Source organism: Kitasatospora herbaricolor (assembly GCF_030813695.1).
In the GTDB taxonomy this organism is placed as follows: Bacteria; Actinomycetota; Actinomycetes; order Streptomycetales; family Streptomycetaceae; genus Kitasatospora; species Kitasatospora herbaricolor.
The window spans coordinates 2,222,266-2,278,725 of sequence record NZ_JAUSVA010000002.1 but is presented as its reverse complement, the minus strand read 5'-3'; the positions used below and the strand labels follow the sequence as shown (position 1 = coordinate 2,278,725).

46 protein-coding genes and 1 tRNA gene (1 of these 47 only partly in view) are annotated in these 56,460 nt (G+C 73.7%); 27 read left to right on the top strand and 20 right to left on the bottom strand.

The window, feature by feature from the left end; all coding sequences use genetic code 11:
• Window positions 1-738 precede the first annotated feature (738 nt).
• From J2S46_RS10310 to J2S46_RS10300, 3 genes are all read right to left on the bottom strand, one after another.
• Window positions 739-1,386 carry a hypothetical protein gene (locus J2S46_RS10310; protein WP_191290494.1) on the bottom strand — a complete coding sequence of 216 codons (648 nt, stop codon included), beginning with the start codon at window positions 1,384-1,386 and terminating at the stop codon, window positions 739-741.
• A 150-nt stretch (window positions 1,387-1,536) separates the two neighbouring features.
• Complete coding sequence (locus tag J2S46_RS10305; RefSeq protein WP_191290495.1) at window positions 1,537-2,910, bottom strand: TolB family protein; 1,374 nt, start codon at window positions 2,908-2,910, stop codon at window positions 1,537-1,539.
• 325 nt (window positions 2,911-3,235) lie between these two features.
• Window positions 3,236-4,141 carry a LysR family transcriptional regulator gene (locus tag J2S46_RS10300; RefSeq protein WP_191290496.1) on the bottom strand — a complete coding sequence of 302 codons (906 nt, stop codon included), beginning with the start codon at window positions 4,139-4,141 and terminating at the stop codon, window positions 3,236-3,238.
• A gap of 137 nt (window positions 4,142-4,278) precedes the next feature.
• Here J2S46_RS10300 and J2S46_RS10295 point away from each other — a divergent pair, with 137 nt between their 5' ends.
• Together J2S46_RS10295 and J2S46_RS10290 are read left to right on the top strand one after the other, a co-directional pair.
• Window positions 4,279-5,097: an inositol monophosphatase family protein gene (locus tag J2S46_RS10295; protein WP_191290497.1), complete on the top strand. Its 819-nt coding sequence runs from the start codon at window positions 4,279-4,281 to the stop codon at window positions 5,095-5,097.
• 46 nt (window positions 5,098-5,143) lie between these two features.
• Window positions 5,144-5,740 (top strand): NADPH-dependent F420 reductase, encoded by a 597-nt coding sequence (locus J2S46_RS10290; protein ID WP_191290498.1) that lies wholly within the window; start codon window positions 5,144-5,146, stop codon window positions 5,738-5,740.
• A 255-nt stretch (window positions 5,741-5,995) separates the two neighbouring features.
• On the opposite strand, the gene J2S46_RS10285 is transcribed toward J2S46_RS10290, so the two are convergent.
• Window positions 5,996-6,967 (bottom strand): helix-turn-helix transcriptional regulator, encoded by a 972-nt coding sequence (locus J2S46_RS10285; protein ID WP_191290499.1) that lies wholly within the window; start codon window positions 6,965-6,967, stop codon window positions 5,996-5,998.
• A 364-nt stretch (window positions 6,968-7,331) separates the two neighbouring features.
• On the opposite strand from J2S46_RS10285, the gene J2S46_RS10280 reads away from it, so the two are divergent.
• From J2S46_RS10280 to J2S46_RS10265, 4 genes are all read left to right on the top strand, one after another.
• On the top strand, window positions 7,332-7,481 hold the full coding sequence (locus J2S46_RS10280) for a hypothetical protein (RefSeq protein WP_191290500.1): 150 nt from the start codon (window positions 7,332-7,334) through the stop codon (window positions 7,479-7,481).
• Between the two features lie 7 nt (window positions 7,482-7,488).
• Window positions 7,489-7,803, top strand: a complete 315-nt coding sequence (locus J2S46_RS10275) for a hypothetical protein (RefSeq protein ID WP_191290501.1) — start codon at window positions 7,489-7,491, stop codon at window positions 7,801-7,803.
• A gap of 233 nt (window positions 7,804-8,036) precedes the next feature.
• Entirely contained in the window at window positions 8,037-9,758 is a 1,722-nt protein-coding gene (locus J2S46_RS10270; RefSeq protein WP_307349559.1) for a CHAP domain-containing protein, read from the top strand.
• 83 nt (window positions 9,759-9,841) lie between these two features.
• Window positions 9,842-11,341, top strand: coding sequence for a transglycosylase family protein (locus J2S46_RS10265; protein ID WP_307349556.1), 1,500 nt, complete (start codon window positions 9,842-9,844; stop codon window positions 11,339-11,341).
• A 116-nt stretch (window positions 11,342-11,457) separates the two neighbouring features.
• Here J2S46_RS10265 and J2S46_RS10260 read toward each other — a convergent pair whose 3' ends face one another.
• The gene (locus J2S46_RS10260) at window positions 11,458-12,522 is read right to left on the bottom strand and encodes a helix-turn-helix domain-containing protein (RefSeq protein WP_191290504.1); all 1,065 of its coding nucleotides are present in this window, start codon (window positions 12,520-12,522) and stop codon (window positions 11,458-11,460) included.
• Between the two features lie 193 nt (window positions 12,523-12,715).
• Here J2S46_RS10260 and J2S46_RS10255 point away from each other — a divergent pair, with 193 nt between their 5' ends.
• Window positions 12,716-13,225, top strand: a complete 510-nt coding sequence (locus J2S46_RS10255) for an ATP-binding protein (protein ID WP_191290505.1) — start codon at window positions 12,716-12,718, stop codon at window positions 13,223-13,225.
• Window positions 13,222-13,539, top strand: coding sequence for a hypothetical protein (locus J2S46_RS10250; protein ID WP_191290506.1), 318 nt, complete (start codon window positions 13,222-13,224; stop codon window positions 13,537-13,539). The genes J2S46_RS10255 and J2S46_RS10250 overlap by 4 nt, the downstream gene beginning before the upstream one ends.
• Here the strand turns inward: J2S46_RS10250 and J2S46_RS10245 are convergent.
• On the bottom strand, window positions 13,529-14,674 hold the full coding sequence (locus J2S46_RS10245) for an alpha/beta fold hydrolase (RefSeq protein WP_191290507.1): 1,146 nt from the start codon (window positions 14,672-14,674) through the stop codon (window positions 13,529-13,531). The genes J2S46_RS10250 and J2S46_RS10245 overlap by 11 nt on opposite strands.
• Before the next feature lie 193 nt (window positions 14,675-14,867).
• On the bottom strand, window positions 14,868-15,761 hold the full coding sequence (locus tag J2S46_RS10240; RefSeq protein ID WP_307352746.1) for a LysR family transcriptional regulator: 894 nt from the start codon (window positions 15,759-15,761) through the stop codon (window positions 14,868-14,870).
• 192 nt (window positions 15,762-15,953) lie between these two features.
• Here J2S46_RS10240 and J2S46_RS10235 point away from each other — a divergent pair, with 192 nt between their 5' ends.
• The 5 genes from J2S46_RS10235 (at window position 15,954) to J2S46_RS10215 (ending at window position 21,127) form a co-directional block, all read left to right on the top strand.
• Window positions 15,954-16,688 carry a flavodoxin family protein gene (locus tag J2S46_RS10235; RefSeq protein ID WP_191290508.1) on the top strand — a complete coding sequence of 245 codons (735 nt, stop codon included), beginning with the start codon at window positions 15,954-15,956 and terminating at the stop codon, window positions 16,686-16,688.
• A gap of 153 nt (window positions 16,689-16,841) precedes the next feature.
• Complete coding sequence (locus tag J2S46_RS10230) at window positions 16,842-17,996, top strand: M20 family metallopeptidase (protein WP_191290509.1); 1,155 nt, start codon at window positions 16,842-16,844, stop codon at window positions 17,994-17,996.
• 119 nt (window positions 17,997-18,115) lie between these two features.
• Complete coding sequence (locus J2S46_RS10225) at window positions 18,116-18,292, top strand: hypothetical protein (protein WP_191290510.1); 177 nt, start codon at window positions 18,116-18,118, stop codon at window positions 18,290-18,292.
• A gap of 160 nt (window positions 18,293-18,452) precedes the next feature.
• On the top strand, window positions 18,453-19,676 hold the full coding sequence (locus J2S46_RS10220; RefSeq protein WP_191290511.1) for a hypothetical protein: 1,224 nt from the start codon (window positions 18,453-18,455) through the stop codon (window positions 19,674-19,676).
• A 536-nt stretch (window positions 19,677-20,212) separates the two neighbouring features.
• Complete coding sequence (locus tag J2S46_RS10215) at window positions 20,213-21,127, top strand: hypothetical protein (protein ID WP_191290513.1); 915 nt, start codon at window positions 20,213-20,215, stop codon at window positions 21,125-21,127.
• Window positions 21,128-21,242: 115 nt separating this feature from the next.
• Here the strand turns inward: J2S46_RS10215 and J2S46_RS10210 are convergent, their stop codons facing one another.
• Window positions 21,243-22,202 (bottom strand): carbohydrate kinase family protein, encoded by a 960-nt coding sequence (locus J2S46_RS10210; protein ID WP_191290514.1) that lies wholly within the window; start codon window positions 22,200-22,202, stop codon window positions 21,243-21,245.
• A 289-nt stretch (window positions 22,203-22,491) separates the two neighbouring features.
• Here J2S46_RS10210 and J2S46_RS10205 point away from each other — a divergent pair, with 289 nt between their 5' ends.
• The gene (locus J2S46_RS10205; protein ID WP_191290515.1) at window positions 22,492-24,195 is read left to right on the top strand and encodes a TerD family protein; all 1,704 of its coding nucleotides are present in this window, start codon (window positions 22,492-22,494) and stop codon (window positions 24,193-24,195) included.
• Window positions 24,196-24,266: 71 nt separating this feature from the next.
• On the opposite strand, the gene J2S46_RS10200 is transcribed toward J2S46_RS10205, so the two are convergent.
• Window positions 24,267-25,001 (bottom strand): maleylpyruvate isomerase family mycothiol-dependent enzyme, encoded by a 735-nt coding sequence (locus J2S46_RS10200; RefSeq protein WP_191290516.1) that lies wholly within the window; start codon window positions 24,999-25,001, stop codon window positions 24,267-24,269.
• Between the two features lie 189 nt (window positions 25,002-25,190).
• Here J2S46_RS10200 and J2S46_RS10195 point away from each other — a divergent pair, with 189 nt between their 5' ends.
• Together J2S46_RS10195 and J2S46_RS10190 are read left to right on the top strand one after the other, a co-directional pair.
• On the top strand, window positions 25,191-25,871 hold the full coding sequence (locus J2S46_RS10195; protein ID WP_191290517.1) for a DUF6445 family protein: 681 nt from the start codon (window positions 25,191-25,193) through the stop codon (window positions 25,869-25,871).
• A 223-nt stretch (window positions 25,872-26,094) separates the two neighbouring features.
• Window positions 26,095-27,405, top strand: a complete 1,311-nt coding sequence (locus J2S46_RS10190; RefSeq protein ID WP_191290518.1) for a serine hydrolase domain-containing protein — start codon at window positions 26,095-26,097, stop codon at window positions 27,403-27,405.
• Window positions 27,406-27,495: 90 nt separating this feature from the next.
• On the opposite strand, the gene J2S46_RS10185 is transcribed toward J2S46_RS10190, so the two are convergent.
• Complete coding sequence (locus J2S46_RS10185) at window positions 27,496-31,791, bottom strand: ricin-type beta-trefoil lectin domain protein (protein WP_191290519.1); 4,296 nt, start codon at window positions 31,789-31,791, stop codon at window positions 27,496-27,498.
• A 626-nt stretch (window positions 31,792-32,417) separates the two neighbouring features.
• On the bottom strand, window positions 32,418-32,819 hold the full coding sequence (locus tag J2S46_RS10180; protein ID WP_191290520.1) for a PPOX class F420-dependent oxidoreductase: 402 nt from the start codon (window positions 32,817-32,819) through the stop codon (window positions 32,418-32,420).
• A gap of 181 nt (window positions 32,820-33,000) precedes the next feature.
• Here J2S46_RS10180 and J2S46_RS10175 point away from each other — a divergent pair, with 181 nt between their 5' ends.
• A complete protein-coding gene (locus J2S46_RS10175; protein ID WP_229912793.1) occupies window positions 33,001-35,454 on the top strand; it encodes a Tex family protein in 2,454 nt (817 codons plus the stop codon).
• 122 nt (window positions 35,455-35,576) lie between these two features.
• On the opposite strand, the gene J2S46_RS10170 is transcribed toward J2S46_RS10175, so the two are convergent.
• The gene (locus J2S46_RS10170; RefSeq protein WP_191290522.1) at window positions 35,577-36,323 is read right to left on the bottom strand and encodes a TetR/AcrR family transcriptional regulator; all 747 of its coding nucleotides are present in this window, start codon (window positions 36,321-36,323) and stop codon (window positions 35,577-35,579) included.
• 114 nt (window positions 36,324-36,437) lie between these two features.
• Here J2S46_RS10170 and J2S46_RS10165 point away from each other — a divergent pair, with 114 nt between their 5' ends.
• The 3 genes from J2S46_RS10165 (at window position 36,438) to J2S46_RS10155 (ending at window position 39,865) form a co-directional block, all read left to right on the top strand.
• Window positions 36,438-37,127 carry an NADPH-dependent FMN reductase gene (locus J2S46_RS10165; RefSeq protein ID WP_191290523.1) on the top strand — a complete coding sequence of 230 codons (690 nt, stop codon included), beginning with the start codon at window positions 36,438-36,440 and terminating at the stop codon, window positions 37,125-37,127.
• Window positions 37,128-37,167: 40 nt separating this feature from the next.
• Complete coding sequence (locus tag J2S46_RS10160) at window positions 37,168-38,886, top strand: DHA2 family efflux MFS transporter permease subunit (protein WP_191290524.1); 1,719 nt, start codon at window positions 37,168-37,170, stop codon at window positions 38,884-38,886.
• 586 nt (window positions 38,887-39,472) lie between these two features.
• Window positions 39,473-39,865 (top strand): transglycosylase family protein, encoded by a 393-nt coding sequence (locus tag J2S46_RS10155; protein WP_307349532.1) that lies wholly within the window; start codon window positions 39,473-39,475, stop codon window positions 39,863-39,865.
• 116 nt (window positions 39,866-39,981) lie between these two features.
• Here the strand turns inward: J2S46_RS10155 and J2S46_RS10150 are convergent, their stop codons facing one another.
• Complete coding sequence (locus tag J2S46_RS10150) at window positions 39,982-40,548, bottom strand: NUDIX hydrolase (protein WP_191293006.1); 567 nt, start codon at window positions 40,546-40,548, stop codon at window positions 39,982-39,984.
• A 128-nt stretch (window positions 40,549-40,676) separates the two neighbouring features.
• Window positions 40,677-41,090 carry a RidA family protein gene (locus tag J2S46_RS10145; protein ID WP_191293007.1) on the bottom strand — a complete coding sequence of 138 codons (414 nt, stop codon included), beginning with the start codon at window positions 41,088-41,090 and terminating at the stop codon, window positions 40,677-40,679.
• Between the two features lie 166 nt (window positions 41,091-41,256).
• Here J2S46_RS10145 and J2S46_RS10140 point away from each other — a divergent pair, with 166 nt between their 5' ends.
• Entirely contained in the window at window positions 41,257-42,258 is a 1,002-nt protein-coding gene (locus J2S46_RS10140) for a Rossmann-fold NAD(P)-binding domain-containing protein (protein ID WP_191293008.1), read from the top strand.
• A 29-nt stretch (window positions 42,259-42,287) separates the two neighbouring features.
• Here J2S46_RS10140 and J2S46_RS10135 read toward each other — a convergent pair whose 3' ends face one another.
• The 3 genes from J2S46_RS10135 to J2S46_RS10125 form a co-directional block, all read right to left on the bottom strand.
• The gene (locus J2S46_RS10135) at window positions 42,288-43,721 is read right to left on the bottom strand and encodes an SDR family oxidoreductase (protein ID WP_191293009.1); all 1,434 of its coding nucleotides are present in this window, start codon (window positions 43,719-43,721) and stop codon (window positions 42,288-42,290) included.
• 126 nt (window positions 43,722-43,847) lie between these two features.
• Window positions 43,848-43,920 (bottom strand) — tRNA-OTHER (locus J2S46_RS10130).
• A gap of 102 nt (window positions 43,921-44,022) precedes the next feature.
• Entirely contained in the window at window positions 44,023-44,961 is a 939-nt protein-coding gene (locus J2S46_RS10125) for a site-specific integrase (protein WP_191293010.1), read from the bottom strand.
• 135 nt (window positions 44,962-45,096) lie between these two features.
• Between J2S46_RS10125 and J2S46_RS10120 the strand changes: the two genes are divergently transcribed.
• Entirely contained in the window at window positions 45,097-45,747 is a 651-nt protein-coding gene (locus tag J2S46_RS10120) for a LysE family translocator (RefSeq protein WP_191293078.1), read from the top strand.
• Between the two features lie 75 nt (window positions 45,748-45,822).
• On the opposite strand, the gene J2S46_RS10115 is transcribed toward J2S46_RS10120, so the two are convergent.
• Both J2S46_RS10115 and J2S46_RS10110 read right to left on the bottom strand, forming a co-directional pair.
• Complete coding sequence (locus tag J2S46_RS10115) at window positions 45,823-47,334, bottom strand: carbohydrate binding domain-containing protein (protein WP_191293011.1); 1,512 nt, start codon at window positions 47,332-47,334, stop codon at window positions 45,823-45,825.
• Window positions 47,335-47,728: 394 nt separating this feature from the next.
• Window positions 47,729-48,466, bottom strand: a complete 738-nt coding sequence (locus J2S46_RS10110) for a VOC family protein (RefSeq protein ID WP_191293012.1) — start codon at window positions 48,464-48,466, stop codon at window positions 47,729-47,731.
• Window positions 48,467-48,753: 287 nt separating this feature from the next.
• Between J2S46_RS10110 and J2S46_RS10105 the strand changes: the two genes are divergently transcribed.
• From J2S46_RS10105 to J2S46_RS10085, 5 genes are all read left to right on the top strand, one after another.
• A complete protein-coding gene (locus J2S46_RS10105; protein ID WP_191293013.1) occupies window positions 48,754-50,424 on the top strand; it encodes an FAD-binding oxidoreductase in 1,671 nt (556 codons plus the stop codon).
• 209 nt (window positions 50,425-50,633) lie between these two features.
• The gene (locus J2S46_RS10100; protein WP_191293014.1) at window positions 50,634-51,662 is read left to right on the top strand and encodes a sigma-70 family RNA polymerase sigma factor; all 1,029 of its coding nucleotides are present in this window, start codon (window positions 50,634-50,636) and stop codon (window positions 51,660-51,662) included.
• Window positions 51,663-51,694: 32 nt separating this feature from the next.
• On the top strand, window positions 51,695-52,552 hold the full coding sequence (locus tag J2S46_RS10095; protein WP_191293015.1) for an NAD(P)H-binding protein: 858 nt from the start codon (window positions 51,695-51,697) through the stop codon (window positions 52,550-52,552).
• 103 nt (window positions 52,553-52,655) lie between these two features.
• The gene (locus J2S46_RS10090) at window positions 52,656-53,321 is read left to right on the top strand and encodes an NAD(P)-dependent oxidoreductase (RefSeq protein ID WP_191293016.1); all 666 of its coding nucleotides are present in this window, start codon (window positions 52,656-52,658) and stop codon (window positions 53,319-53,321) included.
• A gap of 466 nt (window positions 53,322-53,787) precedes the next feature.
• A complete protein-coding gene (locus J2S46_RS10085; RefSeq protein WP_307349525.1) occupies window positions 53,788-56,145 on the top strand; it encodes a glycosyl hydrolase family 18 protein in 2,358 nt (785 codons plus the stop codon).
• 83 nt (window positions 56,146-56,228) lie between these two features.
• Here the strand turns inward: J2S46_RS10085 and J2S46_RS10080 are convergent, their stop codons facing one another.
• A protein-coding gene (locus J2S46_RS10080; RefSeq protein ID WP_191293017.1) for an alpha/beta fold hydrolase crosses the window boundary here: on the bottom strand, window positions 56,229-56,460 show its 3' end. It continues 554 nt past the right edge of the window; only the last 232 of its 786 coding nucleotides appear in the window; its start codon lies off the right edge, out of view; the stop codon is at window positions 56,229-56,231.

Below are 56,460 nucleotides of genomic sequence, written 5' to 3'. Positions count from 1 at the left end.
GGGCGTGCTGTCACGAGGAGGCGATGGGTGCGCGGGCCCGGCGGGGCTGCGCGGGGGAGTGGTCCGGGCCGGTGCGGGGTGGCCGCCGGCACGGCGGTGTGCGCGGGCCGGACGCTGACGAGGGGAGCCGCGGTCGGCGGCGGGGTCGGCGGCGCTGGGCGGGGCGTCCGGGTGGGGGACGTCTCGCCGACGGGGTCGGCCTCGGGGGAGGGACGCGGGCCGGCCGGTGTCGGCCATGTCCGTAAACCTCCCGGTTCGCGTCTCATGGTGACCCAGGCCGTCCGTGCATGTCTAGACCAACTTTCCTCAAGATCGGCTACTGCCCGTAACCGGAACGGGGTGGCCGGCGGCCGGTCGGGACGCCCCGTGACCGTTCGGTCACGGGCGTGGCGGATGCCGTCCGCCTTCGGATCGACCCGGGCCACCCCCAGGCTCGAAGGCGTGCCGGAACAGCGGCGGCCTGGGCACGCTGTTCGGCCCGGTGTCCTGGGCCGACCGCGCGAGCCGGCTGAGGCCGACCTCGACCGCGCACGGCTCGCCGGACTCCGGCCGCACCCGGGGCTCCCCGTACGCCGTGGCCCCGACGGCCCGCCCGGACGAGGGTCGATCTGGGCGTACGGCGCGCGCCGCCCCGTGGTGGCGCGCCCCCGGCCGGCGACGTGGACGTCGAGGTGCGCGGTCACCGCCGCCCGGCGTCGCCCTCGCGCGCTCCCGCGGCCGGGCTCGGGCGGCCGGTTCTCACGAGCCGCCGCCGGTCGAGCCGCCGCCGCCGACGCCCGACCACGGCGTGGGCTGCACGCGGCGTTGGACGACCAGGTCCACCGGGACGGCGGCGGGGGCGAGGATCCCCTGCAGCTCCCGGTGCAGTGCGGTGGTGTCGGTCGTCCACCGGGACAGCGGCGCGGGCCGGATCCGGTGGTCGTTCTTCAGCAGCACACGCAGGGTGATCTTGACGGAAACGATCTTCCCGTCCCTCTTGTGCGACTCCGTGATGATGTGGTCGATCCAGATCTGCCGTACCTCGGAGAGCGGTCGCGGCCGGTCGGCGCGGGCGCCCCGGACGACGGTCAGGGTGTCCGGGGCGGCGGCGGGGGAGAACCGCAGCCGGTTGACGTCCCGGAAGGCCCCGTACACGATCACGAAGGTGTTGACGACGAGCCCCAGCACGGCGGCGATCCCGACCCCGGCCCAGATCCGTTCGGCCTCCAGGTCGAGGATCACCGCCGCGCCCATGCAGACCGGGAAGCCGTAGAAGGCGCCGGCCACCAGCGACGCGAGGACGTCCCCGGGCCAGCGCCTGGCGGCGAAGGCGAGCGGTCCGACTCCCTCGCGAAGCACCACGTCGACCACGTCGGGGTTCGAACGGTCCACCCGTACGCTGCTCATGACGCAACGTTAGGGCCGGGTCACCGGTTCTGGAAGGGCGCGTGCGTCGAAGGGCCGCCGGTCCTCGTCGCCGGTGGCCTGTGCGGGAGCGGGCCGAGGGGCGCCCCGCCGGTGGTGGAGGGGGACGCCCCCGAGGGGTGGAGCGGGCCGTCAGCCTAGCGGCAGCCGGCGCAGGAACACGTCGTAGTGGCCGTCGGTGTCCTGGGGGACGAGGGTGCCGTCGTCGGAGCTGAACAGGACGGCCGTCCCGAGGGCGTCGATCACCGCGCCGGAGGAGGATCCGGTGGACTGGGCGCCGTCCGCGGCGACGCTGACCCGCTCGACCCGCCCCGTCCGGAGGTCGCGCCGGAAGACGTCCTGGGCCTGGTTGGTGTCCCCGGGGACGAGGCCGGTCGCGTCGGAGGAGAAGTAGACCCGCCGGCCGTCGGCCGAGATGACGCCGTCCCAGGACATCCCGTCACCCTGGGTGCCGTCGGCCGCCGCACTGACCAGCCGGTTCCGGCCGGTGGCCAGGTCGTGGACGAAGACGTCGATCTGGCGGTTGGTGTCGCCGGGGACCACGGTCTCGGAGTTGCTGCTGAACACCACGTAGCGGCCGTCCGCGCTGAGCGATCCGGTGTTGGCCCAGACGAGTTCGCCGGCCGCGTCGACGCTGCCGCCGACGGTGCGCCCGGCCCGCAGGTCGCGGACGTAGTAGGGGTAGACCCGGGGCTTGTCGATCTGCGGGCCCGCCCGGCCCGCGAGGGCCTCGGCCCGGACCGGCGCCCCGGGGAGCAGGTTGCCCGCCCGGGAGGTGAAGCCGACCTTGCTGCCGTCCGCCGAGAGGACCGGATGGGTGGAGGCGCTGTCGGCCTCGGCGCCGTCCGCTCCGACGGTGGCCCTGGTGGTGGTTCCGGTCCACCGGTCGACGACGAAGATGTCCGCCGCGTTGTTGGTGTCCCCGGGCACCAGGTCGCTGCGCCCGGAGGCGAAGGCCACGTAGCGGCCGTCCCAGCTGATCGAGGGCATGTCCGAGCCGCCGGGCTGCTGCTGGGCCGGGTCTCCGGTGGTGAGCCGCTCGGTGCGGCCGGTCTGCCGGTCCCGGACGAAGATGTCCTCGGCGCCGTTGGTGTCGCCCGGTACCAGGTTGTCGGAGGACGAGGCGAAGGCGATGTACCGGCCGTCGGCGCTGGCGACGCCGCTGGAGGAGAAGGCGTTGCCCTGCACGCCGCCCGTGCCCACGCTGACCCGCTCGGTGCGTCCGTTGCGCAGGTCCCGGACGAACACGTCGTAGAAGCCGTTGGTGTCCCCCGGCACCAGGTTGTCGGCCTCCGAGCTGAACACGGCGAAGCGGCCGTCCGCGCTGAGCGACTCGCCGTACGCCTGGGCGTTCGCGCGGGCGCCGCCCGGGCCGACGCTGACCTGTTCGGTGCGGGCCGGTCCGCCGGCCGCCCCGGCCGGTGTCACCGTCGCCGCCAGGGCGACCGTCGCGACCGCCACGGCGCCGCGGATGGCCAGGCGCCTGGTCCGTCCTGTTCCGTTCATCGTGCCCTCCCCTAGGTGGAGCTCCCCCCGACGGGCGTGGGCCGGAGCAGGCCGTTGCCCACCGATGACGAGCCGTCCCCTCGGCCGCCTGATCGGCCTCGGCTCACGTCCAGCTTCGCCGCAACTCCCGATCCCCGCAGGGGATTTCGAAAGTCCGACCGAAGTGCCGGGGGTGCTCGGCCGGCGCGGCGCCCGGGACGGTGTGCGTGCTCGGCCCCGACCGCTCCCGTACGGCCGGGCCCGCCCGGGCCACGGCGGCCGCCGCCCGGAGCCCCGGGGGCACGCGCGGCGATCGCTCCGGCCGGGGTGCGCGTGAGGGGTCCGGCTACGCCGCTCCGCCCACGGCCAGCGCGGTCCGTGCCAGCCCGCGCAGCCAGGCGTGGGCCTGGTCGGTGTCGTAGCGCTGATGCCACGACAGGTACACCGGCGCCGATGGCAGGTCGAGCGGGAGCCGGAGTACGGCCAGGCCCAGGTCGGCGGCCGCGGACCTGGTGGTGGCCTCGGGGACGCTGATCAGGAGATCGGAGCCGCGCGCGAACTCGAGCGCGGCCGCCTCCGTCGGCGCGGTCGCCACCACACGGCGGGTGAGGCCGAGCGCTGCGAGGGCTTCGTCGAGGGCGTTGCTCAGGTTTCCGCGTCGCGAGACGGTGACGTGCTCGGCGGCGGCGTACTGCTCGGCGGTGACGGTCCGGACGCGGGTGAGGGGGTGCCCCTGCCGCACGACCACGACGACGCGGGTCCCGCCCAGGTTCTCGGTACGGATGTCCGGTGCGCTCGGGCGGTTGGCGTTCGCCTCCAGGTCGACCTCGCCGCGTCGCAGGTCGGGGGTGTCCACGTTCGATTCCGCGACGAAGCGCAGCCGCACGCCCGGCGCCTGTCCGCGCACGGCCGCGAGCAGGGCGGGACCGCTCAGGGCGACCAGGGAGTCGTGCCAGCGGAGGGTGAAGGTGCGCTCCAGCGTCGCCAGATCGAGTTCACGGCTCGGCGCCAGCACTCCCTGGACCTCGTGCAGCAGCTCGTGCACCTGCTGCCGGACGGCGATCGCGTACGGCGTCGGGGTCATCGTGCGGCCGGTGCGCACCAGGATCTGATCCCCGGTCGTGCGCCTGATCCGGCCGAGACTGCGGCTCATCGCGGGGGCGGTGACGTGCAGTCGCGCGGCCGCCCCGGCCACGCTTCCCTCTTCCAGCAGCGCGTCGAGCGCGGCGAGCAGGTTCAAATCCAATTGCATATGAGTAATCCTATCCGTGCTTGACATGCATTTGAAGTTAACGGTGGGGCTCTATACCTTCGAGGGGAAGGCGCAAGACGGAATGCGCACCCGGCCCCGAGTGGCCGATCACCCCATCCTCGCAAGGGAGTTCCACCATGTCCGAAGCCCTTCAGGCCACTGATGTCGCCGCCGTTGACGCCGACCTGCTCGACCGGACCGTGATCGCCGTGCGCGCGGCCGGCACGGCGCTGCGCGAGCGCTTCGGCGAGGTGGTGGACTACCGGACCCGCGAGGAGCTGATGCGTGCGCTCGCCGCCAACGACGACGCGGCCCTCGACATCCTGCGCCCCGGCCTCACCCGCCTGCGCCCGCAGGCCGGCTGGGTGGAGGAGGAGCTGGACGGCGGGGCGCTGCCGCCCGGCGAGTGGTGGGTGGTGGATCCGGCCGAAGGCAACGTCAACCACCTGCACGCCCTGCCGGAGTGGGCGGTGACCGCCACCCTGGTGCGCGACAACCGGCCGGTGCTGACCGTGGTCCACCTGCCGTTGACCGGAGAGACCTACACCGCGCTCGCCGGCGCGGGCGCCCACCTCGACGGCCGGCCGCTGCAGGTCTCCCGGACGGCGGACCTCGGCCTGAGCATCGTGGCCACGAGCCAGGCCCGGCCGGACGAGGACGAGGAGGTCGTGCGGCGGGTCGGCTCCTCGATCACCGCCATGCTCTTCGACGCGCTCGTCGTGCGCACCGCCGTGCCCGCGACCCTGCACCTGGTGAACGTGGCCGCCGGACGGACTGACGCCTTCTGGCAGTTCGCCGGCGCCCGCGCCGACCTGCTGCCCGGGGCGCTGCTCGTCACCGAGGCCGGCGGACGGATCTCCGACGCCGAGGGCCGCCCCTGGACCCCGCAGAGCGGGAGCTTCCTGGCGGCCGCGCCGGGCGTCCACGCCGAGGCCGTCGCCACGCTCTCACGCTGACCGCGCACCACACCTGTACCTGTACCCACGGAAGGACCGGATCACCATGACCACCATCGCAGTTCTCGGAAACGGCCGCGTCGGCGGCAACCTGGCCACGGCCCTGACCCGGGCAGGGCACGAAGTGACGGTGGCGGACCGCACGCCGGGTGCCGCCGCCGACGCCGCCCGGACCGCCCGAATCGTCATCAACGCCACCCCGGGCGCCGGCTCGCTGGAGCGGCTCGCGGCCCTGCGCGAGGAACTGCGCGGGAAGATCCTCGTCGACGTCTCCAACGCCACCGTCGACGGACCGGACGGACTGCCCGCCGACCTGATCTACCCCGGCTCCAGCCTCGCCGAGCAACTCCAGGAGGCGCTCCCCGACACGCGCGTCGTCAAGACCCTCAACACCATGCTCTTCCCGGTGATGACCGCGCCGGCCATGCTCACCCGGGCACCCGACGCGTTCCTCTCCGGCGAGGACCCGCAGGCCAAGCAGGCCGTCCGCGACCTGCTCGCCGACCTCGGCTGGCGCGAGGAGTGGATCACCGATCTCGGCGGGATCCGGACCGCCCGCGCGACGGAGGCCGCGATACTGTTCGTGCCGCATGTGATCCGGTCCGGCGGATTCGCGCCCTTCGCGATCTCGGTCGCCCGCTGATCCGCCCACAGCGCACCGCCCTGGGCGGGCCCACGTCTTGAGCGGATACGGCAGCGTGGTCGGAAACGGGCCAGGGGTCGGTCGCCGGTTGCCGGCCCGCCCCGACGCCCCCGAAGTGCGTTCGGATCCCGGGGGCTCGAACGGTCGGTGGCCTACAGCGGGGAACTCGCCGTTGCTGACGCCGGTGACGAGGGACTGCCGGGCCCGGAGGCCCGGCAGTCCCTCGTCAGCGATGCTGCCGGTTGCCGGCTCGGGTCAGAGCCAGCCCTTGTGGGCGGCCTTGATGCCCGCTTCGAAGCGGCTGCTGGCGCCCAGGCGTTCCATGATCGAGGACATGTGGCGCCCGACCGTGCGCGAGGAGATGCCGAGGCGCTGGCCCGCGGCGTCGTCGGTGAGGCCGGAGCTGAGCAGGCGCAGGAGATCGCGCTCGGTGGGTGTGAGGCTGGTCCGCGGGTCTTCCGGGCGGGCGGCGCCGAGCGGGACGGCCGTGTTCCAGGCCTGCTCGAAGAGGTCGAGCAGGGCGGCGAGGATGCCGGGTTCGGTGACGTACAAGGCGCCCTTGCGGTTGTCGGCGGGGTCGATGGGGACGAGGGCCTGGGTGCGGTCGACGAGCACCAGTCGCTGGGGTATCGCCGGGACGGTGCGGACCTCGCTGCCCTGACTGAGCAGCCAATGGGCGTAGTTGGCGACGTGGGGCTGGTTGCGGGTGGCGTCCTGGTAGAGGGTGCGCATGGTGATGCCGCGCCCGAGCGCCTCGGTGTCGGCCGGACGGCTGGCGACGAGGTCCTCGGGGCGCTGGTTGCCCGGCTGGCTGCTGAGGATCTCGGTGGTGGCGGAGTGGCCCATCCGTTCGAGGCGGCTGTGGATGGCGTCCATGCCGAGGAGGCGCTCGCCGTGGGTCGTCCGCTGCTCGGCGCGCTCGGCGACCATGCGGGTGACGGCGGCCCGGGACGATGCCAGCTGGGCCTGGCGGGCCGCGAGGTCGGCCTCCTGGCTCGCGAGGATGCCGGCCAGGCCGATCTCGGGACTGACGGCGCGCATCCGGCCGGGCCGTTCGGCGGAGACGCGGATGAGTGTGAGTCGGGACAACTCGTCGAGGTGGTCGTGTACTTGGGCAGGTGTCAGACCGCAGTGGGTGGCGATGTCGTCCACGTCGTAGCCGGGGTGGTCGAGCATCGCCCGGTACACCCCCGTGGCCGCAGCGGTCAGTCCCAGTACCTCTAGCATTCGTCCCCCTGGTCAGCAGCCCTGTCGGGCGTTCGAGCGTCTCGCCGTATCCAAACAGGTCTTCGACGCTGCGCTCAAGATCTATTCGGCTCGTTCGTGCGTTCTCGCACCATGTGTGAGGGATTCCGCCCCAGGTCGCACGGCCAACGGGCGTGGCGCTCACTTGTCATGCCCGCATCATCGTGTCCCCTTCCGGACAGTCCGGTTGGCGACAGCCGGAACGTCTTCCGGCGCCGCCGGCGAACGGGAAAGCTGTTCATTGCCGCCAGGGAGACAGCCCGGGAGGCGACCGGAGGAAGCGCCAACCGCGGGGCGCTCCGCCGGGATCCGACAGCCACGCCACCTGAACCGAAGGAGTCCCACCATGTTCCGCATCCGTATCGCCCAGGCCGCCGCGGTCGCCGCCGTCGCCCTCACCGCCATCGTCTCGGTGCCCGCCGCCGCCATGGCCGCGACCCCGGTCGGCGCTCCCGCTCCGACGGTGTCCCAGGAGAGCCTCGGCTGGGGCGGATGAGCCGGACATGGAGATCGTCTACGCCAGCCTGATCCACCGGCAGTCCGGCGAAGCCGTCCCGCCCGGTGAAGGGGCCGAGGTCGTGGACGTCCTGTGGGCCCATGCGCGGTCCGGCGACGGACTCCAGCACGTCAGCGCGAGCCCCGAGCCCGGACGCGTCGACCTGCTGCTCTACCTGACCCAGGGCGCTTGCGATGCCCCCGATGCCGTCCGGCGGGCCCACGCCCTGATCGCCCGGAGCCACCGGATCTCACCCTGGCTCAACGGGCGCTACCTGCCCCCCGAGCCGCTCGCAGCGCCGGAGAGCACCGCCGCCTGCTGAACGGCCCGCCGCCCCCGGCCGGCCCCCGGTCCGCGCCCGTTCCGCCGCCCGTCCCGACCTGCCCGAGTCTCGCGCCGCCCCTCCCTGGCCGAGCGCCCGGCCCGGGACGCGCTCGCCGCGAACGGCGCCGACCCGCGCCCCACCCGCTCGACGCCGACCCATGTGCCACCCGTCCTCGCGCCGCCTCCTGCGCGCGTCCCGTGCGCCACCGTCACCAAGGGATCATCATGTACATGTCTTTCCGCAAGGCCACTGCTGCCGGTGCCGCCGCCCTGCTGCTCGGCTCCGGCCTGGGCCTGCTGTCCGCACCGGCGGCGCAGGCGGTCACCGGCAGCGACATCGCCGGTACCGCGAGCAGCCAGCTCGACAGGAACGCCTGCGGCAACGGTGGTGCCGGCTACTACGTGTCCGGCACCGGGCAGCACTCCAGTTGCTACGGCGGTACCACCGCCCATGCCTGGTGCGCCGACTTCGCCGGCTGGGTCTGGGCGCAGAACGGCGTGAAGAACCTGGGCGTGCTGAACGACCTCGCCAACAGCTTCCAGACCTATGCGAACAACAACCAGGGGGGCCTGTCCTCCACCCCGCACGTCGGCGACGCGGTGTTCTTCCACCCGGGCGGCTACAGTTCCTCGTTCACCGATTACGACCACGTCGCCATCGTGACCGCGGTCAACGGCAACGGGACGATCGACTACGTCGGCGGCAACCAGGGTGGAGCGCCCGGCGCGGTGACCCGGAACCCGGGCATGCCGGCGACGGTGGGCGCCTATGAATGGTCGGTGAAGGGCACCGCCGTCCATCTCGCGGGTTACGCCAGCCCGGTGCTGAGCAACTCCGCGCCGACCGCGCCCAACACCAAGCCGGCGCTGGGCAACAAGGGTTCGATCATCGCTTCGGACGGCAATCAGGTGACGTTCACCCGTGACGCGGGTTCGGGGCACGTGCAGATCACGTACCTGCCGGTGGGCGGTGGCTGGGCGACGGCGGACCTGACGGCGATGACGGGTGGTGCTGCGGCGGGCGGTGGTGCTCCGGCGGCGTTCCTGCAGGGCAACGGGACGCTGGGTGTGATCACCGCCGACGCGGCGAACGGGCACCTGCGGGTCACCTACCAGCCCTCGGGCGGTGGTTGGCAGACCACGGACCTGACCAGCAGCTTCGGCGCGCCGGTCAGCGACGGTGACGTCAGCACCCAGATCGACGGTTCGGGCACCCTGTCGGTGTTCACCCGCAACTCCTCCAACGGTCACCCGAACCTGACCTACCTGCCGACGAGTGGTGGCTGGCAGAACTTCGACCTGACCGACAACGTCGGGACGCCGGTTTCGGGTGGTGGTGCTCCGGCGGCGTTCCTGCAGGGCAACGGGACGCTGGGTGTGGTCACTGCGGACGCGGCCAACGGGCACCTGCGGCTCACCTACAAGCCGTCCGGCAGCGGGTGGCAGACCAGTGACCTGACCAGCAGCTTCGGTGCGCCGGTCAGCGACGGGCAGGTCGGCGCGATCGTCGACGGCTCCGGCACCCTGTCGATCTTCAGCCGCAACTCCTCCAACGGTCACCCGAACCTGACCTACCTGCCGACGAGCGGTGGCTGGCAGAACTTCGACCTGACGAACAGCGTCGGCACCCCGGTCTCCGGCGGCGGCGCCCCGGCACCGTTCCTGCAGAGCAACGGCACCCTCGGTGTCGTCACCGCCGACGCGGCCAACGGGCACCTGCGCATCACCTACAAGCCCACCGGCAGCGGATGGCAGACCAGCGACCTCACCAGCAGCTTCGGCGCCGCCACCTCGGACGGCAACGTCAGCTCGGTGATCGCGGGTGACGGAACCCTCTCCCTCTACAGCCGCAACGCCGGCAACGGCCACCTCAACCTGGCCTACCTCCCGGCCAGCGGCGCCTGGGGCACCACCGACATGGCCTACCAGGCAGGCACCCCGTCCCTCGGCTGACCCTCCACCGCCACTCCCGGGCCGGAGCCCCCAGGGGCTCCGGCCCGCGCCCTGCTCATCCACACCTCGCCAAGGAAACGACCATGCCGAGCAACAGGACCCCCCGTCGTGCCGTCGCGACGGCCACCGCCGCCGTTGCCCTCGCCCTCACCGCGTCCGCCTTCGGGGCGGCCCCGGCGAGCGCCGCCTCCGTCGCCACCTGGGAGAAGGTGGCGCGCTGCGAGAGCAGTGGGATCTGGGACACCGTCAGCAGCAACGGCCTCTACTACGGCGGCCTGCAGATCAACCTGCACAACTGGGTCTACTACGGCGGTACCGCCTACGCGTCCCGCCCGGACCTGGCCACCGAGCAGCAGCAGATCCTGATCGCCGAGAAGATCCTCGCCGACCAGGGCGCCGGCGCCTGGAGCTGCGCTCCCGGGACGGGGCTTGCCACCGACCACCAGAACCCCTACCCGGCGGCGCCCCCGCCGCCGCCCGCTCCGGCGAAGCCGGCGGTCGGCAACAAGGGTTCGATCATCGCTTCGGACGGCAATCAGGTGACGTTCACCCGTGACGCGGGTTCGGGGCACGTGCAGATCACGTACCTGCCGGTGGGCGGTGGCTGGGCGACGGCGGACCTGTCGGCGATGACGGGTGGTGCTGCGGCGGGCGGTGGTGCTCCGGCGGCGTTCCTGCAGGGCAACGGGACGCTGGGTGTGATCACCGCCGACGCGGCGAACGGGCACCTGCGGGTCACCTACCAGCCCTCGGGCGGTGGTTGGCAGACCACGGACCTGACCAGCAGCTTCGGCGCGCCGGTCAGCGACGGTGACGTCAGCACCCAGATCGACGGTTCGGGCACCCTGTCGGTGTTCACCCGCAACTCCTCCAACGGTCACCCGAACCTGACCTACCTGCCGACGAGTGGTGGCTGGCAGAACTTCGACCTGACGAACAACGTCGGGACGCCGGTTTCGGGTGGTGGTGCTCCGGCGGCGTTCCTGCAGGGCAACGGGACGCTGGGTGTGGTCACTGCGGACGCGGCCAACGGGCACCTGCGGCTCACCTACAAGCCGTCCGGCAGCGGGTGGCAGACCAGTGACCTGACCAGCAGCTTCGGTGCGCCGGTCAGCGACGGGCAGGTCGGCGCGATCGTCGACGGCTCCGGCACCCTGTCGATCTTCAGCCGCAACTCCTCCAACGGTCACCCGAACCTGACCTACCTGCCGACGAGTGGTGGCTGGCAGAACTTCGACCTGACGAACAGCGTCGGCACCCCGGTCTCCGGTGGTGGTGCTCCGGCACCGTTCCTGCAGAGCAACGGGACGCTGGGTGTGGTGACGGCGGACGCGGCCAACGGGCACCTGCGCATCACCTACAAGCCGTCCGGCAGCGGGTGGCAGACCAGCGACCTCACCAGCAGCTTCGGCGCCGCCACCTCGGACGGCAACGTCAGCTCGGTGATCGCGGGTGACGGAACCCTCTCGATCTACAGCCGCAACGCCGGTAACGGCCACCTCCAGCTGACGTACCTCCCGGCCGGCGGCGCCTGGGGCACCACCGACATGGCCTACCAGGCAGGCACCCCGTCCCTCGGCTGAAACGGATTTGCAGGTAGCCGGCCTGGCGAGGAGCCAGGTCGGCGTACTTGTGCCGGCGGGGCGGGCGGCAGCACAGCTCACCCGCCATCACGACGGTGGGACGCTGGTCCGGCCGTTCAGCGGTCGAGGGCGGGGAACTCGCCGTTGCTGACGCCGGTGACGAAGGACTGCCAGGCTTCGGGGCGGAACAGCAGGGCGGGACCCTGGGGGTCCTTGGAGTCACGGACGGGGACCACGCCGGGGACGTTGTCGGCGACCTCGATGCAGTTACCGGCCTCAGGTCCGCTGTAACTTGCCTTGCGCCAGGAGGCCTTGGAGAAGTCGATGGTGGTGGAGTCCATGTTGAGCAGTCCTTCCATCACACTGCGGATCAGGCGTGCACTGTCCTGGGGCGAAAGGGCCTCCGCCCGCAGCTGATCATAGCGTTGGCGCCATTCCCGAACCTTCTGTGGATCTTCCAGGAATCGTCCGTGCGCCAGGCTCTCAGAGTAGGCACGTACCGCACCGCCGGGCGAGGTGAGGAGGATGACGGAGGTACTGAAACGAAGGCGCTCACCGAGGGAGAAGGGCGCCACTTGGATGGTGATGTTCGGGCGGCGCCCCATTCGCAGAAGATGCCGAAGTTGATCGCGCATCACCTGAGGCCCGCCCACCGTAAGGCGCAGAGCGGTCTCCGAGAGGATCACGGTGAGCAGTGGCGCGTCCGGCCCGGTGAGTCGGTGCTGGCGCGCGAGGCGGGCAACTACTCGCTCCTCGATCAGCTGAGGGTCATGTGCAGCGTCGCCGACGGTGAAGAGCGCTCGCGCGTATGCCTCGGTCTGCAGCAAACCGGAGATCCATGAGGTTTGGAACTCGTGGATGCTCGTTGCTTTTGCCTCGATAAGCACAAACCTCTTGAACCAATCCGGATGGTCCACCTGCACGTACCAGTCGACCTCCTCCCAGATCTCCAGCAGTTCCCCACCGGTCTCCAGAATGCGGTCACAGGCCGTCACCAAGTCGTGCTGCGGTACCCGGCTGCCGTTCTCGATCCGGGTGAGGTGCGGGCGGCTGCAGGGGATCTGGCGGGCCAGCTCACCCTGCGACATTCCGCGGGCCTCGCGGGTCCGCCGGAGGAGCGTTCCGAACAGGGCGGCGGCACTGGATCGCAGGTGGGGTCCGCTGGGCGGTACACGGGTCATGGTGGGTCCCCAGGTGTCAGAGAGGCCGGTGGAACCGGCTGATCCCTCGTCACGGTAGCTCCAGCGGACGATGCTTGGTGGCAGAACGAGTCAGCTTGCTCGCTCTGCGTGACTCCGCGCGCCCGGTCTCTCCGCCGTGCGCCGGATCACGCCCCCGACCAGGACTTTTCGCTCCCTCGGAGGTGGCTGCGCCATGCCCGGAACCCTCGACAGACCATCACCCGCCGTAACGGTCGACTTCGCCGCCCGGCTGCCCCGGCACCGCCGCTCGGCCGGCGTCGCCCGCCGGTTGCTCCGGACCTTCCTGGCCGGCCTGGACGGCGCGGAACAGCTGCTGGAAATGGGGGAGTTGCTCGTCGGGGAGCTGGTGGCGAACGCCGTCGAGCACGCCCGGGGCCCGTCCGGACGGCTGGTGGAGGTCCGGTACGCGGTGAGCGCCGGGCGGCTGCGGATCGAGGTGCACGACGCGGGCAACGAGCTGCCGGAGGTGCGCGAGCCGGCGCCGGAGGATGAGTCCGGGCGGGGGCTGTGGCTGGTCCGGGAGCTCGCCTCCGCGTGGGGGTGCTGCCCGCGCGAGGGCGGGGCCGGCAAGTGTGTCTGGGCGGTGGTCGGGCCGGTGGCCCCCGCCGGCGGGGGCCACCCCGGGCGGGCCTCGACGGACCTCCCCGGTCAGGTCGCGACGGGCCAGGAGGCGGTCGCGTGAGCAGGCGTGGACCGGCGGCGCTCTGGGCGGCCGTCCTGCGGGCCCACGAGGAAGGGCGGCCACGGACCCTGAAGGAGGTGATCGGCCCCGTCCGGGCCTACCTGCTCTGGGCGTTGGACGCCGACCGGCCGTTCGAGGGCGCGACGGTCTTCGCGGGCGAGATCGCCCAGGCGGGCCGGGCCGCCGTCCGCGTCCGGGTGGAACTGGTCGCCGTCGAGCCGGGCGGCCGGGTGGCGGGCGGACCTTCCGGCCGCCCGCTGGGCCCGGGAGAGCCAGGGCCGCCCTCTTGCGCGAACTCCGGGGCTACGGACTGATCGTGCCGTTCAGATCCATGTCGAAGGCGCCGTTGGTCTTGCCGCCGACATCGAGGTGCTTGATCCAGTGCTTGGACAGCTCGTGCAGGTTCTTGTGCTGCACCTCCCAGGGCATCGAGTGGCCGGCGCACTTCACCGTGATCAGCAGCTTGTGGGGCCCGGTGACGGCCTTGTAGAGCGCGGGGACGTGGAAGTCGAGCGCGGGAAGGGCGGGGGTGGGCGGTGTCGTGTTGGCGGTCCGGTCGAACTCGCCGTGCACGATGAGTACGGGGACGCTGCCGCCCAGGATTCCGCCCTGGCCCGCGGTCGTGTTGTTCCAGCCCCACGACACGAAGTTGCGGTACCGGCTCGCGCCCACGGGCTTTCCGGTCGACGGGTCGATCTTGCCCCAGGTGCGGCCGATCGGGTCGTTCTCCATCAGGGCGTCCCACACGACGTCGACCATGCCGGGTTCGCGCTGGGTCGCACAGTGCACCTCGTTGGCCCAGGCCTGGTCCAGGCCCGGGTGCGTCAGCACGTGGGTGGGGAAACCCGGGGCCGGCAGGACCGGCGGGTTCGCGGGGCCGGCCGGCGGGAAGATCGGTGCGAGCAGGAAGAGGCTCTCCACCTTCCCCGGATTCTTGACCGCGTACGGCCCCATGGCGAACGCGGCCGCCGACCATCCGATGAAGGCGACCTTGGAGACGTTGTGCAAGGTCCGGATGTACTCGACCACGGTACTGAGCTCGTCCTGGTCGCTCTGGGAGTTGGTCAGGACGTAGGGGTAGCTGGGGGAGCGCGGGACGTCCGATGCCTGCAGCGGGGGAACGACGGCGCCCTGCTGTTTGGGGTTGACGTTGCACGGGTCCTCCATCCGGGGGCGGGGCGACCGGCCCGAGCCCTGGAGGTCCATCATGAAGACGTCGTAACCGGCCTGGGCCAGTGCCTCGGCCCAGCCGTACGAGGTGTGCTGGAGGTCGTAACCGGCCAGCGCCGGCACGCTCCTGCCGTGCAGCATCAGGACGACCTTGCGGGCCGCCGGGGGGCCGTTGGGCGTGCCGTCGCGCTCACGGACGAAGAGTTCGACGTGTTCGCCCTTGTTGGCGGGGACGGTCGAGGTGTGGGGGACGAGATGATCCGTCTTGATGACAGCCATGGAGATCCTTTCGGGCAGTCCGATCGTGGGCGAAGGACTACTTCGGCCCAGGGTCGGTGAGGCGGACGCCCGGCGCCACCGGAGATCGGCCGCCCGGCGCCGGCCGGCGTCGCGGACCCCGCCCCTGCCCCCGCCCGCCGCCCCTGCCCCCGCGCGTCGGCCTGGATCATCGTCCGGGGGCGCGAATTGATCTTCAGGTGTGCGTGGGCGACCGGGACGAGGCGTGCAGCAGCAGGTCGCGCAGGGCGACGGCGGTGTCGGAGGGCTCGGCGGCGGTGAGGACCACCTGGTCGGCGGTGGTCGAAGGACCGACCAGGGGGATCACCCGCAGGCCGGGCGGCTCGTGGTCGAGGGCGGACTCGACGGTGATGCCGATGCCCGCTCCCGCGGCGACGTGCGCGGCGACGGCGTGCACGTCGCCGGCGGTCCGGATGATGCGCAGGTCCGCCCCGCCGATCCGGAAGGCGGACAGGAGGCGGTCGCAGAGGCCGCTGTTGATCTGGTGCGGCCAGGTCAGCAGGTCGCTGCCGGAGAGTTCGGACGCGCTCAGCTCGGCGTGCCCGGACAGGCGGTGGGTCGCGGGCACCAGCGCCATGAACCGCTCGGTGGACAGCACCCGCGCCCGTACGCCGGTGACCCCGTCGGTCGCCCAGCCGATGCCCAGCCCGATCGTCTCCGCCCGCAGGGCGGTGACCTGGGCCGCGGTCGACATGGTCTCCGGCACGATCGTCAGGTCCGGGAACCGGTCGTGCAGTTGCGGCAGGCAGCGCAGCAGCAGCTGGTGGCCGGTGTATTCGGCGTGGGCGACCCCGAGGGTGGTGCGGGCTCCCTCGCCCGCGGCCAGGGAGCGCCCGCGCTGCTGGAACCGGCGCAACTGGGCCAGCGCGGCGTGCGCGTCCGGCAGCAGCGCCTCGCCCAGGCCGGTCAGGGAGACCCGGCGGCTGGTGCGGTGGAACAGCCGGCCGCCCAGCGTGTTCTCCAGCCGCCTGACGGCGTCACTGACAGTGGGCTGCCCCCGGTGCAGGCGCGCGGCGGCGCGGCCGAAGTGAAGCTCCTCCGCGACGGCGACGAACGCCTCCAGTTCCATCCTGTCCACGCCGTCAGCCTAACCCGATCGATCGGTGCGGCCGATCGCTGCCCGTCGAAGCCCGGCGTTGATGCCGCGCCCTGCGCAGGATGTGATGACCGGGCAGGCAGGAACTCCCCGTAACTCCCAGCTCCCCGCAACTCCACTCCCCACAACACCCAACTCCCCTTGACCGGAAGCAGCGAAGAGAACATGACGTTCGATCACACCGACCGCGAACACGACGCGCCCACCGTCACGGTGACGGTGGTCCACCACTCCGTGCACGGGCACACCCGGGTGCTGGCCGAGCACCTCGCCGACGGCGCGCGGCTGGTGCCGGGCGCCCGGGTGCACCTGGTCGAGATCCGGCCCGAGGACGTCGTCGCGGGCCGCTGGCACGACGCCGAGGTGCTGGCGCTGCTCGATCGCTCCGATGCGATCGTGCTCGGCTGCCCGACGCTGATGGGCAGCGTGTCGGCGGTGTTCAAGGCGTTCATGGAGGCGGCGTTCACGCCGTTCACCACACAGGCCTGGAAGGACAAGCTGGCCGGCGGGTTCACCATGTCCGCCTCGCAGAGCGGCGACAAGCTGGCGGTCCTGCAGCAGCTGTCGGTCTTCGCCGCGCAGCTGGGCATGCAGTGGATCGGCGTGGGCGACATGCCGGGCAACAACTGGAGCGGCGGCAGCCGCGACGACGTGAACCGGCTGGGCTCGTGGCTGGGACTGATGAGCCAGAGCCACGCCGACCAGGGGCCGCAGGACGCCGGATCGCGCGGTGACCTGCTCACCGCGCGGCGGTACGGCGAGCGGATCGCCCGGCTGACCCAGCGCTGGGTCAACGCCGTCCCGTACGAGACCGGCCGGATGACCGAGCACGAGGCCCGCGCCCTGTCGGCCTCGCTCAGGGAGACGGACCCGGCGCCGGTGGCGGCGACCGGCGCCTGACCGCACCGACCGCGCCCTCGTCCGAGGGCCCCGGGGAGGCCCTTGAGGACGAACCACGGCGTGCCCCGGCCCGCGCCCCGCCTGCGGCAGCCGCCGCCCCGCAGGTCGGGGCGGAAGATCATCGGAAGCCGGGCGCTGACTAGGCTTACCGGCATGACGACGACCCGCAGGACCGTCCAGCCCGGCGTTGACGCGATGATCGCGGACCTCAGGACCCTCGTCGAGGTCGAGTCCCCGTCCCGCGACCACGAGGCCCTCACGGCATCGGCCAAAACCGTCGCCGCCGTCATCGAGGACCGCCTCGGCGGGCACGCCGTCCTGGTGGAGAGCGAGGCCGGGCCGCACGTCCACTGGTCGGGCGGCGGCGAACCCCGGGTGCTGATCCTCGGCCACCACGACACGGTGTTCCCGCTCGGCACCCTGGCCCGCCGGCCGTTCCGCATCGAGGGCGGGCACGCCACCGGACCCGGCGTCTTCGACATGCTCGGCGGCCTGGTGCAGGCCGTGCACGGGGTGGCCGCGCTCGACGACCGGTCCGGCGTCGAGATCCTGGTGACCGCCGACGAGGAGGTCGGCTCCCGCTCCTCCCGCGCCCTGCTGGAGGAGCGCGCCCTCGCCTGCGGGGCCGTCCTGGTGATGGAGGGCGCGGCCGACGGCGGCGGCCTCAAGACCGGCCGCAAGGGCTGCGGCACCTTCGAGGTCACCGTCACCGGCCGGGCCTCGCACGCCGGCCTGGAACCCGCCGCCGGCGTCAACGCCCTGATCGAGGCCGCGCACCAGGTGCTCGACATCGCGGCGCTCGGCCGCCCCGAGGCCGGGACCACCGTCACCCCGACCGTCGCCACCGCGGGCACCCTCGACAACGTCGTGCCCGCCGAGGCCACCGTGACCGTCGACGTGCGGGTGGAGACGGCCGAGGAGACGGAACGCGTCGAAGCCGCCTTCGCCGCCCTCGCCCCGCACCTGCCGGGGGCTCGGATCACCGTCCGGGGCTCGGTCGGCCGGCCGCCGATGCCCGGGTCCGCGTCGGCCGGGCTCTTCGCGCTCGCCCGGCAGCTCCTCCCGGGCCTGGAGGGCCGGGCGGTCGGCGGCGGCAGCGACGGCAACTTCACCGCCGCACTCGGGGTGCCCACCCTCGACGGCCTCGGCGCCGTCGGCGGCGGCGCCCACGCCGACCACGAGTACCTGGTGATCGACGCCATGACCGAGCGGGCGGCCCTGGTCGCCGGCCTGGTGGACGCGATCCGGAACGCCCGGGCGACCGGGCAGCCCGAGACCGGCGCCCCGCAGCGGGGCACCGACCGGTGACAGAACCGGCCCGGAGGCGTCCCGAAGACGTTCCGGACCCCCGAGAACCCGGTCCGCCCGGTGACGCCGACGTCCCGCCGGCACTCAGCAGCGCCCGGGGAGCCCAGGACGAGACCTTCGTGATCAGCCGCGGCGAGAACGCGGCCTGCACCACGATGGACCAGAGCGCCGACAAGCTCGGGAACCCCAGGCGGGTGGAGGTGCTGCGGATCGACCTCGCCACCGGAGCCCTGAAGGTGGTCGCCCTGCTGAAGGGCGAAGGCAGCGGGTTCGCCCCGCTGGCGTACGTCGGGTAGCTCCCGTCCGGCGGACCGGAGGAGCCCCGACCGGGAGGCCCGGGCTCCACCGGACCCGGGCGCAGGGCCGGTGGGCCGGGGCGGGGGTACCCGCTCGGGCCGGCCCGGCCCGGCGGTAGGCTGCGGCGCTCCACGTTCTTGATCAATCGGGGGAGAAGTCGTGAGCAACGTCCACCAGGAACCACCGTCCGGCATACCCGGCCCGCCCGGCGCACCCGCCGGGCCGGGGTGGTGGCCCGGTCCGCAGGGGTGGACGTACGTGCCCCCGGCCCCGCAGCCCGGGGTGATCCCGCTGCGCCCGCTGGGACCGGGCGACATCCTCCGCGCCGTCGTCGCCGTGGTCCGCCGGTACGGCAAGGTCCTCTACCGGCAGCTGCTCGGGGTGACCGTCGGAGCCCTGCTGGTCGTCCCGGCCTACGCCGCGTTCGCCGACGCGGCGCTGTCCGGGCTCATCCAGGAAGTCCAGGCGCATCCGGACTACACGCCGACCGGTGGCCAGGTGGCCGTGCTGATCGGGGTGGTCGGCGGCGGCTACCTGCTGCTCGTCGGGTTCGCCCTCGCGATCCAGGTCATCGCCACGGCCACCGGTACGAAGCTGGTGCAGCACGCGGTGCTCGGCCGTCCGGTGACCGCCCGCGGGCTGGCCGCCGAGGCCCGCCCGTACCTGTGGCGGGTGTGCGGCTCCTTCCTGCTGCTCGCGCTCGGGATCGCCGCCGCGATGGTGGTCGGCCTGCTGCCGGCCGCGATCGCGGGCCTGGCCGGCGCCGGGCCGTTCGCCCTGCTGCTGCTCCCGCTGGCGGCCCTCGCCGTCGGCGCGGGAGTGTACGCGCAGGTCAGGCTGGTGCTGCAGATGCCCGTCCTGATCCTGGAGAACGCCCGGCCGACGGCCGCCCTCAGGCGGGCCTGGCAGCTCAACGAAGGCGCCTGGTGGCGCAGCCTGGGCATCCCGTACCTGGTCGGCCTGATCGGTTCGGCGGCGGCCCAGATCCTGATGGCGCCGTTCTTCTTCCTCGGCTTCGTGCTGATGTTCGCCTTCGGCGGGACCGGGGCGGACGGTACCTGGGAACCGGGCTCCGCCTCGCTGATCGCCTTCTCGGCCTGCCTGCTCGCGGGCCTGCTGGTGGCGGTCGTCGTCGGCGCGCCGCTGGCGCCGCTGACCCACGCGCTGCTGTACGTCGACCGCCGGATCCGCCGGGAGAGCCTGGACGTCGCCCTGGCGCAGGCTGCGGGTCTCCACCCCGTACCGCCGCAGGGCCCCGCTCCGGCCCAGGAGCGGGACGAGGAGCGGGACGCGAAGCAGGCCCCGGCCCCGGCCCCGGAGGATCATGGGACGCCCGCCGACGACCGGCCGGACGGGGAGGCGACCGGCCCGGTCCAGGCCTGATCCCGTCACCCCGTCACCCCGTCACCTGCCCGTGCCCGTGCCCGCCGATCCCTCCCGTGCCCGCCGATCCCTCCCGGGGCGGCGGGCCCGGCGGCCCCGGCGGGTGGGCCGCCCGGGGCCCTGATCCGTCCCGGACAGGGTGCAGATGTTCGACGGGCTGATGATCCTGGTGATCGCCGTGCCGGTCTCGCTGCCGATCCGCGTCCGCAGACCGGTGACGACGAGCAGGGCGGAGGCGAGTCTCCGGGGCACCGTGGTTCGGGTCATGAGGGCTCTCGATCGGAGAAGGGGCGAGGGCGTGGGAGGCGTCCGGGACGCTCCCCCTGCGTACCCGCTCCACCGGCGCCGCCGGCCACGGCCGCACAACTCCGCCCGTCCGGCGCACAGCTGACGGACGCCCACGGCACGGCACTGCCCGCCGTCCGGGGACGCCGCCGGGGGACGCCGCCCGGGGAAGCGGGCCGGGGAAGCGGGCCGGGGACGCGGGCCGGCATCGGCCGAACGGCCGCCCCGGCGCCCCGAACTAGAGTCGGATCATGATGTTCTTCCGGTCGAAGAAGACCGCAGCCCCGTACGACCCGCACCTGCCCGCCCTGACCGTCGACGAGGCCGAGCGCCTGCGCGAACTCGTCCGCCACGAACTCGCCCGCCGGGGAGTCCCCGTGACCGTCGCCGGCGACACCGTGCACGCGCCCCAGGGCACCAACTGCCTGTTCAACCTCGCCGAGAACTGCCGGCGGTCCGACCCGCAGAGCTGGCCCCGACTGGTGGAACGGCACTTCGGCGCGCTGGCGAACGCCGGCCGGACGATGGACGACGGCGCCGACCAACTCCTGCGCGGCGCCTACCTGCGGCTCGTCCCGGACGACTCCCTCCCGCCCGAGGCGATGGCCGACTCCTTCCGCTACACCCGCCCGGTCGCCACCGGACTGCTGGAGGCCCTCGCCCTGGACCTCCCGGACTCCGTCCGGTTGCTCACCGACCAGGACGTCGCCCGCGCCGGCCTCGACGCGCTGCGCACCGCCGGACGGGCCAACCTGCTCGCCGAGCCCGCCCGGCACGAGGTGATACCCACCGAGAGCGGCGCCACCCTGCACAGCGTCTCCGGCCCGTCGCTGTTCGTCGCCAGCAAGGCCCTGGTCATGGCCGACCTCGTGCGCTCCCTGACCGGGCGCGAAGTCCCCGAGCACGGAGTGCTGTTCACCGTCCCCAGCCGCCACCTGCTGGTGTTCCACCCGGTGGCCGACCGGCACGCGGTCGGCGCCGTCAACGACCTGGCGGCCCTCGGGCTCGGCGCCCACCAGGACAACCCCGGCCCGCTCTCGCCGCGCCTGTACTGGTGGCACCAGGGCGCGGTGACCTGCCTGACCCGGATCGACGGGACGACCCGGACCTTCTCCGTCGCCGCACCCGAGGAACTGATGACGGCACTGCGCGGCCTGAGCGCCTAACAGCCCGGGACGGGCCCGCGGCGGAGGGCGGGCCCGGAGGGTCGGCCCACCGGCGGCCGGTCGACCGGACCGGCCGGGACCGGGCCCCGCACACGGCACGGCTGCGGCCCCCGCGCTACTCGGGCCCGCCGGCCGCGCGCATCTCCCCGAGCGGGGCCGAGCCTGCCGCGCGCAGCTCCGCGGTGTCCGGCGGATTCGCCCCCGCCCGGGACACGGTGACGGCGGCGGCCGTCGCGGCCTGCCGCAGGACCTCCGCCAGCGCAGGCCCGTCCAGGGCGGTGAGCGCCGCCCGGGCCGGCCCGCCGAGCAGCGAACGGGCGGCGAGGGCGTCCAGGGCCGCGGACATGAAGGAGTCGCCGGCGCCCACCGTGTCCACCACCGTGCTGCGGACCGCCGGGCAGGCCACCTCGGCGGACCGGGTGAAACCCACCGCGCCCTCACCGCCGCGGGTCACCACGACCACCGCCGGCCCGGCCGCCAGCCAGCGGGCCGCCACCCGCCCGACGGGCTCGCCCGGGTACAGCCAGGCCAGGTCCTCGTCACTGGCCTTCACCAGGTCGCTGAGCGCCACACAGCGCTCCACCCCGGCCAGTGCCCCGGCCCGGGCCCCCGACAGCGCCGGCCTGATGTTCGGGTCGTAGCTCACCGAGGCGTCCGCCCGCAGCCGCTCCGCCAGCGCGACCACGGTCGCCGCGCCCGGCTCCCGGACGGCCGCCACCGACCCGAGGTGCACGTGCCGCGGCGCGGCCGGCGGCTCCACCGGCCGCAAGGTCCAGTCGAAGTCGAAGGTGTACGAGGCCCGGCCCTCCCCGTCGAGGCTGACCACCGCCGTGGGCGTCCGCACCTCCGGACTGCCGTCCGTCAGCACCCGGACGCCCGCCGAGCGCAGATGGGCACCGATCAGCCCGCCCATGGCGTCCCGGCCCAGCTGGGTCAGCAGCGTCACCGGCCGGCCCAGCCGGGCCAGCCCGTACGCGACGTTGGCGGGGCTGCCGCCCGGGTGCGGGACGTCGGCCCGGCCGGGCACGCGGACGATGTCGGCGACGCACTCGCCGATCACCAGGAAGTCGGTCATGTACTCGCACTCCGGAGGCGGTGGGGCGGGCCGCCGTGAGGACGTCCCGACGGCGGGCAGGTGCGCGGGCGGGTGTCCGGCCGGGATGTCCGGCCGGGGACCGGGAACCCGCCGGCGCCGGCCGCCGCGGTGCCCGCCACCCGGACAGGGTAGGCGCCCGGGCCCGTCACCCGCGCCGGACCGGCCCGGGAACGGCCCCGGGGCCGGTACTCCCGCACGCTCCTGACCGCTCCGGCGCTACCGTGGGGCGGAGCAGGTCTGTTGAGCACAGGGGAAGGTCTGGCCGCTGATGGTGATACCGAAGGGCGCGAACGTGCCGCTGGCCGCGGCCGGTGTCCGCGTCGAACTCGGCTGGCGGAGCGGACCGGGCGTGCCCGACGCCGACGCCTCCGCGCTGCTGCTCGCCGGCGGCAAGGTCCGCTCCGACGACGACTTCGTCTTCTACAACCAGCCGCAGGACGCCTCCGGCGCGGTCCGCCACCTCGGGAAGCAGCAGCTCCCCGGCGGCGTCGTCGACACCCTGACCGTGTCGCTCGCCGCGCTCGAACCGGCCGTGCAGACCGTCCTGCTGGCCGCCTCCAGCGACGGCGGGAACTTCGGCGGCCTGCCCGGCCTGCACCTGCGGGTGCTGGACGCGGACTCCGGGCAGGAGCTGGTCCGCTTCGAGGACACCGGGGCCAGCACCGAGACCGCCTTCGTCCTCGGCGAGCTGTACCGGCGGGGCGAGGGCTGGAAGTTCCGCGCGGTCGGCCAGGGTTACGACTCCGGGCTGGCGGGGCTGGCCACCGACTACGGCATCCAGGTCGATGCCGAGCCGGTGCCGGTGCCGGTGCCGAGCCCGGCGCGGGCGTCCGCCCCGGTGCCGGCCCCGGAGTTCGAGCCGGCCCCCGGGCCCGCGGCCGCGCAGCACCCGTTCGCCACGCCGCCGGCGCAGCCCGCGGTGCCGTCCGCCCCCGCGCCGGAGCCGGAGCACTTCCGACTCCCGGACCCCCAGCAGTACGCGCAGCCGCAGCAGGTCCCGGGCCCGCCGTCGGCGCCGTACCCGCCGTCCCCGTACCCGCCGCAGCCGCTGCCCTCGGCGCCGGACCCCCGGCAGTTCGGGGCGCCGCCGGTGCCGCCCGCCCCGACGCTCGCCCAGCCTCTCCCGTACCCGGCCCCCGCTCCGGTCCCGCAGCCGTACCCCGCGGTACCGGGCCCCTACCCGGCTCCCGCTCCGTACCCGGCTCCGGTCGCGCAGCCGTACCCCGAGCCGGCTCCGGGCCAGGCCCAGGTCCAGCCGTCGTACGGGGGCGACGGCCAGGCCCCGCCGGCCGCCGCGCCGCTCAACCTCAGCAAGGTCTCGCTGACCGCCGAGGACCCGGCGCTCTCGCTCACCAAGCACGGCGCGACCGGTGGCCTGATGCGGGTGAACCTCAACTGGACGCCCGCCGGCGCGGCGCCGAAGGGACCGGAGCGCGGCGGCTGGCTCGGCAAGAAGCTCCGGGGCGCGCAGGGAGCCGGCCAGGCACCGCAGGACAGCGGCCGGGACCTGGACCTCGCCTGCCTCTGGGAGCTCCAGGACGGCAGCAGGGACATCGTCCAGGCGGTCGGCCAGAAGTTCGGGAACCTCTACGCGCCCCCCTTCATCCAGCTGGCCAACGACGACCGCACCGGCTCGCTCGCCACCGGCGAGGACCTCTGGATCAACCTCGACCGGGCCGCCGAGATCAAGCGGCTGCTGATCTTCGCCTTCGCCTTCGACCTCCGTCCGCTGACCGGCCTCAACGGCTTGGCGACGCTCTTCCCCGCGGGCGGGCCCCCGGTGGAACTCGCCGTCGACGGCTGCGAGTTCCCGGCCACCAGCTGCGTGGTCGCGCTGCTGGAGAACGACGGCACCGGCCTCACCGTCCACCGGCAGGGCCGGTACTACCAGCGCACCCCCGACTTCTCGGACCACCAGTTCATCGACCAGGCCTACGGCTGGGGCCTCACCTGGGTCAACGGCCGGAAGTAGCCGCGCCGCCCGCGCCGCCCGCGCCGCGCCGCGCCGCGCCGCGAACGCGGGCGGGCGGGCGCGGCCGCCGCTCAGGCGCGGACGAAGTTCGCCAGGTAGGCCTTGAGCGCGTCCGGGTCGCCGAACACCTCCAGCCGCTCGGCCGGGCGCCGGCCCCAGAGGAGCAGCAGCAGGTCCGAGGCGGTGCCCCGGGCGGCGGCCGCGCCCTTGCCGTGCTCGTGGCCGATCCGCCACCCGCCGTCCACCGCCCGCAGCGTCCACTCGCCGCCGGCCTCGCCCGCCGCGCCGTCGGTGGCGTGCAGGTGCAGCCCGGCCTCGGCCAGCCCGGCGGGCGCAACGGCCGGCAGGAAGTGGGCCAGCAACTCGTCCACGCCGTCCAGTGCGAGGGCCCGCTCGACCGGTTCGTCCCGGCCGGCGGCGTTCACCGCGTCCCAGGCGTGCACGGCGGTCTCCTGGGCCGTCCGGCGCTGGATGAACCCGGCGTCCGCGCGGTCCGCCCAAGTCCACCGGGGGAGCGCCGGGTCCAGCGCCGCCAGGACGCCCGCGACGCGTTCGGCACCCTCGGCGAACCAGGCGACCAGGTCCGGATCGGCCGGCCGCGGCGGCTCGGTGTGCTGCTCGGGGCCGGCGATCTCCCCGGCGGCGACCAGCCGCCAGAACCGGTGCACCACTCCGGTGTGCCAGACCAGGTCGGCCACCGTCCAATCCGGGCAACTCGGCACCCGTGCCGTGAGACCGCCCTCGGCGGCGGCCGCCAGGCGGGCACTGTCGCGGCGCAGGGCCGCGATGTAGTCGGTTGTGTCCATGCGGCCGACGTTAGGCCATGCCCGGCCGTTCCCGCCGAGCGTGTTTCCGGGCGCGCCCGATGTCGCGCGCCGGCCGATCCGGTCCGCCCCGGGGCGGTCGGCTCCGGATCGGCACGGCCTCCGGATTTTGATGAACATTGACCAAAGCGCGGGCGAGCGCTGACGAACTCCGTCCGTATCGTCACCGACATGCCCTCACAACCCCGGAGGCCCTCGGGGCTCCCCGTGCTGCCCTACCGCAAACCCACACCCGGGCGGGACTACTGGATCCTCGACGACGCACTGCCCGACATCGACGCCGTGCGCGCCCGCGTCCTCGCCCGCGACGACTGGGCCGAAGGCTACCCGCACAAGCCGGAGAGCTGGCCGGGACTGCGGACCATGCCCGGCCTCGAACCGGACGAACTCGCCCACATCGAGAAGCTGGTACGACGGGCGACCGGCGCCACCCGGCTCTGGGCGGAGACCGCGCCCGGCGGCGCCACCCTCAACCACAACTGCATCCAGGTGGTCGGCAAGGACGAGTGCGAGCCCCGCCCGCACACCGACTCCCGGGCGCTCTGCCGCTACGCCGCGGTGCTCTACCTCAACCCGGACGTGCCCAAGGACACCGGCACCAGCTTCTACCGGCAGAGCATGCCCGGCGGGCGGCTCGGCGGCAATCTGGTGACGGCCCCGCACAACAACCTGGTGGACGCCCTGGGCACCCGCTTCGTCCCCGCCGACGCGTTCACCGAGGACGTCCGGGTGCCGAACCGGTACAACCGCCTGCTGCTCTACACCTCCAACCTGATCCACACCGCGACCGGCTACTGGGGCAGCACCCTGGAGGAGAAGCGCATGACGGCGGTGTTCTTCTGGATGGCCTGAACCACCCGGGTCGAGCGGACACCCCGGACGGCGCCGGGGCGGTGACACCGGCCTCCACCGGCCGCGACCCCGAGCCGGATCCGGCCACGGCTCCTCACCGAGGCTGACGGGCCGCCATCCCGCAGGGTGAGGCCGGACCGCTCCGCAGGACGATGCCCGCACTCCCGGGCCGGTGCCAGGCTGGCCGTGAGGCCGGAGGGGACCGGCCCGGGAGGGAACAACCATGTCTGACGCACAGTCGACCGCCCCGCGCACCGGCCGCGCCCGCCGCACCGGCGGCCGCACGGCCGCTCGCCGGATCGGCGCCGGGATGCTGGCCGGCGCCGCCCTGCTGGCCTTCGCGCCCACCGCCTCGGCCACCGGCGCCGGGTCCGCACCGGGCGACGCGACGGTGGCCGAGGCCCGTCACGGCGGCTCCGCCGCACTGGACCGGGCCCTCGAAGCGTTGATCACCGAGGCCGGCGTCTCGGCCGCCCTCGGCGAGGTCCGGGACCACGGGCGGACGGTCTGGCGCGGAGCCGCCGGACAGGCGGACCTGGACAGCGGCGCCGCGGCCCGCGCCGACGGACGGTTCCGGATCGGCAGCGTCACCAAGACCTTCGTCGCCACCGTCGTCCTGCAACTCGTCGGCGAGGGCAAGGTCGGGCTGGACACGCCGATCGAGCGCTACCTGCCCGGGTCGGTGCGCGGCGGGGAGGGGATCACCGTGCGCCAACTGCTCAACCACACCAGCGGCCTGTACGACTACCTCGGCGACCCGAGCGTCTACTTCCACGACGACGCCGAACTGGGCACCTGGCTCACCACCGGCCGGTGGACCACCTACGAGCCGCAGCAACTGCTGGACATCGCGGGCCGGCACGCCCCCGAATTCCCGCCCGGCCAGCGGTGGAGCTACTCCAACACCAACTACGTGGCGATCGGCATGATGATCGAGAAGGTCACCGGCCACAGCTGGAACCAGGAGGTCGAACGCCGGATCATCCGCCCGCTCGGCCTCGACAGCACCAGCATGCCGACCACCTCCACCACGATCCCGGGCCGGTACGCCCACGGCTACCTCGTGCGGGCCTCCGGCGAGCGCGTGGACGTCAGCCGGCTCAATCCCTCGATCGCCTACGCCGCCGGGGCCGGCATCTCCACCACCGACGACCTGGCCCGCTTCAACGCCGCCCTGCTCGGCGGCCGGCTGCTGCGCCCCGCCCAGCTGAAGGAGATGACGACCACCGTCCCGATCGACGAGGACGGCTCCTTCCAGTACGGTCTCGGGCTGACCCGCCGCACGCTGCCCTGCGGCGACTTCTGGGGCCACGACGGCGGCATCGCGGGCTACAGCACCGTCCTGTTCGGCGACCTCGGGGGCCGTCATCAGGTGGCCCTCTCCGCCAACCCGTACGAGGCCGCCGACCCGGCCCGCGCCGCCGCCGCGTTCGACGCCCTCATGGTCAAGACCGCCTGCGGTCCCGACACGCCCGTCCCGCCGGCGCCGGCGCCGCGCGAAGCCGCCGGCGCCGGGGCACTCGGCCTGGGCTGACGCCGGCCGGGAACGGGCCGGGCCCGCGGCGCGAAGGTGCGCCGCGGGCCCTGCCGTCTCTTCGGTGCCGGTGCTACCGGTGTGCGGGCGTCAGGGGTTGACGGGCAGCACAGGGGTCTTGGCGGTGAGGATGCTCCAGGTCTGTGCGGGGCTGCCGTTGCAGTCGAAGAGTGCCAGGCGATTCCCCTGGGTGATGTCGTTGTTCGGGAGGTCGAGGCACCGGCCCGAGCCGGGGTTGCGGAGGCTGCCGTCGGCCCGGGGGGTCCAGGTCTGGTTCACGGCTCCGGGGGAGCACGTCCCGAGGCCGATACCGGTTCCGTTCGCGGTACCGCCGCCGGTGATGTCGAGGCACTTGCCGCCGGCGGTGATGCTGCCGGTGGCGGGGTTCAGGGTGAAGCTCTGGGCGGGGCTGTTGTTGCAGGCAAGGATCCGGACACCCTGGGCGGTGTCGTTGCCGGGGACGTCCAGGCAGCGGTCGCTGGAGGCGTGACGGACGGACGTGGTGCTGGGGGCGTCGGGCAGTGCGGTGTTGTAGACCGCGAAGTCACTGAGGCTGCCGCTGAAGCTGACGGTCGGCGCTCCCTGGTACTTGTAGCGGCCCAGCACGAGGTTGCCGCTGGGCGCGGGGCTGGTGGCGGCGCTGTGGTAGGAGCTGCCGGCCAGGACGCCGTCCACGTAGAGGCTCATCCCGCCGGTGGTGGCGTTGTAGGTGGCGGTGAGCCGGGTCCACTTGCCGCTCTGCACGAGTGCGGCGCTGTTGGTGATGTCGGTGTACTGGTAGGGCCAGTTGTAGTCGTCCGCGGTGGCGAGGCCAAATCGCCAGGCTCCGCCGGTGCCCTCGCTCCAGAGGATGAAGCTGCTGGCGTGGACGGTGTCCTGGCTCGCGAGGACGCTGCCGACACCCGTGGACCTCGCCCAGGTGCTGATGGTGAAGCTCTGGCGGGTGTCGATGACGGGTGAGGTGGTGGCGAGGACGGAGTTGTTGCCGTTGAAGGTGGCGACCTTGGTGGCGATGCCGTTGACGCTGTCCTCGGTGAAGGCCAGTCCGGAGGCGGTGGTGCCGATCCCGGCGGGTCTGGCGGTCGCGTCCCCCTTGAGCTTCAGCTGAAAGTCGGGTGTCCGGGTCTTGCCGGCGTAGAAGTCGGCGCCGATCGAACTGACCTGCTTGTCGGTGACGACTCCCGGGAAGATGTGCAGGGACCCGCTGCTGTCCTTGCCCCAGAGATCGGGGACGGGATCGGCGTCGTCGGTCTGGTCGCCGTCGGCGCCGACCACGGGGTAGGCCGCGGTGGTGAAGCCGCTGCCGATGCTCGTGGCCGGACTAGCGGTCACGCCCGAGACGACGGTGTAGGCGCCCCACTCGTCGGTACGGGTCTCGACGGTCAGGGCGTACTGGTGGATGTCGCCCGCCGTGCGGCCGCCGGCGCTGGTGCGGGCCCGGGCCCACAGGGCGGGGGCGGCGGCGGATCCGGCGGGGCCGGCGGCGAGCGTGTTGCCCGGGATCATCAGGTCGACGTTGTCCCAGAGGCCTGCGGAGACCCGCAGGGGCGAGCGCAGGCTGGTTCCTGCCAATGGCGGGAAGTACCAGAGGTCGGCACCCTCGACGGCCAGGAAACCGGTGGCGCCGATGGCGTCCCTGCTGGGGGTGCGGGTCGGCACGGCGGCACCGATCGGGGTGATCTGGGAGGTGTACTGCCAGTTCTGGTCCTGGGCGTAGCCCGGGCAGGCGGCGAGGTCGACGCAGTTCGGCCGGGTCAGGGTGGTGGCGCTTCCCAGGTCGAAGTGGCCTTGTTGCCAGGGGGAGTTCATGAAGTAGTACAGCGTGTCACCGCCGTCACGATGCACGAACAGATCGTCATTCCTGGCGCCCTGTTTCATCGAACCACGGTGCGTGACACGGAAGTTGGCCCAGGAGTGCGGGACGTTCCCCGGTGCTTCCGGTGCCTGATCGACGACCGCTGCCGTGCTGGTCGGTTCGGTCCTGGCGGTGCCCGGCTCGGTGCCGGGGCCGTAGGTCACCAGGTTGCCCGCCGCATCCGCGGTGATGATGTCGGGACGCGCGTCGCCGGTGATGTCGCCGTACGCGGCCGTGCCCAGGGCCGGCGGCACGTAGAAGGAGTACGACTCCGTCCGGGACATGTTCCCGGCCTCGTCGTACACCCTCAGGTAGAGGGTGTTGGTGCCCCACCGCACGGGCTTGGTGGTGATGTCCGTGACGCTCAGCGGGGTGCCGCAGACCTGGTCGGACGCGTCCTCCGGCAGCTGCGGGTCGTACCCCCAGCGGACGCAGGAGACGCCGGACGCGAGCAGCCCGGAGGGGTTCGGGTCGGAGGCGGTGAACGGGAAGTGGCCGGTGTCGCCCAGGTGCAGTTTGGTGAACTGCCCGCTGCCCGACGGCGGGAACTGGGTGTTGAGGTCGGTGAAGGCACCGAACGCGACGGCCGGCGGGGTGGTGTCGACCGCGAAGTGGCAGACGGCGCTGCCGGGACCGCGGAGCAGGCCGTCGTCGCCCTGGGTCTGCCAGCCGTAGTGGTGGCCGTCCTTCAACGCGCCACGGGGCACGGCGTAGGCGGCGCGGCTGCCGTTGGGGACGAAGTCCGACCAGCCGGCGGCCACCCCCGGCGAGCCCGCGACGGAGTTGTCCCAGAGGTTGACGAACTCGGTGAGCCTCGGCTGGTTGTGGCTGCTGACCGTCGAGGTCAGGGTGACCGTCGTGTCGGTGATCCAGCCGTACGAGGACAGCGGGGCGTTCCAGCAGGCGTCGTTGCTCGCGGCCGTGACCCGGTGCGGCGTGGGGCGGGCCATGGGGTCGCCCGGCGTCAGCGGCACGTGGTCGTACTCGGTGGACAGGACGGCGTCCCAGGCGAAGCGCTTGAAGCCCGTCCGGTCACCGGTGCCTTCCTTGCCGAGCAGGGCGAAGGCCAGCGGCTTCCCGGTGTCCGCCAGTGCGCCGCGCATCGGCGCGGTGACGTTGAAGTCGACGCCGAGGTCGTTGTAGCAGGCGGAGTTGGTGCCGTTGCCGGGGACGTTCTGGCCTGCCACCCACTCGCGGACGGCGTGGTTGTTCCAGTTGACCTTGCTGTCGAAGGCCTCGGCCCGGTACACGTTCACGGGGTAGGCCGTGGTGCAGGACCAGTCCGAGGAGACGTACTGCGAGACGTGCAGGTTGGCGTAGCTGACCGCGGTGTCGGGAAGGTAGCCGCTGATGTCGAACTCGTACAGTGCCCGCTCGACACCCTTGGGTGCCTCCCAGCCCTGGTAACCGACGCCGGGGTGGTCGTGGTCGGCGGAGCCGGTCCGGTCGAAGTTGCCGGTGTCGGTCCGGCCCGACATCACCCAGGCGTGGTGGCTCTTGCCGCGGGCGTCGTTCGACCAGGAGGGGTCGACGTAGATCGGGTACTTGGTGTTAGCGCCGTCCAGCAACTCGGGGCCCGGCGACAGCCTGATGGCGCCCTTGCCCTTCGCGTCCGCGCTCGCCGTGATCGGGATCTCCGCCGTGGTGGCCCTCGGGCCCGGTCCACCGGAGGTGCTGCGGGTGTCCGGCGCCTGCTTGTTCGCGCCGCCCGGCCCGGACCCCGCGCCGGGCGCGTCCTCGGCGCCCTGTGCGGTGGCGCTTCCGGCCGGCTTGGCCGCCGCGCCCGCAGGGGCCGCCGCCGACCACATCCGCGGGGTGGGCGCGGTGAACACGGTGTCGTCCCCGCTGGTCGCCCGAAGGCTTCCGTCCGGGGCGGAGGAGAGCTCCAACCCCACGGCCGTGGCGGGGAAGCTGAGCGACCGGACGGCCGGGTTCGCGGCCGCCGTGGGGGTGTGCAGCACCAGGACGGTGGTGTAGCCGCCGAACTTGGTGGCCGTCACCTTCAGGTCGGTGTCCGGGGCCACCGACCTGAACAGGGCGCTGTTGCCGCTCACTGCCGGGACGGGCAGCGCGCCGGGGAAGGGCGAGCCGACCGCGAGCTGCTTGCCGTCCTCGGTGGTCATCGTCGCCAGGGGACCGGTGCCACCGCCCGAGATGACGAGCCGCTCGCTCGCCGCCGCAGGGGCCAGCGAGCCGTCCGCCTGCCGCACCAGACTGTCGTCCAACGCTGCCCAGCTGCCGTCCGAGCGCTTGGTGCGCTGCGCGTCCATGTGCTGTTCCTGCCGGATCTTTCCGGTGGGAGTGGCGAACGACGTGCTGAACTCGTCGGTCAGGGAGGGGATCGGTACGTCCTTGCCGGTCCTCTTCGCCTCGGCGACGGCCAGGTCGGCGGGTCGCGGGGACAACAGTTCGCCGCTGTGCCTGGCGTCCGACGCCTGCACCGCCGCCTGGAAGTCCGTGGCGCCGGCCGCCTGCGCGGCGATCGGGGCGAGCGAGAGCAGGCCTGCGGCCAGCGACAGGACGGCGGTCACCGATCCGGCCCGGAGGTGCTTCGGCCGTGATCGGGACGGACGGTCCGTCGGCCACGGACGGCCGGTCGCGGGCCTGGGTGTTCTGTGCACGGGTTCCCCTGGTCGTCGGCTCGGTCGGTCCCCGGCAGATGGTGCGCGCGGAGGACAGCCGCACAGTTTCAGGCGGAATGATCAGCAGTCAACGCATATGTTCGCGATATGTCTGAATTGATGGACCATGACAGCCAATGGGGTCGATGTGGCGTGCGTCACATGGCGGACTTTCGATCCACCGCCCGGTGAAGAGTCCATGGAGAAAAGCCTTGAAACGCGCTTCGTCGGCCCACTGGGAATTGCCCAGGATTTGCTCAAGCGACGGCCATGGAGCGCCAGTTCGCGATTCCCCGTCTCGTCGCGCAGCCCCCCGTCGACCTGGCGAGGTCTCCACGGGCGGGAGGTGCTACGAGGAGGCAATCACGGCGGCCACGATCCGTACCCGGACCGCGGCGACGCGCCGCCCTCGTGCTGCCCAGGAGCGCCCGACACTCTCCAGGCCCTCGCGGAGGCCCGGGCGCAGTGCTGACGGGCGCCGCGGCGCGGCCCTGCCGGGCGCGGTCCGGGCCGCGAGGCCCGGCCCGCCGGCCCCCTCACCCCGCGAGCGTGATCCGGATCCCGACCGTCCCCTGGTCGCCCCGGCGCAGCTTGCTTCCGGCCAGGGTCAGCACGCCGAGGAGGCCGTACTTGCGGCGCAGCAGGGTGCGGTAGGCGGCGGTCGCGGCGGGGGAGAGGATCTCGGCGGTGGCGGGGACGGACTCGCCGGTGGGGTTGCCGCGGACGTCGCAGGGGCCGACCAGGACGTCGGCGCGGTTGCGGATCCGCTTGACCTTCCAGGAGTCGGCGACCGTCCAGATGCCGAGGGCGTTGCCGTCGCGGACGACCCAGACGGGGGTGGCGACGGTGCTGCCGTCCTTCTTGTACGTGGTCACCAGCAGATAGCTCCCGGCGGCGAGGCGGATGATGCGTTCGAGCTGCTCGGGCGTGGCGTCCATGGGCGGAAGTGTACGGGGGCGGCGGCGCGGCCCCGGGCGCGGACATGGGTGCCGGGAAGGTTCGACGGGGGCGAACGGATGTCGGGCGCCGCGCGCGGCCCCGGGGCTGCCAGAATGCTGGGCGTACATGCTGGGCGTACGGCGCCGGCAACGCGGCGACACTGGAGAAGGTGACCGGCTAGTGAGCACGGCAGTCGAACAGGCGGCCCAGCGGGCGGTGGAGCGCAAGATCGCCGAGGAACTCGGCGTCCGCGAGGGGCAGGTGAAGGCGGCGGTCGACCTGCTCGACGGCGGCTCGACCGTCCCCTTCATCGCGCGGTACCGCAAGGAGGCGACGGGCGAACTCGACGACGCCCAGCTGCGCGCGCTGGAGGAGCGGCTGCGCTACCTGCGCGAGTTGGAGGAGCGCCGGAGCGCGATCCTGGAGTCCGTCGAGGCGCAGGGCAAGCTGGACGACGTCCTGCGCGGGCAGATCCTGGCCGCCGATTCCAAGGCCCGGCTGGAGGACATCTACCTCCCGTTCAAGCCCAAGCGCCGCACCAAGGCGCAGATCGCCCGCGAGGCCGGCCTGGAGCCGCTCGCCGACGCGCTGCTCGCCGACCCCGGCCTGGACCCGCAGGCCACCGCCGACGGCTACCTCAACGAGTCGGTCGCGGACCGGGCCGCCGCGCTGGAGGGGGCCCGGTCGATCCTGGTCGAGCGCTTCGCGGAGGACGCCGACCTGATCGGCACCCTGCGCGAGCGGATGTGGACCCGCGGCCGGCTGGTCGCCACCGTCCGGGACGGCAAGGAGCAGGAGGGGGCGAAGTTCTCCGACTACTTCGACTTCGCGGAGCCGTACACCAAGCTCCCCTCGCACCGCATCCTGGCGATGCTGCGCGGCGAGAAGGAGGAGGTCCTCGACCTCGAACTCTCGCCCGAGGACGGCCAGGACTCCGGCGACCTGCCCGGCCAGAGCGACTACGAGCAGCGGATCGCGGCCCGCTTCGGGGTCGCCGACCACGGCCGTCCGGGCGACAGGTGGCTGGGCGACACCGTCCGCTGGGCCTGGCGCACCCGCATCCTGGTCCGGCTCGGCATCGACCTGCGGACCCGGCTGCGGCAGGAGGCCGAGGACGAGGCCGTCCGGGTCTTCGCCGCCAACCTGCGCGACCTGCTGCTCGCCGCCCCCGCCGGCACCCGCGCCACGATGGGCCTGGACCCGGGCTTCCGTACCGGCGTGAAGGTCGCGGTGGTCGACGCCACCGGCAAGGTCGTCGCCCACGACACCATCTACCCGCACCAGCCGGCCAACAAGTGGGACGCCTCGGTCGCGACCCTCGCGGCGCTGGCGAAGAAGCACGACGTCGACCTGGTCGCGATCGGCAACGGCACCGCCTCCCGCGAGACCGACAAGCTCGCCGAGGACCTGATCAAGCGGCACCCGGAGCTGAAGCTCACCAAGGCGATGGTCTCCGAGGCCGGTGCCTCGGTTTACTCCGCCTCCGCGTACGCCTCGCAGGAGCTGCCCGACCTCAACGTCTCGATCCGCGGCGCGGTCTCCATCGCCCGGCGGCTGCAGGACCCGCTGGCCGAGCTGGTCAAGATCGACCCCAAGTCGATCGGGGTCGGCCAGTACCAGCACGACCTCAGCGAGTTGAAGCTCTCCCGCTCGCTGGACGCGGTGGTCGAGGACTGCGTCAACGCCGTCGGCGTGGACGTCAACACCGCCTCGTCCCCGCTGCTCACCCGGGTCTCCGGCATCACCGGCACGCTGGCCGACAACATCGTCGCCCACCGCGACGCCAACGGCCCGTTCAGGACCCGGCGGGCGCTCAAGGACGTCGCCCGGCTCGGCCCGAAGGCCTTCGAGCAGTGCGCCGGCTTCCTGCGCATCCCCGGCGGGGAGGACCCGCTGGACGCCTCCAGCGTGCACCCCGAGGCCTACCCGGTGGTGCGGCGGATCCTCGCCGCGACCGGGGGCGACCTGCCTTCGCTGATCGGCAACAGCAGCGCTCTGCGGGCGCTGCGCCCCGGCGACTTCGCGGACGACACCTTCGGCGTCCCGACCGTCACCGACATCCTCGGCGAACTGGACAAGCCGGGCCGTGACCCGCGCCCGGCCTTCAAGACCGCGACCTTCAAGGAGGGTGTCGACAAGATCGGCGACCTGGAGGTCGGCATGGTGCTGGAGGGCGTGGTCACCAACGTCGCCGCCTTCGGCGCCTTCGTGGACGTGGGCGTCCACCAGGACGGCCTGGTGCACGTGTCCGCGCTGTCGAAGAACTTCGTCAAGGACCCGCGCGAGGTGGTCAAGCCCGGTGACATCGTCAAGGTCCGGGTGACCGCGGTGGACGTGCCGCGCAAGCGGATCGGGCTGACGCTGCGACTCGACGACGAGGTCGGCCGGCCGCAGGGCGCCGGCGCCGGCGGCGGCGGTCGGGAACGCGGCGGCGACCGGGGCGGCGAGCGCGGACCGCGCCCGCCGCGGCAGGACCGGCGCGGCTCCGGCGGTGGCGGCTCCGGCAGCGGCTCCGGCGGTGGCGCCCCGGCGGGCAACAGCGCCATGGCGGACGCGCTGCGCCGGGCCGGTCTGGCCGGCGGCTCGGGGCCGGGTCAGGGTTCGGGCTCCGGCGGCAGGTCCGGGCGGCGCTGAGCACTGCCGCACCGCAGCAGCACGGAACGGCATCGGCAACGGGCCGGCGGACACCTCGTCCGCCGGCCCGTTCCCGTTCCCGTTCCCGTGGCCTTCGGGCCGTCCGTCCCGGCCAGGCCGGGTCAGATGCCCATCCGGGCGGCGATGCCGTCGAGGACGCAGTCCAGCCCGGTCTCGAACTGCCACTGCGGGTCGTCCTTGCGGGTGGCGTTCAGGGCGTACCGGTGGAAGGCCGGGTAGCGGCCGGTGCTCATCAGCCAGGTCATCTGCGGGGCCAGCCCCGTCCGGGTGTCGTGCCCGCTGGTCCAGCCCCGCTTGCGCATCTCCCGGAGCAGGTCGACCTCGGCCTCGGCCGCGCCCTTGGCGTACGCCGTCACGGTGCGGAAGACGGCCATCATCCGGTCGGCGTCGAGGCCGAGGTCGTCGAGCGCCGTCAGGACCCGTTCCGGTACGGCCAGCTGGTTCGGGGTCAGGGCGAGGACCGAGGCCTGGGCCATCCAGGGGTGGTCCAGCAGCAGGGCCCTGGTCCGTAGGGCCAGCGTGCGCATGACCTCCCGCCAGTCGGCGCCGGTCCCGGCGGGGGCCAGCTCGCCGTAGACGAAGTCGACCATCAGTTCCAGGAGTTCGTCCTTGCCGGAGACGTACCGGTAGGCGGCCATCGGGGCCACGCCCAACTCGGTGGCCAGCCGGCGCATGGTGACGGCGTCGAGGCCTTCGGCGTCGGCCACGCCGACCGCGACGGCGGCGATCCGCTCCGGGGTGAGGGTGGAGCGCGGGGCGGGCGCCGGGCGTTCCAGCCGCTCCCAGAGCGAGGTCAGGGGCTTCTCCTCGCCCTTGGCCCGGCTGTCCGGTTGCTGGTCGGCGGGCATGGCGGGCTCCTCTGTCCGGGGGTCTGTGTACAGCGTATCAGCAGTAGACAACGTACATACTGCTGTGTACGTTGTATCTCGATCGATACGGCGTACACATCGAGGGGGATTCCCATGACCACGACGCACCGAACGGCGCGGGCGGCCGATCAGCGGGACGTGACCGTTCAGCGGGACGTGACCGCCGCGGCAGCGGCGGGCGAACCGGCCGGCCCGGGCGAGGACCGGCTGCGGGTCGCGGTCGTCCTCGGCAGCACCAGGGCGGGCCGGTTCGGCCCCGTCGTCGCGGACTGGCTGCTCCGCCGGGCCGCCGAACGCGGGGGACTGGAGACGGACCTCGTCGACCTGGTCGCGACCCCGCTGCCCAGCGCCTTCCCGGCCTTCGGCGCGCCGCTGCCCGCCGACGTCCAGGCGCAGTTCGCCGCCGTGTCGCCGCGACTGGAGAGCGCCGACGCCTTCGTGATCGTCACGCCCGAGTACAACCACAGCTTCCCGGCGCCGCTGAAGAACGCCATCGACTTCCACACCCACCAGTGGCACGCCAAGCCGGTCGGCTTCGTCTCGTACGGCGGGCGCTCCGGTGGCCTGCGGGCCGTCGAGCAACTGCGGCCGGTGCTGGCCGAACTGCACGCCGTCACCGTCCGCGAGACCGTCAGCTTCCACGACTACGGCGACAAGTTCGACGCCGACGGCCAGGTGCTCGACCCGGCCGCCGACGGCGCCGCCAAGTCCATGCTCGACCAGCTGGCCTGGTGGGCCCACGCCCTGCGCGAGGCCAAGCGCCTGCGCCCCTACACCGCCTGACGGCGCCGGCCACCGGACCGAGGGGACAGGAGTGAACGGCATGAAGGACGCGAGCGGCACGAAGAGCGCGAGCGGCGGGCAGGGTCCGGGTGGCACGAAGGACGCGAGCGGCGGGCAGGGCCCGGGCGGCACGAAGGGCATGGGCGATCTGGCGAGGACGAGCGGCATCACCGGCGCGAACGCCGTGCCACCGGACCCGGCCCGCCCGCCGCTGCCCTACCCGGGCATCCTCGGGCTGATGCTCGGCATCTTCCTGGCCACCCTCGACGGGCAGATCGTCAGCACCGCCCTCCCCACCGTGGTGGGTGACCTCGGCGGCCTCGACCGGCTCTCCTGGGTGGTGACGGCCTACCTGCTGACCGCGGCCGCGGCCACGCCGATCTGGGGCAAGCTCGGCGATCTGTACGGGCGCAAGGGCGCCTACCTGTCCTCGGTGGTGATCTTCCTGGCCGGCTCGGTCCTCTCCGGCCTGGCCCAGGACATGAACCAGCTGATCGCCTTCCGGGCCGTGCAGGGGCTCGGGGCGGGCGGGCTGATGGTCGGCGCGCTGTCGATCATCGGGGTGCTGGTGGCCGCCGAGGACCGCGGGCGGATCCAGTCCATGATCGGCGTGCTGATGCCGGTCGCCTTCGTCGGCGGGCCGCTGCTCGGCGGCTTCCTCACCGACCACCTGAGCTGGCGCTGGGCGTTCTACGTCAACCTGCCGGTCGGCGCGATGGCCCTGCTGGCCGTCGGCACCGGGATCCGGTTGCGGACCGCCCGGACCAGCGTCCGGATCGACTTCGCCGGCGCGGCTCTGCTGACCGTCGCCATTCTCGGGCTCACCCTGCTCAGCAGCCTGGGCGGCGGCTCCTACCGCTGGACCTCACCGCAGGTCCTCGCCCTCGGCGCGGTGAGCGCCGCCGCCCTGGCCTGGTTCGTCCGGGTGGAGCGGCGGGCCGCCGAGCCGGTCATCCCGCCCCGGCTCTTCCGCAGCCGCACCTTCGCCGTCTCCCAGCTGCTCAGCTTCCTGGTCGGCGCGGTGATGCTCGCCGTGATGATCCACCTGCCGCAGTACCTGCAGTTCGTCCGGGGCGCCTCCTCGACCACCGGCGGCCTGCTGCTGCTCCCGCTGATGCTCGGCATGCTCGGCGCGCAGCTCGCCACCGGCCGGTACCTGGACCGGCCCGGCGCCCGGCAGCGCCGCCCGCCCGTGCTCGGCGGCGCCCTGACCCTGGCCGGCGCGCTGCTGCTGCTCCTGCTCGGCCGGCAGACCCCGACGGCGCTGGTCTCGGCGCTCACCCTGGTCAGCGGCGTCGGGATCGGCCTGGTCATGCAGAGCACCATGCTCAGCACGATGACCAGTGCCGCACCCCGCGACATGGGCGCCGCCACCGGCACGGTCACGCTGGCCCGCACCATCGGCGGCTCGCTCGGGGTCGCCGCGCTCGGCGCCGTGTACACCGGCCGGACGGACGCCGTGCTGGCCGGGCGGCTCGGGCGGGAGGCCGCGGACCGGCTGGTCGGAGGCGGACGGCTGACTCCCGCCCTGCTCCGGGAGGTTCCCGCCGCCGTCCGCACGGCCGTCCAGGATGCCGTGGTCAGCGGCCTGCACGGGGTCCTGGTCGGGGCGGCGCTGCTGTCCGCCGTCGTCCTCGGTGCGGCCTGGCTGCTCGGGGAGACCCGGTCCGGGCCGGTGGGGGGCCTGGGGCCGGCGGGCGGGCAGCGGGCAGAGGGGGAGCCGGTGGGCCGGGACCGGACCGGGGCCGCCGCGGAGTGACGGCCGCCGTACGGGCCCTGCCGCCCCGCGGGGCCCGTACGGCGGCCTTGCGCCGTCGGAGCCTGCCCGAGTCTCCGGGAGTTGGTGGTGTTGGTGGCGTTGGGTGTGGTGGGTGTTGCGGTGGGTGGTGGTTGTGGTGGGGGTCACGGTGGTGGGTGGGTGTGGGGGTGGGTTGTTGGGCGGTGGGTGGGGTGGTGGTGACGGTGGGTGGATGGTGTGGTGGGGCTCACGTGGGGTGGGGTGTGAGCGGGGGCACGTGGGGGGCTGGTTGGATCTTGGTTTTGGGGTGTTTTCAGGGGGTTCGGGGGGTTTTTTCTTGATCGGTACGGTCGGTAACGGGCGGCTGGCCTGGGGGAACGTGGGATTGCTTGATGTAAACCTGCTGGGTCCGTAGCTTCGTTGTTGTCGGTGCAGCGAGCACCGCCCGGGTTCATCCCGCAGCACGGCCCCGCCGGGTTTCTTCCGGCAGGTTGCGTCCTCCGACGTGGCCGGGGTCGTTGCTCGTCCAGTCGAGGCGTGGAAAGTCGGCCCCTGTCGTAGGGGTCTGGTTCCGTGTGCCTGCCCGGGGTTCTGGAGAGGACTGTGCATGATCTTCCGTAACGAGACCGCCGCTGCCACCACCAGGACCGCCGTCAAGCGCAACCGTGTGCGGACGGCCCTGATGGCGGGCGCCGTGCTGGCCCTGCCGGTGGCAGGCCTCGTCACGGCCAACTCCGCCTCCGCCGCTCCGGCGTCGACCTGGGACAAGGTCGCGCAGTGCGAGGCGACCGGCAACTGGGCGATCAACTCGGGCAACGGCTTCTACGGCGGTCTGCAGTTCACCTCCTCCACCTGGGCGGCGTTCGGCGGCACCGCGTACGCCCCGCAGGCGCACCAGGCCACCAAGGCGCAGCAGATCGCCATCGGCGAGAAGGTCCTCGCCGCCCAGGGCCCCGGCGCCTGGCCGGTCTGCTCGGTCAAGGCCGGCCTCACCAAGTAGCACCCCCGGCGACAGCCACCGCAGCCGCACCAAGGGGCCTGGTCCCGCTCCCACGAGCGGGACCAGGCCCCTTCGGCGTACCCGTGGCCCGCCGACCACGCCGGACGGCGGCCGGTTCAGGGTCGCGAGTGCGACTCCACCGCGAGCTGGACGAGCTCCCGCCACCAGCCCTCGCGAGCCCGTACCAGCAGGCGCCCGGCCTCCTCCGGGTCGACCGCCCGCACCTCGACGACCTCCTCGCCGTCGGCCGGGTTGGTCGGCGCCGAGTCGACGTCGACCTCGGCCCATCCCCAGAGCCAGGCCTTCTCCGGGTGCGGCTGCCACGGCCGGTACGGGACGGGGTCGTCCGTCACGCATCTGTGCGCGCCGATCCAGACCGGCGGGCCGGTCAGCCGGGCGCCGGCCTCCTCGCGCAACTCGCGGGCCAGGCAGGACTCGACGCTCTCGCCCGCCTCCCGGGTGCCGCCCGGGAGGAACCAGTGGCCGCGGGCGTCGCGGCAGAGCACCACCCGGTCGTCGGAGAACCCGACCACGTGAATGTTGGTGATCAACTCGTCCGGCGGGAGGGCCGACGAGAACTGGGCGTCGTAACCACCCCAGGTCCAGCGCTGCGGGGCATGCAGCAGCGGGAACCGGGAGGCCAGGTCGGTGAGTTCCGTCGCGGTTTCCGTGGTATCCGTCATTGACTGATCGTAGTGCTCGGGGGCTGGTGGAGTGAGTGCCTGTCAGATCATTGGCACCTCGCGCGCGTCGCGGCCCATTCCGGCCCCGGGCCGCGGTAGGCGGCCGCGGGCCGCGCGGCGGGCTCCCGTCAGCAGGGCGGCTCGGGGACCACGGCGAACGCCTCCACCTCCAGCAGCAGTTCGGGGCGGAACAGGGCGGCGACCTGCACGGCCGAGCTGGCGGGCAGCCGCCCGGGGTCGACGAACTCGTCCCGGACGGGCCGGATCGCCGGCAGGTGACCGATGTCGGTGACGAAGTAGGTGAGCTTGACGACGTCGTCGAAGGTCGCGCCGGCGGCGGCCAGGCACCGGCGCAGGTTCTCGAACACCTGCCGGGTCTGCGCGGCCGGATCGCCCGCACCCACCAACTGCCCCCGCTCGTCGAGGGCCACCTGCCCGGAGACGGCGACCAGGCGGCCCGTCCCGGTGACGACCTGGGTGTAACCCGTGCCCGGGGCGACACCCTCGGGGGCCGCGATGTACGTGAGCTGCGATTCGGTCATGGGCGACATCCTCACCCGGGGAGCCGCGCCGCTCCAGCGAATTGCGGGCCGGCCGCCGGACAGGCCCGGGCGGGCCGGCCGCTCCCCGGCCCCGTCCGCTCACAGCGATTCCGCTCTGAGCGTGCCGGGGTTCGAACGGCGGCCGCGGGCGGGCAGAGTCGCCGGTATGAAGCTACTGGTACTGGGCGGGACGGAGTTCGTGGGCCGGGCCGTCGCGGACGACGCACTGGCACGCGGCTGGGACGTCACCGTCCTGCACCGCGGCCACCACCCACCGCCGGCGGGCGTCACCGCCCTGCACGGCGACCGGACGGCGCCGGGCGGCCTGGCCGCGCTCGCCGGGGGCGAGTGGGACGTCGTCGTCGACACCTGGCACGCCGCGCCGTCCGCCGTCCGGGACAGCGCCCGGCTGCTCGCCGACCGGGCCGGGCACTACGCGTACGTCTCCAGCCGGTCGGTCTACGCCTTTCCGACGCCGGCCGGCGGCGCCGAGGACGCCGCCCTGGTCGAGGGTTCGCCGGACGCCGGCCCGGTGGAGTACCCGGCGGCCAAGCGGGGCGGCGAACTCGCCGCCGAGGCGGCCTTCGGCGGCCGGGCGCTGCTGGTCCGGGCCGGGCTGATCCTCGGCCCCGGCGAGAACGTCGGCCGGCTGCCCTGGTGGCTCGACCGGATCGCCCGGGGCGGCCGGGTGCTCGCCCCGGGGCCGCCCGGGCTGACCGTCCAGTACATCGACGCCCGCGACCTCGCGGCCTGGACCCTGGACGCCTCGGTGCGCGGCCTCGGCGGTGCGTACAACGTGGTCGGCCGGCCCGGGGAGACCACCATGGGCGACCTGCTGGAGACCTGCGCGCAGGTCACCGGGAGCGGCGCCGACCTGCGCTGGAGCGACCCGGGGCGGATCGTCGACGCCGGCATCGAACCGTGGACCGACCTGCCGGTCTGGGTCCCGCCGGGCGAGCTGCACGACACCATGCACCGGGGTGACGTCACCAGGGCGTTCGCCGCCGGCCTGCGGATCCGCCCGCTAGCGGAGACCGTCGCCGACACCTGGGAGTGGCTCCGGCGCCGCCGCGCGGAGGGCCTGGCGGAGGGCGGCCCGATCCGCGAGGACCTCAGCCGCTGCGGCCTGGACCCGGACACCGAGGCGCGGTTCCTGCGCGGGGAGTAGCCGCCGGGGCCTGCCGGGCTCCGTGCCGGTCACCACCGGGCCTCCCGGTAGTCCTTGAGGAACACCCCGGAGACCGGCGCCCCGGCCTCGCCGCGGACGATCGGGTCGTAGACCCGGGCGGCGCCGTCGACGATGTCCAGCGGGGTCCGGAAGCCCCGGTCGGCGATCCTGGACTTCTTCGGCGCCGGGTTCTCGTCGGTGATCCAGCCGGTGTCCACCGCGCACATGTGGACGTCCTGGGCGGCGAGTTCGGCGGCACTGGTGCGGGTGAGCATGTTGAGGGCGGCCTTGGCCATGTTGGTGTGCGGGTGGCCGGCCGACTTGTTGCGGACGGCGAACCGCCCCTCCACGGCCGTGACGTTGACGATGTAGCGGCGGGGGTGCGGGGAGGCGAGCAGCAGCGGGAGCAGCCGGTCGCAGAGCAGGGCCGGGGCCAGCGCGTTGACCAGCTGGGTCTCCAGCAGCTCGGACGGGTCCAGGTCGCCGAGCCGGACCGACCAGGAGTTGGCGGGCGCCGGGTCGGGCAGCAGCCCGGCCTCGTCCGCCGCCGGTGCCGGCGGGTGCGCGGCGAGCGGCCCGGTGCGGGGGAGGGGCAGGACCGCGCGGGCGTCCAGTTCGGCGGCGGGCCAGGCGGGTGCCAGTGCGGGCATCGGGCGGAACCCGGGGGCGTGGGTGACCGCGCGGGCGGCTTCGGAGGGCAGGGCGCGGTGCTCGCCGGCGGCCAGCAGGGCGTAGGACTGAGGCGGCCGGCGCAGGGTCTGGGCGGCGTTGTTGACCAGGATGTCGAGCGGGCGGCCGTCCGCGCGCAGGCCTTCGCAGAGGCCGAGCACCTGGCGGGGGTCGCGCAGGTCGATGCCGACGACGGAGAGCCGGTCCAGCCATCCGGCGCTGCCGGGGGCGGCCCGGAACCGGCGCAGGGTGTCGTGCGGGAAGCGGCTGGTGACGATGAGTTCGGCGCCGTCCCGGAGCATCATCAGGGCCAGCTGGAACCCGATCTTGACCCGGCCGCCGGTGAGCAGGACGCGGCGCCCGCGCAGGTCGGTGCTCAGCCCGCGCCGCCGGGCGTTGTCGCGGGCGCAGGGCGGGCAGAGCGAGTGGTAGAAGCGGTCGGCCTGACGGTATGTCGACTTGCAGACGTAGCAACGCCGGTGCCGGAGGTACTTGCCGACCGGGGCGGCCTCGGACGGCAGGGTGAGCGGCGCGTCCTCCCGCCGGTCGCGTGCGCCGGTCGCGGTGGCCTCGACCAGCGCGGCGTCCGCCCGGCGCTCCCGCTCCCGGCCCGCCTGCCGCCGCCGCTTGCGACCTTCCCGGACGAAGGAGCCGGCCTCCTGCTCGGCGCGCCACCTCGCCGGGTGGGTGACGGGCAGGGCCCGCAGCCGTCCGAGGGTGCGGGAGAACGCGGCGAGTTCGTCCGCCGTCGGGACGCCTTCGGCCGTGGGGCCGTCCGGCCCGTTCCGGGTCATGTCCGCACCGTCCTGCACTGCCGCTCCCCGTGTCGTTCGCGCCGGTGGGCCCGACCGGACGCGGGCCGGCGGGCCGGAGCCGTGCCCCGGGGTGCCGGCCGCCGCGCAGCGGGGCCCGAAGTGCTGCCCGGGCGGCCGGATTCGAACCGGCGTGTCCACCCCGCGTACGGCGGTGCGCCTGCCTCTGCGCCACACCCGGGCAGTGCCGGTGAGGCTACTACGGCCGATATGACTTGCACGATTGAGTTATTAACGGGCCCGGTGCCGTCCAGGCCTTCGGCCCCCCGGGACCGGAACCGGGCTAGCCGGTGCCGGGGGGCCCGTCGATGATCCGCCGCAACTGCTCCATGGTCGGCAGCGGCCGGGCGCGCGGCCGGCCCGCGTTGATCCGGAGCGCCGCCCGGTCGAGCGCCCGGCGCAGGCCCTGCGGCTGGAGCGGCACCCCCTCGGGGCGCCGGGGCGTACCGCCCTCCACGCTCGGCCGGCCGGTGTGGTTCGGCAGCAGCGAGACGAAGAGGAAGTCGTGGTGCGGGTCGACGCCCTGATCGGGGTGCAGCGCGTACCAGGCCCGCAGGGCCGCCACCAGGCGCTCGCGGACGGGGAGGTAGCGGGCGAGGGCGCCCCGGGTGGGCGCGGACAGCCCGATCGGCTCGCCCGGCCCGGTGCCGGGGCCGGCGAGCCGCTGCGGGTTGGGGCGCAGCCGTACGGCGCGCAGGCCGGGCGTGAGGTCGGCCAGCCGGATCGCGGCGAGCTCGCCCGAGCGGCCGCCGGTGTCCAGGCAGATGCCGATCGCGGCGAGGATGCGGGCGTGCCCGTCGTCCAGCAGCGGCCGCCGGTTCTGCGCGCGCAGGTACGCGCGCAGGGCGGTGGCCTCGCGGGTGGACGTCCCCGGCTTCAGGGGCGGAGCCGGCGTGCGGTGCCGGAGGTCGTAGGGGTGGCCGGCCTGCTCGGAGAGGCGGTTGAGGCAGCCGACCCGGACGCGGTTGGTGGACGCGGAGGTCGGGCCGGCGGCCGTCGTCGCCGCGCGGTAGCGGCCGGCCTCGGCGTGCTCCAGGAAGGTGTCGAGCTGGGCCGTGGTGAGGGGCGCGCGCGGGTCGGCGGGCAGGTCGCCGGCGGCGGCCGCGCGCTCCAGCTCCCCCAGCACCGCGACGTACTGTCGCAGGCGCTCAGGGGACAGGTCGCCGGCCCGGGCGGCGAGGGCGGCGTGGGCCCGGCGCAGGTCCCGCAGCCCGAGGTGCATGGCAGCACTCTACGGCGGCACCCCACGGAGGCGGGTCCGGGAGCCGCCGCCCGGCGGGGGACCCGCGCGGCCGTCCGTCTAGGATCGGCACAACCCGGCGGTCGGCGGCGGGGGCGGGGGGAGGCGGGCGTGACGGTGATCGGTGCCGGGGCGGTGGCGGGGATCGCGGTGGTGGCCTTCGGGATGGTGCTCACACCGGGGCCGAACATGATCTACCTGGTGTCGCGCTCGGTGGCGCAGGGCCGCCGGGCCGGGCTGATCTCGCTGGCCGGTGTCGGGTTGGGCTTCCTGACCTACCTGTTCGCGGCCACCGCCGGCATCGCCGCGGTGTTCGCGCTCGTCCCCGAGATCTACCTGACGATCAAGCTGGCCGGCGCCGGCTACCTGCTCTGGCTCGCCTGGAAGGCCGTCCGGCCCGGCGGGGACTCGGCGTTCGCCCCGCGCGAGCTGAAGTCCGACCCGCCCGCCCGGCTGTTCGCCATGGGGCTGCTGACCTGCCTGCTGAACCCGAAGATCGCGATCCTGTACGTGTCGCTGCTGCCCCAGTTCGTGGAGCCGCAGCGCGGCCACGTCGGGGTGCAGAGCCTGCTGCTGGGCCTCACCCAGATCGTGGTCGGCCTCACCATGAACGGTGTCTTCGTGCTGACGGCCGGCTCGGTGTCGGCCTTCTTCGCCCGCCGCCCGCTCTGGACCAGGGTGCACCGCTACCTGATGGGCACGGCGCTGGCGGCCTTCGCCGTGCGGATCGCCGCCGACCGCTCGCGGGCCGTCGTCGCCGCGCCCTGACCGCCGGCCCGACGCCCGGAGGGCCGGGCCGCGGGGATCCCTCCCGCGGCCCGGCCCCCGGTCCGGGGCGGCCGGTCAGCCGGTGTACTGCGCGAAGATCTTCGAGAACTCGTACGGCTGCTGCGCGATGTTGGTGCACTTGTAGAGCGCGCCGGTGCAGGCGTTGGCGTCCCGGGTGGCGTCCCAGAAGGCCAGCACGCCCAGGTGGTGCGACTTGGCGAAGGAGACCAACTGCTGGGCGTCCGCCTGGTTGTAGATCTGGTGGTCGTCGTTCTCGCCGATCATCGGGGTGACCCCGACGGCGGACCACAGCTGGGCGTCGCTCTTGGCCGGGTAGAGCGCCTTGAGCTGGTTGTAGGTGCCCTGGGCGGCCTGCACCGCGGCGTCCCCGTAGTCGGAGCCGGCGCGGTAGTAGTCCATCGCCATCACGTTGACCAGGTTGACGTCGACCCCGGCGTCACGGGCCGAGCGGACGATGGCGACGCCCTCGGCGGTCAGCCCCTCCGGCAGGACGGGCAGCGTGAAGGAGACCTTCAGGCCCGGGTTGGCCTTCTGCAGCTTGGCCAGGGCGGCCGAGCGCCGGTCGTTGGAGGCGGTGTCGGCGATCGCCGCGCCCTCGATGTCGAAGTCGACGTACTTCAGGCCGTAGGCCTTGACGACGGCGTCGTACTCGGCGAACAGCGCGTCCACCGAGCCGCAGGCGGCGGCGAGTTCGGTGCCGCTGGCGCCGCCGAAGGACACCTTGACGTCACCGCCCTTCGCCCGCAGGGCGTCGATCTGGTCCTTGGCCCAGCCCGTCCGCGGGTCGTAGGCGTTGAACCAGCTGGCCTTGCAGCCGACGCCGGTGACGAATCCCATGGTGAAGGACTTGAGGTTGCCGGCGGTCGCCATCGCGGGCAGCGAGGGGGTGGGCCAGGCACCCATGTCGACGTACGGCGCGACCGGCACCGGGACGTTGGGGACGGGCGCGGTCGGCGTGCTGGTGGCCGTCGGCGTGGCGGTCGCGGTCGGCGGGGCACTGGTCGGCGCGGGGCTGGTCGGCGGAGTGGTGGGGTTGCCGCCGGGGCCGCTGAGCACCACGTCGTCGGCGCTGTACGCACCCTGCCCGTACCAGCCGTGCAGGTAGACCGTGACGCTGGTGGTGGCCGCGCCGGTGGTGAAACTGGTCGACAGCTGCTGCCAGTTGCCGCCGCCCGGGGTCCAGGTGGCCGGGTCGGTGACGCCGCTGCCGGTGGCGCCGAGGTAGACGTAGGCGCCCTGCACCCAGGCGCTGAGCGTGTACGTGGTGCTGGGTTTCACCGCGACGCTCTGGCCGCACTGGGCGGTGTCGCTGTTGCTCGCCGCCCCCTTCAGGGCGTACGAGCCGGTGCGGGCCGGGCTGCCGACGACCGAGCCGGTGCCGCCCGAGCAGCTCCAGGCGCCCAGCGAGCCGCTCTCGAAGCCGGGGTCGGCGAGCAGGTTGGTGTCGGCGGCGCTGGCGTTGACGGCGACGGTGACCAGGGTGCCGGCGGCGAGCGCCGAGGCGGCGGTGAGGGCAAGGAGCTTGGCGCGCCGGGGAGTTGTCCGGCGGTGATGCGCGCGGGCCATGGGGGAGCCTTCCGGGACGGGGCTCGCCGTTGCCGGGCGCTGGTGGGGGTGCGCCGGGCGGCGGGTCGGGGGCTGTTCCGAGCGGGGGGTTCGCGGTGCTAGCCATCAAAGTGGACTAGACCAACTGTGCACGTCAAGAACCTCGGCGGCCCTTAGGCCCGGTTTAAGGTTCCGCCGGGCCCGTCCGCGGGGCTTCACCGACGACCTCCGCCAGCCCCCCCAGTGCGGCGACGGGGTCATGATCGCCCTCGGCGACCAGGCGCCACCCGGCAGTCCGGGACCGGGAAGTCCGAGGACGCGCGCCGCATCGCCGGGGGAGCCCACCCCCCGGCGCGGCGCGCTGACGCCATGTGCTCCGCGCCGCCGATCCCGACGCCCGAGCCGTTGGGCAGGGTCAGCGAGGGCTCAGCAGGCAGAACTCGTTGCCCTCCGGGTCGGCCAGAACCGTCCAGGAGATCGCGGACCGGTCGTGGTCGGGGTCGGTGGCGCCCAGGGCCCGCAGTCGGGCCTCCTCCACCGCCGGGTCGTCACCGGGGTAGGGGCAGACGTCGAGGTGGACGCGGTTCCACCCGCTCTTGGTGTCCGGGGTGCGGACGAACTCCAGGTAGGGGCCGACGCCTTGGGCGGAACGCATGGACGCGTGGTGGTCGGTGACCTCGTGCGGCGTCCAGTCCATCGCCTCGTCCCAGAACCGGGCCATCCCCCGAGGGTCGGTGCAGTCGACCACCACCGCGGCGATCGGCCCGGTGTCCCGGTAGATCGGGCGGGGCTCCAGGACGCAGAACTCGTTGCCCTCCGGGTCGGCCATGACCGTCCAGGGGACGTCGCCCTGACCCACGTCGGCGAGCGTCGCGCCGAGGTCCCTCAGGCGCGCGACCAACTCCGCCTGGTGGGCGGTCGAGGTGGTGGCCAGATCGAGGTGCACCCGGTTCTTCCCCGTTTTGGGTTCCGGGCGGGCGACGATGTCGATGCAGACGGCCACGGGGTCGGGATAGGCGAAGCCCACGGGTTCGAGGTTGGTCACGCCCGGGCCCTCGCTGTCGACGCCCCAGCCCAGTGCCTGCGCCCAGAACCGGCCGAGGGTCGAGTCGTCCTGGGCCTTCATGTTGATCTGCACGAGTCTCGTTGCCATACCGAAGATCCTAGAAGCCGCCGCCGGCCGGGCAGCAGCGGCCGGGCACCGCTCGCCACCCGTCCGGGACGGCGCCTTCCGCCGGGCCCGCGCGCGGGTGCCGCCCGGGGTCCGCCGCCGCCCGGAGTGTCGGACCGCCGGGGGTGCGGGGGTGCCGTGCTAGCTTCCATTCGATTTCCCATGAACAGTTTTGAGGATTCGTCAGCGAATCGTGCCTGCTTTTCCTCGGCGAATCAGATCATTTCGTGTGGTTTTCGCAGAACTGCAGGGCGAAGGAGATCCGGCACATGAGCCAAGACATTTCCCGACGAGGACTCCTGGGCACGGCGGGGGCGGTGGCCGCCGGAGCCTCGCTCGGAGTGTTCGCCACCGGCGCCCGGGCCGACTCCGCCGTCCCCGCGCCGGGCGGGCCGGCCGATTCCGGCGCGCAGCTGCGGGTGCTCCCCGGTGACGGGCGCTACCAGGCCCTCAGCCAGGGCTTCAACCAGCGCTGGACCAGCGAGCCGCGCTACATCCAGCTGATCACCAGCGACGCGGAGGCGGTCGCCGCCCTCAACGGCGCCCTGCGCCAGGGCCTGCGGCCCACCGTGCGCAGCGGCGGCCACTGCTACGAGGACTTCGTCGAGAACACCGGCGGCGCCATCCTGGACCTCAGCCTGCGGAAGGGTGTCGGCCGGGCCCGCGACAAGTACGGCCGGACCGCCTACTGCGTGGAGGCCGGGGCCAGCCTCTGGGACGTGTACACCGAACTGTTCCGCAAGTACGACGTGACGATTCCGGGCGGGTCCTGCTACTCGGTCGGGGCCGGCGGCCACATCTGCGGGGGCGGCTACGGCGTCCTCAACCGGCGCGACGGGCTCACCGTCGACCACCTCGTCCAGGTCGACGTGGTGACCGTCAGGGACGGCCGGGCCGAGATCACCAGCGCCCACCGCGACGACCCGGAGGGCTCGGACACCGCCCACCTGTTCTGGGCGCACACCGGCGGCGGGGGAGGGAACTTCGGTGTGGTGCTGCGGTACTGGTTCACCGAGAGGCTGCCGACCCCGCCGCCGCGGGTCTGGCTCAGCAGCATCGCCTGGCCGTGGGTCGACCTGCTGAAGAACCCGGACGACTTCCCCCGGCTGCTCGCCAACTACGGCGAGTTCTTCGCCGCCCACAGCGGCCCGGACGAGCAGGTCTACCAGGACCTCTTCAGCATCCTGAAGCTCACCCACAAGAGCAACGGCAACATCGCGCTGTTCACCGAGTGGGTCCGCGACGACGTCGGCCCGCTGGACGAGTTCCTGCGGGCGATGCAGGCCGGACTGACCACCGGTGCCACCGTCCAGACGACCGGCGCGGGCGGCCTGTTCCTCCCGCTGCCGGAGAAGCGCCGGCAGATGCCGTGGATGGAGGCGACCATGACGCTGAACGGGTCGGGCGCCAACCAGCGGGGCAAGTACAAGTCCGCCTACCACCGCAAGCCCTTCTCGGCCGGGAACGTGACGGGCATCTGGAACTGGCTGACCCGGGACGACCCGGGCGTCGACCTGACCCAGACCCTGGTCCAGATCGACTCCTACGGCTGCCGGACGAACGCCGTCGACCCTTGCGCGACCGCCGTCCCGCAGCGGGACTCGTTCATGAAGCTGCAGTACCAGACGTACTGGACCAGCCCCGCCCAGGACCAGGCGCACCTGGACTTCCTCAGCGGCTTCTACCGGGAGGTCTACGCCGAGACCGGCGGCGTGCCCGAGATCAGCGACGCCGCCCACGACCTGGGCACCGACGGCGCGTACGTCAACTACCCGGACGTCGACCTCGGCACCACCGCCGACCCGGCCCCGCTCTACCCGCGGCTGTACTACAAGCAGAACTACTCGCGGCTGCAGCTGGCGAAGGGCATCTGGGACCGCGGGAACGTCTTCCACCACCAGCAGTCCGTCTCCGCCACCGGCAGCACCCCGGGCGGCTGACGGCCGGACCGGCCCGGGCGGACCCCGGGCCCGGGTCCCGCACGGCCCCGGTACGGCCCCCGGGCCGGCCGGGGCCTTCGGCGCGTCCGGCGGGTGGGGCGCGGCCCGGGTCGGCGCTCCGGTGAGACCTGCGTCACAGCCCCGGGTCCGGATGTCACATTCGCGGGGCCGCGGGGCTCACAGATGGCGACCGCGAAGGAGGCCCCACCATGACCGACGTCCCACCGCCCGGCAGCCCCCGGGAGGACAGCGGGCGGCAGATCCCGCCGGTGCCGGGGGAGGGCGCGCCCGAGGAGGAGCCCGACGCCGGGGCCGACGCCACCGAGGTGTTCCTCGGGCACCGTGAACTGCTGTTCTCGATCGTCTACAACATGCTCGGCAGCGTCGCCGACACCGAGGACGTGCTCCAGGAGGCCTGGCTGGCCTGGGCGGCGCGGGCCCGGGCGGCCGGCAGGGCCGAGGCCGACCGGATCGAGCACCCCCGGGCCTACCTGGTCCGGATCGCGGTCAACAAGGCCCTGGCCCGGCAGGCCGTGATCAGCCGCCGCCGGGAGACCTACATCGGCCCCTGGCTGCCGGAGCCGTTGCCCACCACCCTCGCCGACGGCCGGCGGCCGCCCGAGGAGGGCGGCGAAGCCGTGGACCGGGCCGAATCGGTGTCGATGGCCCTGCTGGTGGTGCTGGAGACCCTCACCCCGCTGGAGCGCGCCGTCTTCGTCCTGCACGAGGTCTTCGGCTACGCCCACACCGAGACCGCCGAGATCCTCGGCCGCCGCCCCTCGGCGGTCCGCCAGCTCGCCCACCGCGCCCGCGAGCACGTCCGGGCCCGCCGTCCCCGCTACCAGGCCGACCCCGGGCTGCGGCAGCAGGTCACCCAGCGCTTCGCGGCGGCGGTGTACGACGGGGACCTCCCGGCGCTGCTGCGGCTGCTGGCCCCGGACGTCACGCTCTGGGCGGACGGCGGCGGCAAGGCCGTCGCGGCCGGGCTGCGGCCGCTGCACGGCCGGGACAAGGTCGCCCGTCTGCTGACGCGCCGGGGGCCGGGCCTGGCCCCCCGGCTGGACATCCGCTTCCAGCAGGTCAACGGCGGCCCCTCGGCGGTCCTCCTGATCGCCGGCTCGCCCTTCGCCGTGCTGGTGCTGGACCTCGACCCGGACGGCGAGACGGTCCGCGGCATCTACTTCGTGACCAACCCCGACAAGCTCGCCCGGCTCGACCCGGCCACCGGTCGGGCCTGAACGCAACGGCCGGTACCTCGAAAGGAAAGACGATGATCCTGATAACCGGCGCCACCGGCCCGGTCGGCCGCCCGCTGACCGCCGCCCTGCACTCCCGCGGCGCCGCCGTCCGCGCCGTCACCCGGGCCCCCGCGACCGCCGGCCTGCCCGCCGGCGTCGAGACCTTCGGCGGCGACCCGTCCCGGCCGGCCTCGATCGCCCCCGCCCTGGACGGCGTCACGGCCCTCTTCCTGCACCCGCGCGCCGTCGGGGACGCCGCCGCCGAACTCGTCGCGCTGGCCCGCGAACGCGGCGTCCGGCGGGTGGTCGCGCTGTCCGCGCTCAACGTCGACGACCCGCTGGACCAGCAGCCCTCCCGCTTCCGCGGGGACCGCAACAAGGAGGCCGAGGACGCCGCCGCCACCGGCGGCCTGGCGTGGACCAGCCTGCGGGCGAGCTCCTTCGCCGGCAACGCGCTGACCGCCTGGGGCGCCCAGATCCGGGCCGGCGACGTGGTCCGCTACGTCCACCCGGGCTTCCAGGAGTCACCGCTGGACGAGCGGGACCTGGCCGAGGTGGCGGCCCGCGCGCTGCTCACCGACGAGTACACCGGCCGGCGGCTGGAACTGCCGGGACCGCGGTCGCTCTCCCACCGGCAGATGGTGGCCGTCCTCGGCGAGGTGCTCGGCCGGCCGCTGCGGCTGGTGGAGGTCCCGCCCGAGGACGCCGTACAGGGCATGCTCCGCCAGGGCCTGGCCGAGCCGTTCGTCCGGGCGCTGATGGCCAGGTACGCCGCCCACCTGGAGCGGCCCCAGCACCCCGGGACGGACCAGCTGCGCGCCGTCCTCGGCCGCCCGGCCCGCACCTTCGCCGACTGGGCCGCCGACCACGCGGACGCCTTCCGGGTCTGAGCGCACCCGCGCCCCGACGGGCGCGCGAGCGTGACCGCAGGCCCGCCGGACCGGGCAGATCCGACTGCCCCCCGATCCCCGCCCTGAAGAGAGGCAGACCGACATGAAGATCGTCATTCTCGCGGCCACCGGCGGCATCGGCCGCGAACTCCTCGACCAGGCCCTCGCCGCGGGCCACGAAGTCACCGTGGTGGTCCGCAACCCCGACCGGCTGTCCCGGCCGGTGCGCGCCGTGCGGGCCGACCTGGCAGCCGCCGACCCCGGCGCGCTGGAGGGCGCGGTGGCCGGGGCGGACGCCGTCCTGTCCGGCCTCGGCGCACGGTCGAGCGCCGAGGCCGGCGTGGCCTGGCGCGGCACCCGGGCGATCACCGCGGCGATGACCGCGACCGGCGTCCGCCGGATCGTCGTGGTCAGCGCCGCGCCGATCGGCACCGTGGCCTCGCCGGGCCGGCCGAACCCGCCGCGCCGCGACCCGGGCGACGGCTTCCTGATGAGCCGGCTCGGCACCCCGATCGTCCGGGCGGCGCTGCGCAAGCACTACGCCGACCTGGCCCGGATGGAGGACGTGCTGCGCGCCGGCACCCTGGACTGGACGGTGGTGCGCCCGCCCCGGCTGACCGACAAGCCGCTGACCGCCGACTACCGGACGGCCTACGACCGGAACATCCGCGGCGGGGCCTTCGCGTCCCGGGCGGACGTCGCCCACCTGATGCTGCGCGTCCTCGGCGAGCCGGAGAGCGTCGGGCACACCGTCGGCATCGCCAACTGACCTGTGGGTTTGCTGATGTCAGCAGGACGGTGCATCGGATCCAGCGGCAGGCCGAGGTCGGTGTGGCCCGGCCTGCCCGGACGGCCGGGCCTGCCTTGTGGCCGCAGCCGGGGCCGGGGCCCGGGGTTCGGGGCGGGGCGCTACGGGGTGGAGCGAAATTCTCGATGACCGAGCGTCACCCGGGCGGCCCGCCCGGCTCCGGTCCGCCGGTCGAACCGCCGCAATCCCGGGCAGGCTGTTGACCCAGTGTCAGCAGAGGCCCGGCGGCGTGCGGCCCCGTCCTCGGAACCGCCCTTGACGCGATGATTGGTCCAGTCCAATCTTTGGGTGCGGCGCCGCCCCACCGCGACGTCGCTCCGCGGGCCCCGCCTCACCGGGAGCCCGTCGCACCTCCATGCCCGGGCTCCCCGCCGATCCATCCCGGGTCGCTGCACCGCCGGAAACCCCACTGTCCGGAGGACTGTCCATGCTCGACCGAGCCATGCCCGAACGCGCGTCCGCGCACCGGGCCAACCCGAGCCGCAGAGCCGGAGCGCTGGCCCTCGCGGCCGTGCTCACCACCGGAGGCGCGGCCCTCGCCACGACCTTCGGCTCCGCCTCGGCCGCCACCGTGAACCTGCTGACCAACCCGGGGCTGGAGACCGGCACGCTCAGCGGCTGGAGCTGCTCCAACGGCTCCGTGGTCACCACCCCCGTGCACAGCGGCTCGTACGCGCTGAACGGCGGCGCCTCGGCGTCCGACACCGGCCAGTGCCAGCAGACGGTGGCCGTCCAGCCCAACACCGCGTACACCCTGTCGGCCTGGGTCCAGGGCAACTACGTCTACCTCGGCGCGACCGGGACGGGCGTCAACTCCACCGTCTGGACACCCTCGTCCGCCGCCTGGAGCCAGCTGTCCACCACCTTCACCACCGGGGCGAGCACCACCTCGGTGACCGTCTTCACGCACGGCTGGTACGGCCAGGGCGCCTACAAGGCGGACGATCTGAGCCTCGCCGGGCCCGGCGGCTCGACCGCGAGCCCGAGCGCCTCGGCCAGCGCTTCCGCCAGCGCTTCCGCCGGCCCGTCCTCCAGCGCCTCCCCGTCGAACAGCGCCGGCCCGACCGCCAGCGCCAGCCCGTCGAACAGCGCCGGCCCGACCGCCACCGGCACGGCGACCGCCACCGGCACGGCGACCGCCACCGCGACCACCACCGGCGGGCCGACCGGCGACGGCAAGGTGACCACGCCGACCGGGGTGACCGTCGGCAAGGTGACCCACAACGCGATCGTGCTCAGCTGGAACGCGTCCACCGACAACTCGCAGAACGGTGACACCCCGGCCTACAAGGTCTGGGCCGGCGGCCAGGTCGTGGCGACCTCGATGGGCACCCAGGTGGCGATCACCTCACTGCTGCCGAACACCTCCTACACGTACACCGTGCAGGGGTACGACGCGAGCGGGCACGCCTCCGGCCAGTCCGCGCCGGTCTCCACCACCACGGCGGCCGCCCCCGCCGCGAAGCCGGTCAAGTCGGCCTACTTCGACCAGTGGGGCATCTACGAGAACGCCTACTTCCCGAAGAACGTCGGCAGCAGCGGCGCGGCGGGCAAGCTGGACGTCATCACCTACGCGTTCGGCAACGTCCACCCCACCTCGCACACCTGCTTCGAGGCGGTCAAGGCCTCCGACGCGGCGCACGAGGACAACCCCAACGCCGGTGACGGCGCCGGTGACGCGTACGCCGACTACCAGGCCACCTTCGCCGCCGCCGACAGCGTGGACGGCACCGCGGACAGCTGGGAGCAGCCCATCAAGGGCAACTTCAACCAGCTCCGCCAGCTCAAGGCGAAGTACCCCAACCTCCGGCTGACCATGTCGCTGGGCGGCTGGACCTACTCGAAGTACTTCTCCGACGCGGCCGCCACGGACACCTCCCGCAAGGCCTTCGTCTCCTCCTGCGTCGACATGTTCCTCAAGGGCAACCTGCCGAAGAACATCGCCGGTGACGCCTCCGGCGGCGTCGCCTCGGCGGCCGGCCTCTTCGACGGCATCGACATCGACTGGGAGTACCCCGGCTCGCCCGGCGGGCACACCGGCAACCACTACTCGGCCGCCGACAAGGCCAACTTCACCCTGCTGCTGAAGGAGTTCCGCACCCAGCTGGACGCCTACGGCGCCACCGTGGGCAAGAAGTTCCTGCTCACCGCGGCGCTGCCGAGCGGCCAGGACAAGATCGGCTACATCGAGACCGACAAGATCGGCGCCTACCTCGACTACGCCGACATCATGACGTACGACATGCACGGCGCCTGGGACGCCACCGGGCCGACCAACCACCAGGACCCGCTGCACGACAGCCCCGCCGACCCGACCACGCCGATCGCCCCGGGCACCCGCAAGTACAACGTGGACACCACGCTCACCGCGTACACCACCGGCCTGCCCGAGTACGGCGTCACGGGCGGCTTCCCGGCGGCCAAGATCGTGCTCGGCATCCCGTTCTACTGGCGTGGCTGGACGGGCGTGCCGGCCGGCGCCAACTTCGGCCTCTACCAGAGCGCGACCGGCCCGACGGCGGCCAAGCCGCTGAGCGCGGAGTCCGGTCTCGCCGCCTGGAAGGAGCTGACCCCGACGGCGGCCAACACCCACTGGGACGCCACCACGGAGAGCTCGTGGATCTACGACGGCACCAACTTCTGGACGGGTGACACCCCGCAGGCCGTCCAGGCCCGCGCGGCCTACGCCAGGAGCAAGGGCCTGGGCGGCATGTTCGCCTTCGCCCTGGAGAACGACGACGCGTCCGGCACGCTGCTGAACGCCATCGCGAGCGGCCTCCAGTAGTCCCGGCGGCATCCCTGGCAGCACCCCCGGCGCCGGGGGTGCTGCCGGCGGCCGGCCCCGGACGCCGGGCGGGCCGGTGCGGCTCACGCCGGGTCGACGAACTCGGCGACCAGCTTCACGAACTCGTCCTCCTTCTCGAAGAAGGCGACATGCCCGGCGTCGATCTCGGCGTAGCTGCTGCGGGCGATCGAGGCGTGCAGCGCCCGGCTGTTCTCCACCGGCACGGTGGCGTCCAGGGTGCAGCCGATCACCAGGGTCTCGGCCTCGATCCGGGGCAGCAGCGCGCGGATGTCGATCCGGAGGTCGAGGTCCACG

Excerpts from the sequence above, each read along its gene's own strand:
- J2S46_RS10145 (WP_191293007.1), bottom strand. The coding sequence starts at position 41,090 with ATGACCGAATCGCAGCTCACGTACATCGCGGCCCCCGAGGGTGTCGCC.
- J2S46_RS10170 (WP_191290522.1), bottom strand. The coding sequence starts at position 36,323 with ATGCCCGCCGACCAGCAACCGGACAGCCGGGCCAAGGGCGAGGAGAAG.
- J2S46_RS10180 (WP_191290520.1), bottom strand. The coding sequence starts at position 32,819 with ATGGACGCCACGCCCGAGCAGCTCGAACGCATCATCCGCCTCGCCGCC.
- J2S46_RS10150 (WP_191293006.1), bottom strand. The coding sequence starts at position 40,548 with ATGACGGATACCACGGAAACCGCGACGGAACTCACCGACCTGGCCTCC.
- J2S46_RS10085 (WP_307349525.1), top strand. The coding sequence starts at position 53,788 with ATGCTCGACCGAGCCATGCCCGAACGCGCGTCCGCGCACCGGGCCAAC.
- J2S46_RS10285 (WP_191290499.1), bottom strand. The coding sequence starts at position 6,967 with ATGCTAGAGGTACTGGGACTGACCGCTGCGGCCACGGGGGTGTACCGG.
- J2S46_RS10310 (WP_191290494.1), bottom strand. The coding sequence starts at position 1,386 with ATGAGCAGCGTACGGGTGGACCGTTCGAACCCCGACGTGGTCGACGTG.
- J2S46_RS10215 (WP_191290513.1), top strand. The coding sequence starts at position 20,213 with ATGATGTTCTTCCGGTCGAAGAAGACCGCAGCCCCGTACGACCCGCAC.
- J2S46_RS10190 (WP_191290518.1), top strand. The coding sequence starts at position 26,095 with ATGTCTGACGCACAGTCGACCGCCCCGCGCACCGGCCGCGCCCGCCGC.
- J2S46_RS10305 (WP_191290495.1), bottom strand. The coding sequence starts at position 2,910 with ATGAACGGAACAGGACGGACCAGGCGCCTGGCCATCCGCGGCGCCGTG.
- J2S46_RS10095 (WP_191293015.1), top strand. The coding sequence starts at position 51,695 with ATGATCCTGATAACCGGCGCCACCGGCCCGGTCGGCCGCCCGCTGACC.
- J2S46_RS10255 (WP_191290505.1), top strand. The coding sequence starts at position 12,716 with ATGCCCGGAACCCTCGACAGACCATCACCCGCCGTAACGGTCGACTTC.
- J2S46_RS10260 (WP_191290504.1), bottom strand. The coding sequence starts at position 12,522 with ATGACCCGTGTACCGCCCAGCGGACCCCACCTGCGATCCAGTGCCGCC.
- J2S46_RS10090 (WP_191293016.1), top strand. The coding sequence starts at position 52,656 with ATGAAGATCGTCATTCTCGCGGCCACCGGCGGCATCGGCCGCGAACTC.
- J2S46_RS10210 (WP_191290514.1), bottom strand. The coding sequence starts at position 22,202 with ATGACCGACTTCCTGGTGATCGGCGAGTGCGTCGCCGACATCGTCCGC.
- J2S46_RS10300 (WP_191290496.1), bottom strand. The coding sequence starts at position 4,141 with ATGCAATTGGATTTGAACCTGCTCGCCGCGCTCGACGCGCTGCTGGAA.
- J2S46_RS10115 (WP_191293011.1), bottom strand. The coding sequence starts at position 47,334 with ATGGCCCGCGCGCATCACCGCCGGACAACTCCCCGGCGCGCCAAGCTC.
- J2S46_RS10275 (WP_191290501.1), top strand. The coding sequence starts at position 7,489 with ATGGAGATCGTCTACGCCAGCCTGATCCACCGGCAGTCCGGCGAAGCC.
- J2S46_RS10295 (WP_191290497.1), top strand. The coding sequence starts at position 4,279 with ATGTCCGAAGCCCTTCAGGCCACTGATGTCGCCGCCGTTGACGCCGAC.
- J2S46_RS10105 (WP_191293013.1), top strand. The coding sequence starts at position 48,754 with ATGAGCCAAGACATTTCCCGACGAGGACTCCTGGGCACGGCGGGGGCG.
- J2S46_RS10195 (WP_191290517.1), top strand. The coding sequence starts at position 25,191 with ATGCCCTCACAACCCCGGAGGCCCTCGGGGCTCCCCGTGCTGCCCTAC.
- J2S46_RS10280 (WP_191290500.1), top strand. The coding sequence starts at position 7,332 with ATGTTCCGCATCCGTATCGCCCAGGCCGCCGCGGTCGCCGCCGTCGCC.
- J2S46_RS10155 (WP_307349532.1), top strand. The coding sequence starts at position 39,473 with ATGATCTTCCGTAACGAGACCGCCGCTGCCACCACCAGGACCGCCGTC.
- J2S46_RS10165 (WP_191290523.1), top strand. The coding sequence starts at position 36,438 with ATGACCACGACGCACCGAACGGCGCGGGCGGCCGATCAGCGGGACGTG.
- J2S46_RS10230 (WP_191290509.1), top strand. The coding sequence starts at position 16,842 with ATGACGACGACCCGCAGGACCGTCCAGCCCGGCGTTGACGCGATGATC.
- J2S46_RS10205 (WP_191290515.1), top strand. The coding sequence starts at position 22,492 with ATGGTGATACCGAAGGGCGCGAACGTGCCGCTGGCCGCGGCCGGTGTC.
- J2S46_RS10100 (WP_191293014.1), top strand. The coding sequence starts at position 50,634 with ATGACCGACGTCCCACCGCCCGGCAGCCCCCGGGAGGACAGCGGGCGG.
- J2S46_RS10235 (WP_191290508.1), top strand. The coding sequence starts at position 15,954 with ATGACGTTCGATCACACCGACCGCGAACACGACGCGCCCACCGTCACG.
- J2S46_RS10140 (WP_191293008.1), top strand. The coding sequence starts at position 41,257 with ATGAAGCTACTGGTACTGGGCGGGACGGAGTTCGTGGGCCGGGCCGTC.
- J2S46_RS10135 (WP_191293009.1), bottom strand. The coding sequence starts at position 43,721 with ATGACCCGGAACGGGCCGGACGGCCCCACGGCCGAAGGCGTCCCGACG.
- J2S46_RS10290 (WP_191290498.1), top strand. The coding sequence starts at position 5,144 with ATGACCACCATCGCAGTTCTCGGAAACGGCCGCGTCGGCGGCAACCTG.
- J2S46_RS10125 (WP_191293010.1), bottom strand. The coding sequence starts at position 44,961 with ATGCACCTCGGGCTGCGGGACCTGCGCCGGGCCCACGCCGCCCTCGCC.
- J2S46_RS10200 (WP_191290516.1), bottom strand. The coding sequence starts at position 25,001 with ATGGACACAACCGACTACATCGCGGCCCTGCGCCGCGACAGTGCCCGC.
- J2S46_RS10265 (WP_307349556.1), top strand. The coding sequence starts at position 9,842 with ATGCCGAGCAACAGGACCCCCCGTCGTGCCGTCGCGACGGCCACCGCC.
- J2S46_RS10270 (WP_307349559.1), top strand. The coding sequence starts at position 8,037 with ATGTCTTTCCGCAAGGCCACTGCTGCCGGTGCCGCCGCCCTGCTGCTC.
- J2S46_RS10110 (WP_191293012.1), bottom strand. The coding sequence starts at position 48,466 with ATGGCAACGAGACTCGTGCAGATCAACATGAAGGCCCAGGACGACTCG.
- J2S46_RS10240 (WP_307352746.1), bottom strand. The coding sequence starts at position 15,761 with ATGGAACTGGAGGCGTTCGTCGCCGTCGCGGAGGAGCTTCACTTCGGC.
- J2S46_RS10160 (WP_191290524.1), top strand. The coding sequence starts at position 37,168 with ATGAAGGACGCGAGCGGCACGAAGAGCGCGAGCGGCGGGCAGGGTCCG.
- J2S46_RS10245 (WP_191290507.1), bottom strand. The coding sequence starts at position 14,674 with ATGGCTGTCATCAAGACGGATCATCTCGTCCCCCACACCTCGACCGTC.